The sequence below is a fragment of the Vibrio sp. B1ASS3 genome (assembly GCF_905175355.1).
GTDB lineage: Bacteria > Pseudomonadota > Gammaproteobacteria > Enterobacterales > Vibrionaceae > Vibrio > Vibrio owensii.
Map to the genome: position 1 here is coordinate 1,730,144 of NZ_HG992743.1, position 57,671 is coordinate 1,787,814.

Genomic DNA, 57,671 nt, shown 5'->3' on the forward strand with positions numbered 1-57,671 from the left:
ATCAGATACTAAGCCACGGTCGTGACGGTTAAAGAATTCTACCGCACGTGTTGAGTAATCAATGTAAGCATCAATACTTTGGCGTACTTTCTGCGCTTCTTTGCTGAACGTACCACGAGCATCCACAAGATCGAGATCGGCATCAATCGCTTTTGCACCCGCTTTTAGGTCAGCAAGGAAAGCATCACGACGAGACGCATCGTAAATCGCGTAAACCGCGCTAATGCGCAATGGGTAAACTTGGTCGTCGATTTTAGCCAATGTGTCTTTGTAGAACACAAGAGAATCGGAGTTAGAAGCAACCAATTCTTGCTCTGCTTCTAGGTTGTTTTGAGTGATCCACAATGTGATGAACAGAGTGATCGCGGTGAATAGAACTGGAACCAAAACTTGCGTTCGTACTGACAAGTTTTTCAGGGATAGCTGCATGAGTAACCTCAGGTATTTGAGTGTTGGCTTCCTTGCGATGGGATTATTCCCGGACGAATAGACAAGGGGGCAAATACTAGAGATAGATCACACTTTTGTCCAGAGCAAAAAGCCATCAATTTCATGGCTTTAGCGACAATATCCCGACAACTGCGTCGGGATATTGTCATTATGACAAGTTATGAAAATTTATACGCTTTTCTATCAACTTTTATGTCAATAAGTGCTTATTTTCTCAGCGCATTTAGCTTAGCTTGTGCCAAGCCAAAGATTGTGTCGATAGGGTAAGTTCCCTCGTCGGTCGCTTCACCAGCATCTTTGCCAGTAAACAGCTCAACCGCTTCGGTTACGTGGTCGATAGCCCAGATATGGAAATCTCCCTTCTCTACCGCTTTGACAATGTCAGGGCGAAGCATCAGGTTATGTACGTTTGAACGCGGGATAATTACCCCTTGTCCAGCATGACGACCTTTGATTTCACACACATCGTAGAAGCCTTCTATCTTCTCGTTTACACCACCAATAGGCTGCGCTTCACCGAATTGGTTCATCGAACCGGTAATCGCAATGTCCTGACGGTTCGGCTGTTTCGAGAACGCAGACACGACTGCACAGAACTCAGCCATACTTGCACTGTCACCATCTACACCACCGTACGATTGCTCAAAGGTAATCGTGGTTGTCAGTGGAACGCGTGCTGTCTTACCAAACACAGACGACAAGTAAGCAGACAGAATCATCACACCTTTCGAGTGAATACTACCGCCAAGATCAACACTTCTCTCGATATCAATCACTTCACCATCACCGTAACACGTGGTTGCCGTAATGCGGTTTGGCGCGCCAAACATGTGATCACTGGTGCTCAATACCGACAGTGCGTTGACCTGACCAACTGCAGAACCTTCGGTACGAATCAAGGTCGTGCCATTAACGAAGGTTTCCATCACGCTATCTTGCAAACGGCTGACTCGCATTTCTTGATTGCTCAAAGCCTCTTCCACGTGTCCGATACGGATCATGTTGGAATTCGCCTGACGAGCCACGTAGTTAGACTCACGCAATAGATTAGCGATGTTGGCAGAATGCAACGAAAGCTTGGTTTGGTCTCCAGACAAACGCGAACTGTATTCGATGATGCGCGCGATGGCTTTCTTATCGCAGTGCAGCATGTTGTTGTCGTTCACCACACTAGAGATAAAACGTGCGTATTGCAGTTCTGAATCCGGTGTACGCTTCATTTCGTCTTCGAAATCCGCCGTCACACGGAACAGTTCACCAAACTCTGGATCGTAGTGTTGCAGCAGTTGGTAAGTGCGGTAATCACCAAACAAGATGATTTTGATGTCCAATGGAATCGGTTCGGGATCAAGAGAAACCGCGCCAGTCAATGTCACTTCTTTTTCTAAAGAGGTAAAACTCAGCTGACGAGAACGTAATGCACGCTTCAATCCATCCCACACATAAGGTTGCTCAAGCACCTTTTGTGCATCCATCAATAGCACACCGCCGTTCGCTTTATGCAAGCTACCCGCTCGAATCAAAGAGAAATCAGTAAACACTGTGCCTTTGAACGTCGCCGTTTCAATCGAACCAAATAGCGAGTGGTAGTTCGGGTTCTCTTCTACCACAATTGGGAACTCGCAATCTTTACGACTAACCAATACGTTGACTTTGTAACGACGTGGAAGTTTCTTATCTAAGGAAGCGGTAGCAATCTCACCTTGTTCACCACTCTGCTCTAGGAAGATGTCAGCGTTTTCGACAATATCTTTTTGCAGATCAGTTAGGTAGGTTTTGATTTCCGAATACTCAGCGTAATCCACTTTCAATTGCTTGATGAAGTGGGTAATCACGTCCAGCGTTACGTCATCATTAAGCTTTTTGATCTTCTCGCTAAATGAGTCTTCCCACTCAGTGAGCTCGCGAACCATATTACGCAAACTGACTTCTAGCTCGTCGATACTGCTGCCAAAGTATTCTTGCTCTTTCTTGCTGAGCGCTTCGAAAGATTCTTCGGTATGCAGCTCTTCACCGTCCATCGCAACAAACTGATAATCACCTTGCGCCGTGATCGTTAGGCTGATGCCTTTCTCTTTTGCTTCCTTACTGATGCTGTCCAACTCGTGTTGCTGTTTATTCGCAAGTTGGTTTTTCAAACGATCAGCTCGGCTGTAGTACATCTCATTGTCGAACGCGAGAGGTAAAGCATTGAGCAATTTACCCATCAGCTTTTCGATGTCTACTTTGAGCTTGCTGCCAATTCCGCAAGGGAGTTTTAGGACTTTTGGTATACGCGTGTCTTCAAAGTTCGCGACATAACACCAATCAAACAGTGCCGCGGCATCGTGTTGATGGCGATTTAAATAGCGCAAAATCATAGTGCGCTTGCCTAGGCCGTTCTGACCAATGGCGTAGATGTTGTACCCTTTCTCCTTAATTGACATGGCAAACTCGACGGCTTTCTGTGCGCGCTCTTGCCCTACAATTTCGTCAATCGGAGGTAATTCCTTGGTCGACTTACATGGCATATTCTCTAGATCAGCTACAGAATACAGCTGTTTAGGTTCCAATCTTTGTACTGCCATACTCGCCTCCTTTTCTTATTGTCGTTACCTCAGTGTAGAGATTATTTGTTTAAATTTAAGTGATTTATCTTCCACCCCGGTTCGTTTGAACATTTTACGAACAGCTGCACGCCTTTTAAAATGATAAAAAGTCGCACTTGCAATTGATAATTAATTTCATTTAATGTCTATTCAAATCGAATTTTGTGGAGATGAAGATGAATATTGAGCAATGCTGGATGCGCTATTTAAAAGCAGAGCAGCTGATGGAACAAGGCCATTGGCCAGAAGCTCATCGCTTGTACGAAGACGTGCTCAGCCACCTGCCAAACCACATTCACTCCGCACTTGAAAACGAACAAACCAAGCCGTGTCAGTTTGTGTGTTTAATTAGTGGGTTGCGTGATGCGAGCGTTGCGCAGTCAGAAATTCTCAACAAACTCGGTATGCAGCAAGAAGCGTTCGCAGCTCTCAATCAGTCTTACGCTCTGTTCCAGTTCTTACAGCTCGAAAGCCACGATGTAATTGGCCGCGTTAGCCAAATGCTGAGCAAACAGAGTGAAGATTTATTGGCGCACATGGCAGCATTTTGCTCTGCCCAACGTAACGCTCAATGGATGATAGAGCTCGATCATGTCACCCGTGCTCATGAACAGTTCTTGTATCTACAAGCCATGAGTTCTGCAGAAGCGGGCGCGTCTCAACTCTACAATTAGCCCTCTTCATTGGAGTTGTCACGGTAAGGCACAACACATAACAGTAATAACAACTCGATACACAAGGAAACGTGATGTCTACACAAACCATTCTTTCGGTGAACAACCTGTCTGTCAGCTTTACGACAAACGATGGTATCGTCGATGCAGTAAAGAAGGTTAGCTTTGATCTTAAAGCTGGTGAAACGCTGTCTATCGTAGGCGAATCTGGCTCTGGTAAATCTGTCTCAACCAATGCGTTGATGAGGTTGCTGCCAGATAATGCCATTTTGCACGCTGATTCCTCTATCGTCTTTGAAGGCGAATCAATCCTAGAGAAAACCGAACGCCAAATGCAAAGCATCCGTGGCGATCGCATTGGTATGATTTTCCAAGAGCCAATGACTTCTCTTAACCCATACATGCGCGTTGGTATTCAAGTGGCGGAGGCCATTATGTGCCATCGCCCAGTGAGTAAGAAACAAGCCAAAGACAAGGTGCTTGAGCTGTTTGACTTGGTGCACCTACCAAATCCTCAACAAGCTTACACTAAGTATCCGCACGAATTCTCCGGTGGTCAGTTACAACGCATCATGATTGCCATGGCTTTGATAAACGAGCCAGACATTCTGATTGCCGATGAGCCAACCACTGCGCTTGACGTTACCGTTCAGGCAGAAGTGCTTTATCTGATCAAAGAGATCCAAGCCAAGATGGGCATGGCGATTTTGTTCATCACTCACGACTTAGGCGTAGTGAAACACTTTGCTGACCGAGTATTGGTGATGTGTAAAGGTGAAGTGGTCGAAGAAGGCATCACAGACACACTCTTCTCCGAACCGCAGCATGATTACACCAAGATGTTGATTAACTCGATTCCTAAAGGCAGCAAAGACCCGATTGAAGAAAACGCCGCTGAACTTCTTAAAGCCGATGATATCCGCGTTAAGTTTCTTGTTAAGCCGCACTTCATCGCCAGCAAGAACGAGTATTTTGAGGCAGTTAAAGGCATCTCACTAGAGTTAAAGCAAGGCGAAACGCTTGGTATTGTTGGTGAATCAGGCTCCGGTAAATCAACACTAGGGCGAGCTTTGATTGGTTTGCTGCCATCAAGTGGCAAGATTCAATTCAAAGGACAAGATCTTTCCTTACTCTCTGCCAAACAACGTTTTGAGTTAAAGAAAGATGTGCAGATGGTGTTCCAAGACCCTTACGGCTCGCTTTCTCCTCGCATGACGGTCGGTGATATCATCACTGAAGGTCTCACAGTGCATCAACCTCAAATGAGCAAAGCAGAACGAATGCAAAAAGCACGTGATGTTCTGCGAGAGGTGCGCTTAGATCCAGCATCTATTAACCGTTACCCGCACGAGTTTTCTGGTGGTCAGCGTCAACGTATCGCTATTGCGCGTGCGTTAATTCTTGAGCCTTCTTTCATTTTGCTTGATGAGCCAACCTCGGCTCTCGACCGCTCTGTTCAGTTGACCGTCATTGATCTTCTGAAAGATCTGCAGAAGAAACACAACATCGGCTTCTTATTTATTAGTCACGATCTCTCAGTAGTCAAAGCGCTGTCGGACCGTGTTCTGGTGATGCAAAAGGGTGAAGTCATGGAGCAAGGGACGGCTGAAGAAATCTTCCATAATCCGAAAAGCGATTACACAAGAAAACTGATTGATGCCTCATTTGACCTTGAAAACAATGAAAATCAAGATGATGCAGCCTAGATTCATCACAGTTTCATATTCTTAAACTAGGATTAAAGTATGGTGAATTTTTCGCCATAACTACGAAAAATGGTATAGCTGCCATTCGGTTTGGCCGCCGAGACTGGTTGGTTCAAAGTTAGGCTTAGTCAACCTAACTAACACATTGAGTTCCCCCAACCATAAAAAATGCCGCGATGGATGTCGCGGCATTTTTTATTATGTTGAGCCTGCGCTTCGTATTAAATATCGAGCGTTTCGATACCCATGTTATGTAATGCAAACGCGTAAACGTCGGTAGTCAGGTCGATTTGTTTGCTCAGCGGCATCCCCGCGCCATGGCCAGCATTCACATCGATACGAATCAGTATCGGATTGTCTCCTTGATGCTTCTCTTGCAGCTCTGCAATAAACTTATATGAGTGCGCAGGGACAACGCGGTCATCGTGGTCTGCGGTCGTGACAAGCGTAGCCGGATACGAGACACCCTCTTTGACGTTGTGCACAGGTGAATACCCAAGTAGATATTGGAACATCGCCTCGGTTTGCTCTGAAGTGCCGTAGTCGTACTTCCAGCCCTCACCAGAGGTAAAGGTGTGGTAGCGAAGCATGTCTAATACGCCAACTGCAGGAATCGCCACTTTAAACAGCTCTGGACGCTGAGTCATACACGCACCAACCAACAAGCCGCCATTTGAGCCACCACGAATCGCAAGGCGCTCTGAGCTGGCGTAGTCGTGCTCAATCAAGTATTCCGCCGCGGCAATAAAGTCATCAAACACGTTTTGCTTTTGTTGCTGAGTACCTGCATTGTGCCAAGCTTTACCATATTCGCCGCCGCCACGCATGTTTGCCACCGCGTAAATACCACCAAGTTCTAACCAGTTCGCGACATTTCCAGAGAACATCGGCGTCAAACTGATGTTAAAACCACCATAACCATACAGCATGGTTGGCGCCGTACCATCTAGCTTAGTGCCTTTCTTATACGAGATGATCATAGGTACTTTTGTTCCGTCTTTTGAGGTGTAGAACACTTGTTGAGACTCGTATTCTTTACGGTCGAACGGAGCTTTTGATTCTTGGTAGAGTGCAGACTCACCGCTTTCCACATTAAAAGAGAAGATAGTTGGAGGGGTCACGTAGTTAGTAAAGGTGTAGTAAAGCGTCTTATCTTCTGCTTTGCCCTGTAAGCCATATACGGTGCCTTGATCAGGCAGAGTAACCTCACGCACTAACTCGCCTCGGTAAGTAAACTGCTGAACCTTGGAGAGAACATCAACCATGTAAGTGGCAAATAAGTAACCACCACCTTTACTGATATCCAGCGGTTGATCCTGCTCGGCAATGATCTCTGTCCATTGCTGAGTTTGAGTGTTGTAGCCAACCACTTTGCCGTTAGGCGCATCTAGGTTGGTATAAAAGATTAAGGTGTCATCTTGGTTATCAATCAGATGTGTATCACCATCGGTTGTATCTCGAAGCGTGATAACGTCTTGCTCTTCTGAAGCTAGATCGACATAGAACAGCCTGTTACCCGATGTCGACTCTGCGCCTGTAATGATAAGGAAACGATCATCTTTAGTTGTCACTCCCCCTACATAACGGTGCTTCTGCGCGTCCAACGCACCAAAGACGACTTTGTCTTGAGATTGTGGTGTGCCTAACTCATGGTAGTAAAGCTTGTGCTGCTCAGTGCGCGCCGAAAGCTCACTGCCCTTAGGTTTGTCATAGCTCGCGTAATAAAAGCCCTTGCTACCAAGCCAAGAAATTGTGGTGAACTTAGCGTCGACAATTTCAGGCTCAAGCTGTTCTTTGGTTTCTACATTAATGACGAAGATCTTACGCCAGTCGCTGCCACCCTCAGAGATAGAATACGCGACAAGAGAGTCGTCTTTAGAGAACTTAACTTCACCAAGTGATGTTGTTCCCTCTTCTGAAAAGGTATTCGGGTCTAGGAAGGTTTCCGCTTCTTCATCACCCTTTTTGCGGTATAAAACGCTCTGGTTCTGCAAGCCATCGTTTTTGTAGAAGTAAGTGTATTCACCATGAACAAAAGGTTGAGAGTACTTTTCGTAGTTCTGGCTGCTCGCCACTAAGTCGCGAATTTGTTGGCGGAAAGGAATTTGACCTAAGTAATCAAAGGTCACTGAATTTTGTCCTGAAACCCACTCTGCGGTTTCTTGGCTGAGATCGTCCTCTAACCAGCGGTATGGATCTGCGATGTCGTGACCAAAATAAGTGTCGACGACAGAATCTTTACGAGTTTTTGGGTAATGCATAACGTCCGTGTTACTCCGTTTGAAGTTAAGTGTTTTGTTTTATTATTTTGTTGAGATTTATTCTCAATACCTACCTTAGGGTTCAAACACCGAATTTCAACCAATAGATTGAAACATTTCTTATATTTATGAACCAACTAAAAGTAATGCGAGATAGTGAGGTATCGCTCTCGGATGTGTTCGATCAAAAGCTTCACTTTATTCGGCGGCTGACGAGTAAAAGGGTAAACCGCATAGATACCAAGCTTTTTACCAACTAATTCAGGGAAAATATCCACCAACTCACCACTGCGAATATCGTGATAGACCAAACAACGCGGTACGTAGGCGATACCATGCCCACCCAAGGCTGCCTTGCGTAATGCCGTAGCGTTATCTGTCGAGAAACAACCCGAGACTCTGACAATGTAATCGCCATCTTTGCCTTTGAACTGCCAGTCGGTCGCCCCAGTAGTTTGATAAGCGTATTGCAAACAGTTGTGCGTGGTTAAGTCGATAGGCTCAATCGGTTTGCCATTTTTGGCGATGTAAGAAGGCGAGGCACAAACCACCCATTGTGAATCGAGAATATGACGGGCAATCAGGCTGGAATCTTCTAGATAGCCAGTTCGAATCACCAAGTCAAAGCCTCCAGCAACCAAGTCAACAAAGCGATTATCAAGCGACATATCGACGGTTAAACCTGGGTGCATATTACAAAACTCGGCTACAGCGTCCGCCAGAATCAAATCACCCGAGATAGTCGGCACCGACATTTTGATATGACCGCTGACATTCTCACCAAAGCCTGAAACTGCATCCATAGCCTCCTGAGTGGCTTGCTTCACATTTTTAGCACTGTGTAACAAAACCTTTCCCGCTTCGGTCAGGGTCAATTTACGCGTTGTTCGATATAATAGCTGAGCACCGATTTCTTCCTCTAACCGAGCAATCCTCTTACTAACTACCGAATTTGTAAGGTTATTTTCTTCCGCCACCTTACTAAAGCTACCCATTTCTACTACCTGTGAGAACAGGATTAGGTCATCTGCACGCATCGATTATGTCACTTTTGGAATAAATTAATTTCATTATTTCCCTATATCTATAAAAAATAAAGGGGTAAATTCACGCCAAATTAACAAAACCATTACAACAAAAATCATCTCTACAGCATAAAGCCGTTCGAGAAGTCAGCGTACGAGGATGTACCAATGAGTGAAACCCTACTTGCCCTTGTGGCGTTTTCGCCAATTGTTGTCGCCGCCATATTATTGGTTGGTCTCAACTGGCCTGCTAAAAAAGCCATGCCTGTTGCGTTCGGTCTAACCGTCGCTATCGCCCTAATGTTTTGGGATATGTCAGCTACTCGCGTACTGGCGTCTGTCTTCCAAGGGTTAGGTATTACTGTCTCTGTTCTTTGGATCGTGTTTGGTGCCATCTTCTTGCTCAACACTTTAAAACACACTGGCGCGATCACCACTATTCGCAATGGATTTACTGATATTTCAGCCGACCGTCGCGTTCAAGCCATCATCATCGCTTGGTGTTTCGGCTCATTCATTGAGGGCGCATCTGGCTTCGGTACGCCTGCTGCTATCGCTGCTCCTCTATTGGTCGCCATTGGCTTCCCTGCGCTTGCAGCGGTACTGATGGGCATGATGATCCAATCTACGCCAGTATCTTTCGGTGCGGTTGGGACACCAATCATCGTAGGTGTGAACAAAGGTTTAGACACGCACAACATCGGTGAAGCACTGGTTGCTCATGGCTCAACATGGGACGCGTACCTACAGCAAATCACCGCAAGCGTAGCAATGATTCACGCAACGGTTGGTACTCTCATTCCTGTACTCATGGCAATGATGCTGACGCGCTTCTTCGGTAAGAATAAGAGCTGGAGCGAAGGTCTAGACATTCTACCTTTCGCGCTGTTCGCAGGTGTTGCCTTTACCGTGCCTTACGCACTAACAGGTGTGTTCCTAGGTGCTGAGTTCCCGTCATTAATCGGTGGTCTAGTTGGTCTGGCGATTGTAGTTACTGCGGCTAAGAAAGGTTTCCTCGTTCCAAAAACCAAGTGGGACTTCGAGAGCGAAGATAAATGGCCAGCAGAATGGCTAGGTTCTCTAAAGATCAATCTTGATGACAACCCAGGTAAACCAATGAGCCTAACCAAAGCTTGGGCACCATACGTGATGCTAGCAGTTATCCTAGTAGCAAGCCGCGTAAGCCCTGAGTTCAAAGGTCTTCTTAAGAGTGTAAGCCTATCGTTTGGTAATATTCTTGGCGAAACAGGCATCAGCACGGCAATTCAACCTTTATACCTTCCGGGTGGCATCTTAGTCTTCGTTGCGTTACTTGCTGTTCTTCTGCAAGGTGGCAGCGCTAAGTCACTTGGCAAAGCATTTGGCGAATCAAGCAAGACACTAATTGGCGCAGGTTTTGTTCTTGTCTTCACCATCCCTATGGTTCGTATCTTTATTAACTCAGGTGTCAACGGCGCCGAGCTAGCAAGTATGCCTGTAACCACGGCAAACTTTGCAGCAGACCTCGTTGGCTCAGCATTCCCGGCGTTGAGTGCTACTGTTGGTGCCCTTGGTGCATTCATCGCCGGCTCTAATACCGTGTCGAACATGATGTTCAGCCAGTTCCAGTTCGAAGTAGCGCAGACACTGACTATCTCAAGTGCCATTGTGGTTGCTCTTCAAGCGGTTGGCGCTGCTGCCGGTAACATGATTGCAATCCACAACGTTGTGGCAGCCTCTGCAACGGTTGGCCTGCTAGGACGAGAAGGTGCAACACTGCGCAAGACGGTTATCCCAACGTTCTACTACTTGGTGGTCACAGGCATCATCGGTCTGATTCTGATTTACGGATTCCAACTAACAGACGCCTTAATGAAGTAACACTTACGCAGGGTCTCCCCCGCCCTGCACTTTCTCTGGCACAGCGGTCAGCACTACTACCCCGACACTTTTGGTGTGGCTTGCTGCATCAATCCCCCGACCGATGTGCCAGTCTTTTTCAGTGCAGATAATTGATTGTTCCGTGTATGGAATGTCTCACAGCTCAATCACTTATCTATACTCTATTCTGATGTCGACTGCCGAAAGGATGGCAGTCAGTGAAACACTGACAGAGCAGGTGCTCATTGACTCAGGACGCAATCTTAGAATAACAGCCAGGACACACGAATATGATTATCTCTGCTTCTACAGATTACCGCGCTGCTGCGAAAGCCAAGCTGCCTCCATTCCTTTTCCATTACATTGATGGCGGTTCATACGACGAGCGCACGTTAAAGCGCAACACCGATGACTTAGGTGACGTAGCACTGCGTCAGCGTGTTCTGCGTGATATGAGCGATCTAAGCCTAGAAACGGAAATCTTCGGCGAGAAGCTGGCAATGCCAATCGCTCTTGCGCCTGTTGGCCTGACTGGTATGTACGCGCGACGTGGTGAGGTTCAAGCAGCAAAAGCGGCAGAAAAGAAAGGCATTCCTTTCACCATGTCGACCGTATCTGTTTGTCCAATTGAAGAAGTGGCACCTGCGATTGAACGCCCAATGTGGTTCCAACTGTATGTTCTAAAAGATCGTGGCTTTATGAAGAACGTACTTGAGCGCGCGAAAGCCGCTGGTGTAACAACGCTGGTTTTCACAGTAGATATGCCAGTTCCGGGGGCTCGTTACCGTGACATGCACTCTGGTATGAGTGGCCCTAATGCCGCAATGCGCCGTGTATTCCAAGCTATGCATCACCCAAGTTGGGCGTTGGATGTCGGCGTATTAGGTAAACCTCACGACTTAGGTAACATTTCAACTTACCGTGGCGAACCAACTAAGCTGGAAGATTACATTGGCTGGCTAGGCGCAAACTTCGATCCTTCAATCTCTTGGAAAGATCTAGAGTGGATTCGAGACTTTTGGGACGGACCAATGGTCATCAAAGGCATCCTAGACGAAGAAGATGCAAAAGACGCGGTTCGCTTCGGTGCCGATGGTATCGTGGTATCTAACCACGGTGGTCGCCAGCTTGATGGCGTACTTTCAACAGCAAAAGCGCTGCCAAGCATTGCAGATGCAGTAAAAGGTGACCTGAAGATTTTCGTCGATTCAGGTATTCGTACTGGTTTGGATGTCGTTCGAATGCTGGCACTTGGTGCAGACTGTACGCTACTTGGTCGCTCTTTTGTATACGCACTCGCAGCCCAAGGCGGTGCTGGCGTAGAGAACTTGCTTGACCTTTACGACAAAGAAATGCGCGTAGCAATGACGCTTACAGGAGCGAAAACCATCTCTGACTTATCGCGTGATTCTTTGGTGAAGATTCCTTAGGCAAATCGCTCTAAACCATGTTCATATAAAAAGTGACAGCCTATTGTGCTGTCACTTTTTCATTTCATCCGGCGTTACGCCATTCTTAACACAGGCTCAAACTCGGCTTGTTCTTCCGAAAGAAACAATCGAATCGCATGGCATTTCTCTCCCATCAATCCGAATCGCTGTGGGCACGTCTCTGTATAAAAACCAAAGCAAGTCGCACCTGCGGCATCCGCTAAATGCAGCGGCCCCGTATCACAGCAAAGAAAGCCATCAAGATAACGCAACGTTGCACCCAATTGACGCAGGTCCTTGCATGCCAAAGTGCGGGAGTCTTTTAATAGTGGCTGCTGGATATCTGGGCTTAATACCTCTACCCAATTCACACTCTGTCCTTGCTTGCGTTCAAATTCAGCCAGAATGGTTAACCAAGCATGATCACTGAGCTTTTTCTTGCCTCGCGCACCACGGAAGAAAGCAAATGTTGGCTTGCCTTCTTCGCGTAATTTACGTGCTTGCTGAATACCAGAGGAAAGCTCTTTTGAATCAAACACAATATGATGATCCAAGGTGCTATCAAGCTCATGTCCCATCGCTTCAAGGATAGAAAGTGGCTTGTAGGCACCGTGACGAAAAGGCGAATCGGCGACCGAGGAGTGAGTAAATACTTGCTCTGTTTTCACTTTCTTAAAAGCGATCTTGTTCTTCGCCGGAATCAAAGCGGAAAGAAAAGTGTCACACGCGCCCGCAGTCGGTGCGAACAACAAGTCATATTTATCTCGCTTTAACAGACGGATGGTCGCAAGTGCTTTATCTGGCGATTTGAATGACAAGTTGGAGTAATGAATTTGATTGATGCCAAGATTCTTGAAGACTTCCCCTTGCCAAGGCGAATTCAACAATAGATCAACTTTAGTATTTGGGTATAAGCGTAGAACCTGATGAACAAACGGAAGCAGGAAGTACATATTTCCGATACGACTGTTGTTTCTCACGATCAAAATACGTTTCACCTGATCGTGCGGCATTGGGTCGTGAACAGTGAGAGAGTCGTCATTCAACCAACCTGCAAGTTTAGGCTCAAATTGGTGCGTCAAACGACGACGTTGTTTATCGAAATTACGGAGAAAAGTCTTCACAGCCATTCCTTTAATTCAAAGGGACATCATGGCTGCTAGTTTTATCAGTAGAGATGTGAATAAATTGTCTACGACAAAAAATACACGGATGGAATCGGTTAGTTCACCGTGTGTTCGTACTCGATCACAACTTGGTTGCCTTCAATGAAGACATTACGGATTTCACCATCTACAGTGATACGGTTTTGTAGGTACACGGAGCCCGAAGAAGAAATATCGCGTTTGCTCATAGATGGAATCACTTGACCAGGGCGAACGTGCAATTGTTCACAAAGTTGCTTCACGAAGCCAAGTGTTAGCGGAGCATTCCCACGTAACAATGCAGAGAACTCATGCAAGCTTAAACCTAGGCGCTTTGCCATCTCCATTTGGGTGAGGTGCATTTTTGCTTTTTGCGACATCCAAATGTCGTAGAGCGCATTTCTATCTAGCTCTGTGAATTCCATGGTTTATCTCCGTATGTCAAAGTGACACTAAAGTCTCATATTTGAGCTTGATAAATGTTAGCGATGAGTCAAAGAACCTACAATTGATGGTTCGAATGATAGCGCTTATCTTTCAAAGTTCGAGTTTCATCACACCATGTAGGTTGAACAGCACAAACTTTACATTTCACCATACGTATCATCATCTTGTATTTACACATTAATCATTAACATCACACTAAACACTCATCTCCTTAATAACAGTTATAAGAAGACAAGAACGGACTATTCGAATCACATCATTTTGCTAGGGCGGAAACTCAAACTCTGCTACCTTTCACTCATTGTTCCAAAAAATGAAACTTTACTTATGCCACAGTGGTTTACAGAACTTCAAACTTACATCATGGCCCATCATCAAGACTGGAGCAGCAGCGTACTGTTCATTACGATTGCGAGCTTTTTTGCTTGGATTGCGTGGCGCGTATTGCATTCTCGATTAGCTATTTTGGTCGAGAAAACCCCCTTTCATTGGGATGACCTTTTATTAGAAGCACTCAAAACCCCCGTCAGTACCTTAATCTGGTGTTGGCCTGCGACGGTATCTTTAGGCATTGTTCTGCAAAGTGAGTTGGGGAACGAGTTCAACTGGCTCAGCACCCTTAAACTCATTCTTGTTATCAGCATCCTAGTTTGGATTGTGATGCGCCTTATCACCAACGTCGAAGACTACGTGCTTGAGCAGAAAACCCGTGACGAGACAACCGTACAAGCCGTCGCGAAAGTAGCTCGCCTGTTCTTTATCGTTATCGGCGTATTGACCGTTATGCAGGCATTTGGCCTCAGCCTTTCTGGTTTACTGACCTTTGGTGGTGTCGGTGGTTTGATTGTCGGTTTGGCAGCCAAAGATCTTCTATCAAACTTCTTTGGTGGTTTGATGATTTACTTCGATCGTCCGTTTAAAGTTGGCGATTGGATCCGCTCTCCTGACCGTCAAATTGAAGGAACGGTGGAACGTATTGGCTGGCGTATGACCAGCATTCGTACCTTCGATAAGCGACCTATCTATGTGCCTAACTCAGTGTTCAGCAACATCGTGGTCGAAAACCCGTCTCGCATGTTGAACCGCCGAATCTTTGAGACGATTGGTCTGCGCTACGACGATGCAGATAAAGTACCAGTAATCATTGATGAAGTGCGTGAAATGCTGAAGAACCACAAAGACATCGATACGCGCCAGACCCTTATCGTCAACTTCGATGCGTTTGGTGCGTCTTCACTGAACTTCTTTATCTACACCTTCACTAAAACGGTGAACTGGGGTCGCTACCACGAAGTGAAGCAAGATGTGCTTTTGCAGGTCATGGCGATCATTAAGAAGCACGAAGCGGATATTGCGTTCCCTACGCAAACACTCAAACTTGACCCGATTCAAATGGCGAAAGCTCAAGCGCAAGACGACAGTGGTTTCTAATTTCAAAATACCAAACACAAAGCCCGCTAAATCAGCGCAATGTAGTTCACTTAAGCTGAGCTGCTTTGCGATTAACAGGATATCGGGTCTTTGATATTTTTACCGCCCTAGGCCGATTAGGCTTAGGGCGTTTGTCTATAAAGAGGATGGATAAATCTCCCCTGAGACTCTTTAAACGCTTAGGTGTATTGCCTGGCGATATCGCTTTACTCATCACCTTCAGTTGGCTCGCTATAAACTGACAAGCGTATTTAAAGCTAATTTCATTCGGCATTCTTCCATGCTCAACTGCTGCCTGACTCGCTTCACGTCTTACTAAGTTATAACCAAGCAACAGCCCCCAGAGTTCTTGATAAACAAGGTCTACTGTTTTGCTGCGTAATACTAAGGTATTGTGTTGCATTGAGCTTTTGATATCACGATAACCCAATTCGATTTCCCAACGCTCGTGGTAGAGTTTGGCTACTGCCTTCGCGTCGTAGTTTGTTCTAGGAAGGGAGGTAAAAACGGTTTTCTGCTTACCTTGTACTTCGTAGGTCACCGCTCTGACTTGCCATTTCTCAGGTAAGCTAGGGTTCTTTTTGCGAGCTTGCGGAGAGACTTTCATTTCTATGAGCATGTCATTACTTTCTTCTTCATCTAGAAGTGTGTATTTCAGCCCCTTCCTTGCTGGTATCAACCAATGCCTATTGATACCGCTATTTTGAAGAGAGAGAAGTAAGTCTGCACCGTAAAACCCTTTATCCAGTAACGTCACAGAGTTATCTGGCAAGGAGTCGATGAAGGGCATAGCAAGTGGGATTTCACCACGCCGATAGGGGCTTATGGCGGCATCAGCGATGACATGAGAGCGGACATTCATTATGGTCACAACTCTTAGCACTGGATGCGGTGTCTGTCTGTTGCTAGAGGTATTACCTGAGCCAAAGTGCTCTCTAAGTTCGGGGGTATCCGCGGTTCGAAAAAGAGCACCGTCTACAGCAAAAACTTGTAATCCTTGCCACGTATCATCACGGTATCGTTCAAGACCCCACGTCCGCCCACATTGTTTAAACAACCACTCTGGTGCAGCTCTACCTAAACGTTGTCTTGCCTGAGTTAAAGCACTTTTTGCTAATAACTCTTCATCAGCTAAGCCATCCGCACAGACATTCATTCTTCGTGCAACTTCGGCAATAGGTTCATTACGGAAGAAGGCCATGCCGACAATTAACCACAAGACCATGTCACTTGGTAGCCGACGTCGGCGAATAGTCGCTTTATCAGAAAGACTGGCCGCCTTAACAACCCATTCATCTGGAATATGTTCAGAGAAAGTGGTGAGTTGAGCTACATCAACAGGATTTTCTTCGAGGAAATCGGCAAAACAGTTTTGGATAGACATAAAAAATCGGAAGCCTAGAAACAGGCTTCCGATTATCTCTCAGCAGAAGGATCGGTCAACCGATCCTTATCTGATCTACATTGCGCTAAATCAGCGGGCTTTTTTATGACCGGTCACTTCAACCATTATTGCTGCGCTAGAATCATTCGAGCGTTAAGAGGTTGGATTGGACGGTTGTTTTGCCCCATCGCTTTCGCAAACTCTTCCACCTGCTCCGGGGAGATGGTTTGTGTCTCTTTAATCACCAACCAGCGAACACCTTCAGAACACGGTGGCGTAGTCAAAGAGCCATTAAAGCGGTAGTAATCTTTGTCACTTGGGATTAGCGCGTCAGCATCAAATGGAACCTTGATGGCAACATCTTGATCTTTAGTTGGGATGTTAGCCAGCAGCTTAGCTAGATCGGGGTTCGCATCACCCAGTTTAAAGAACACCGCGACAACCGCCAGATGGCCAACTTTGTCGGCATGCACAAAGTGTGCTTCCAATGGGTATTCTTTACCATCTACATGGTTTTCAGATGGCGTATGGAAGTGGAACTGTTTTAACGTAAACTCTTTACCATCAATAGTGAGCGTGTTTTTGCCTTCTAAACTGGTTTGTAAAGTGTGGCCGTTATTCAGCAGTGAAATCGCCTTGCCTTCGTAATCGAAATCCAATTTTTTTAGTTTGGCTTCGGTCGCTGATTCAATATTGATTGGACTTTGGTTTTGACCTTTAGCACATTCAGATGCGAATTCGCCCCAATTTGCCGGGCCGTGCTCACCCTCATAGCCCCAGTTTGCCGCGTTTGCTGAGCCTGCAAATACCAATGCTAAACCAAGTGCTGTCAGTGACTTTCTCATTTTCATTTCCTTTTGTATCTATGGTTAAGTAATGAACACTTTCTTATGCGTATGTTCACGCATGCAGTATTAACAAAGGAATGACGAAAATGGATTAGCTCGAGCTATGCAATCTATGTTTACCTGCTAAATTTGGAAATGATCTCCACATTTTATGTAATTGATAAGTCGACAATTAGAAACCATAGAGAATCAGATCAGTACAAAAATATTGCAGCAATAACGTGGAGATTATTGGCTAAACTGACTGTCAAAACAATAACTTTGAATATTATAAATACACATTTTAATAATCATTATGAATAAACCAATTCTTAACAGTCATCTATTGCATTTTATAAGTGGTTTTTATTTAGCCACAACAAACTTAAACACACAGCTGAATTTAAAATACAATTTCGTTCTGAGCTTTTTGTTAGTAAAAATCACTATTTAAACAGTCACCTCATGAAATATTGAAAATCATAGGTATTCTTTTATTTATTTTTATTGGAATGCCGACCATGCGATTTCAATCAGCGCCTACTAATACAGAAGAAGCACAAGAAACCACAGCGCAACGAGCAGCACGACATCAGCAAGAACGCAGGGATGAGTTAACTTACTCGTCAAGTGACTATAAGCGCTGGAATGATAACCGAGACAAAGTCGTCGCCGACCGCAAAGAAGAAGAAGAACAGAAAAACCATATTTACGTGGGCGAAGAACGTGAGCTGCCTGACGCTATCCTGTCGCCAATGCCAACATCTAGAATGGAAATGAACGATGCAATCGGAAAACGTGTCTTGCCATCAGACCTGCTTGGTTCTAGTTTCGCTAATCAGCCTGTTAGTGCAGAGGTTGTCGCTCTTCAAGTGTCATCACTCAACCCTGCGACTCAAAAGGAAGTTAAAGAAAGTGGTGAGCTTGTATTTAGCGGCATGCAATACAAACACGCTCATGGAACGGTAGGTGCGCTCCAAGTTATCGATACATACTCAGGAGAACAACCCGATAAAAATACATCACAGATGGCCTACTGGGTCGCGCAAGGCAAGTATCTCGATATACCTAAACACCCTGATCCTCATCGCGACCATTTATATGTTTTCACGCCCAACTTCAGCGGCTGCTCTTTTGTTGCGGATGACTGGAGCGATGATTTAATCAGGGTTTACCATGTGGAAGGTGGCAAAGAAGATAAGCAATACAATGACGTGAAAGACCACAGCAACGGATTAATCAACTATATGAGTTTCCGTGATTACGGTTTTTACCAAAAAGGCAGCACTACGATTAAGAATATTACGGGCTTTGCCTTTATGCGCTACAACACTCAAACTCGAAATTGGGAAATTCATTACCAGAAGCAAGAGCATGCTCCTTCTATCAGCCAACCTACGACATCAGCTAAAACTCTTTTCTCATCAGAAAAGCACACGGCAAAAGTCATGGCGTCGAAGGAGTCTCGTGTAGTTGAAACAGGAACTATCGTAATAAAACGCTAACGTTGAAGTAATAATGAGTTTGAGTTGTAAACGAGCACTATCCAACAAAATAGTCAGTCATTAAAAACAAAAACGCCCCAAGGTTCACTTGGGGCGTTTTTATTAATCTTGTATCAAGAGGTTTTAGGCTGCTTTATCGCGACCTTATTCCCAATCAAGAATAACCTTGCCGGACATACCGCTGCGCATTACGTCAAAGCCTTCTTGGAAGTCATCAATCTTGTAGTGGTGCGTGATGATTGGCGATAGATCCAGACCAGATTGGATCAGTGAAGCCATCTTGTACCAAGTTTCGAACATTTCACGGCCGTAGATACCTTTGATCACCAAGCCTTTGAAGATAACTTGGTTCCAGTCGATACCCATGTCTGATGGTGGAATACCTAGTAGTGCAATACGACCACCGTGGTTCATTGTGGTTAGCATTGAGTTGAATGCTGCTGGGTTACCAGACATTTCTAGACCTACGTCGAAGCCTTCTGTCATGCCTAGCTCAGCCATTACGTCTTCTAGCTTCTCTTCAGCAACGTTCACTGCGCGTGTTACGCCCATCTTACGAGCAAGCTCTAGACGGTATTCGTTCACGTCTGTGATCACTACGTGACGAGCACCAACGTGTTTTGCTACTGCAGCTGCCATGATACCGATTGGGCCAGCACCTGTGATAAGCACGTCTTCGCCTACTAGGTCGAAAGAAAGCGCTGTGTGTACTGCGTTACCAAACGGGTCAAAGATAGACGCTAGATCGTCAGAGATGCCTTCAGGGATCTTGAACGCATTGAACGCTGGAATCACTAGGTATTCTGCGAATGCACCTTCACGGTTAACGCCCACACCAATAGTGTTACGGCATAGGTGAGTACGGCCGCCACGACAGTTACGACAGTGACCACACGTGATGTGACCTTCGCCAGATACGCGGTCACCGATTTCAAAGCCACGAACTTCCTGACCAATCGCAACCACTTCACCCACGTATTCGTGACCAACAACCATAGGCACTGGAATTGTCTTTTGTGACCATTCGTCCCAGTTGTAGATGTGTACGTCTGTACCACAGATAGCGGTTTTCTTAATTTTGATCAGAATGTCGTTATGGCCAACTTCAGGTTTATCAACCTCAGTCATCCAGATGCCTTCTTCAGGCTTTAGCTTTGATAATGCTTTAATTTTCATAGTATTCACCAAACATTGCCCCGCTCTATGCGTGACAAAAAACTCTTTCATCTAATGCGTTTAAAGAAGAAACAAAGGCTTTGCCCATGAGCCGACTCAGAAGAGTTGGGAAAGCCTTTTTATCTTTAAACGTAAGCTCTTTCTCCTTCCCATCTAACCCCTCCCCTCTGTTTTAGGAGGCGGCTAGGAAGGTGAAACGAAACTTAGATGATGCCCATGTCCTTACCAACTTGGATGAACGCGTCGATTGCACGGTCTAGTTGCTCACGAGAGTGCGCTGCAGACATTTGAGTACGGATACGCGCTTGACCTTTTGGTACAACAGGGAATGAGAAGCCGATTACGTAGATACCTTTCTCTAGAGCGCGCTCTGCGAATTCTGCTGCTACTTTTGCGTCACCAAGCATGATTGGAATGATTGCGTGGTCAGCACCACCCATTGTGAAGCCTGCGTCTTCCATACGAGTACGGAAGTGTGCTGCGTTTTCCCATAGACGGTCACGTAGGTCACCGCTCTCTTCTAGTAGGTCTAGAACGCGGATAGAAGCGCTTACGATTGCTGGTGCAACAGAGTTAGAAAATAGGTATGGACGAGAACGCTGACGTAGCCAGTCAATCACTTCCGCTTTACCAGACGTGTAACCGCCTGAAGCGCCGCCCATTGCTTTACCTAGCGTACCAGTGATGATGTCGATACGGTCAACCACGTTGTGGTGCTCGTGCGTACCTGCACCTGTTTTGCCCATGAAGCCAACAGCGTGAGAGTCATCAACCATAGTCAATGCACCGTACTTCTCTGCTAGGTCACAGATAGCTGGAAGGTTTGCTACTACACCGTCCATTGAGAACACGCCGTCCGTTACGATAAGAATGTGGCGAGCACCAGCTTCTTTCGCAGCAATCAGTTGTTGCTCTAGCTCTTCCATGTTGTTGTTTGAGTAGCGGAAACGCATCGCTTTACATAGACGAACACCGTCGATGATTGACGCGTGGTTTAGTGCGTCAGAGATGATTGCGTCTTCTTTACCTAGAATCGTTTCAAATAGACCCGCGTTTGCGTCGAAACATGATGTGTAAAGAATCGTATCTTCTTTACCTAGGAACTTAGAAAGCTTCTGCTCAAGCTCTTTGTGGATGTCTTGAGTACCACAGATGAAACGTACTGAAGCCATACCAAAACCGTGCTCGTCCATGCCTGCTTTACCCGCTTCGATAAGTGCTGGGTGGTTAGCAAGACCAAGGTAGTTGTTCGCACAGAAGTTTAGTACTTCTTCACCAGTAGAGATTTTAACAGCCGCTTGCTGTTGAGACGTGATGATACGCTCTGCTTTGTAAAGGCCTTCCGCCTTCACTTCTTCAATTTGCTGTTCAATCTGTTGGTAAAATGCAGAAGACATTCGCAATTCCTTCCTGTTTATTTTGTCGAGTTTTCACTCGATTAGAATTAGGTTGAGCCTTTATGTGACGGGGGTCACAGGCACTTACTTATCAATTAAGTGTAGTGTAATTCAAGGAAGGAAGAACGATTATCCCTCAAGGTGGAAAAGCATTAATGAATCTGAGGCACGAATCCAGTTAATGCTTTTCTATGAGGTTGTAATGAAAGGAGTTATAGCCAAGTCGGCTTAGCTAAAAGTGCTTCAAAGTCCTTAGCAGGTAATGGTCGGCTATAGTGGAAACCTTGTCCAAACTCACAGTTTAGGTTTTTCAGATAATCCACATGACGCTGTTCTTCGATGCCTTCTGCGACGATCTTCAGATTCAGCGCTTTCGCCATCGCAATAATCACGTTCACAAGCTCACGGTCGGACTCATTCTCAAACATGTTCTGCAAGAAGCTGCGGTCGATCTTAAGGCGATCAAACGGGAACTTCTGCAAGTAACTTAATGCGGAATAACCAGTACCAAAATCATCAATGGTGAGCTTCGCGCCCAATGCTCGTAAGCTGTCTAACATCCCCATCAGTTCATTACTGTGGTTGAAGAGCAAGCTTTCCGTTACTTCTACATCGAACATTTCGGCAGGTAATCCTGATTCTTCGAGATGCTGCTTAATTTGTTCTAAGAGTTGATCACAGTATCTAAACTGTACACTAGAGAAGTTTACTGACACGAACAGCGGTGCAACGGTCTGCCATTGAGCGGCTTGGTGGCACGCTTGGCGAATTGCAAAATCCCCTAGCTGATGAATCAAACCGTTCTTCTCGGCAATCGAGATAAACTCTTCTGGATTAACGAAACCAAACTTCTCATCGTTCCAACGCATCAAGGCTTCAGCGCCGACAATCGTACCGCTGTTCAAGTCGATAATAGGTTGGTAGTAGAGCTCCAATAAATCGTGCGCAATGGCATGACGCAGACGGCTTTCTAAATCTAAGAAGCGCTGCAAATCTTGGTTCATGTTGTGGTCATAGAAGCAGAAGGCATCACGACCATCTTGCTTCACGCGGTACATCGCCATGTCTGCACACGCCAATAGTTGCTCTGCGTTGTCGCCATCCTCTGGGAATACTGACATACCGACACTCGCCGATAGGAAGAACTCGTGGTTTTGCCAAACAAACGGTTCATTGAACACAGACAGGACAGTCGTTGCAAAACGTTTTGCGCTGTCGGCATCTTGCAAATCAGGGATAACCAAGAGGAATTCATCGCCACCAATACGCGCGAGTAAGTCAGTCTTGCGTACCGCGTTGTGCAGGCGTTCTGCTGCCAGCTTCAAGACTTCATCACCGACAAAGTGACCCATGGAGTCATTGATTTGCTTGAAGTGGTCGAGGTCAATGAACATAACCAACACGTTTGAACCCATTCGCTCAGCGCGTGACAGTTCCAGATCCAAACGTTCTGAGCCATATACTCGGTTTGGTAGCCCAGTCAGAGAGTCGTGTTTTGCTTGGTAAGCCAGCTCCATCTCTGATGATTTACGACGCTCGATTTCACTGGTTAATCGTTGGTTTTGCTGAGACAGAAAGTCTTTACGCTTTTTCTCTTCTTCCAGTTTGATCTTAAGTTCAACACGCGTGTTATTCAGGCTAAACGCATACAAGAGACCAAACACAATCAAGATAGCAAGAATACTCAATCCAGTAATGAACACGCGTGAGGTATAGATGTCGCGTTCACTGAGCGATTCAAACCACGCCATCAACTCAAAGTGATGACGTTCAATTGGCACTTCGAAGTAAATCTTCTCTTTAAGCTCTTGAGATAGCGCGTTTGGGCCCGTAACGTTTTCTTGTTCCAACTTACGGCTGATCGAATCCCAGACTTCCATTTCAACATCATTGATCTTCAGAACCATGCGACTGTAACTGTCTTCATGTTCCTGATTGGTGAGTTGAGAAATCACCATTTTCTTGTTGATGTCAGCAATCAAATAACCAACCGGTTTGCCTGAGAACATCACTTGCTTGACCACTTGGATTAACACTCTGCCGTCATCACGAACGGCTCGTATCTCTTCGGTGTTTTTGTGGTTTTGCAGTAATCGCGAGGTGTCGATACGATGGTCTGTTTTCACCCCGGTTGTGACGATCGTTGAGCCATCAAGGCCAATCAGAGTCAGCTTCTTGTAGATGATTTGGTTGTTGACGATTTTCGTTTCGGACTTTTCTTGCAGCTTGCGTTTCAAATTAATCAAACTCGCACCCAAGCCGTATTCCATCGACATGCCAGAAGCGAGGTTAGCAAAAAAGGTCTGCACCGTTTTGTCGGTGGATAGATGGTCTATATCTTCGCTGGCAAGCGTAAATAAATTATCAAGCGTACCTGCGTAACTTTTCACCTTTAGGCCGAGTTCTCGGTGTTGTGAATCTTTTAATTTATTTTGACCTAAACTCGTCACAGTAATAAGCATCGCCAAGTAGAGCGATACCAAAATCGCGCTGATGGTAATGATCTTCTTGCTTGATATTTTTTTTACAGACTTTCTCATATATCTTTCTTACTATCTTCTAAGAAGTAGTCATTATAGAAATAGTAAATAGATGGGTAATATTTCTCGACCAGAGCTTGGTACGTCCCATCTTGCTTAATTGAATTCAAATATTGGTTAAACGCGGCTTTTAATTCAGGAGAATCCTTACGGAAGGCAACCGCCATTTTTTGATTTTCAGAGACTGGGCCAATGACTTTGATTTCACCTGGCCATTTTTCTAATGCAATCAGTGTATCTGCCACATCTAGCAGCGTACTCTCTGCATCGTTCTTCATGATGGCAGGAACCATTTCGTTCAAACGGCGCTGGCCATCAGGCAAAATCACCTTAGCACCCGTGTCATACAAGTTGTAAAGATTTGGGTCTAGGCATGAGTGCTCCATCGCCAGAACTTCACGTCCGTTAATCAAAGCTTTGACTTTGGTGATGTCGCGCTCCACCGAGCCAGTCGGAGTGATTGGCGTAAGAGTAGAATCGGTACGAGCCACCAGCCACACAGCAGATGGGAAGTAGTCATCTGAAAAATCGACGATTTGAGCACGCCAATCCAAAATAGTGACACCGTTAGCAATCAGATCACCTTCAACCGGCATCTTCTCACCCACAACCAGCTGCGCATCTTTGTATTCGACTTGCTGGCCTGTCAGTTTACCAACCACATTATTCCACTGCGCTGGCACGTACTGGTAACGCACGCCGAGAGATTGAGCAAACCCTTTAATGATATCGACATCAAGACCTGTCAGTGTCTGCATTTCCCCTTGATCAATGTAAGAAACGAAGCTGGCGTAAGGCACACCGATATGACGCAGCACGCCACTGTCTTTAATGTCTTGCAGATCGCCCGCCGAGGCAGAAGTCGACATGATTGAAGCAAGAGCAACGGTAAGTGCCGTCATGGTTCGTTTGATTGTTTTCACTGACATGGTGAATATCCCTCTCTTCCACAAAGCGCCCAATAAAGGGCGCTTTGAAAGTTCAACAACGTTAGAACGAGTAGTAAAGATCCGTGATGGCTTCTACAAGCCCTTCTACGTCTTTCTCATCGTGGAATAGATGCGTTGAGATGCGCAGTGCTTGTGTTTCGTAAGCATCATCTTTGTACAGCTTGAAGCTTGTCGTACGGATGATGTAGCCATAGTCTTCACGCAGACGGTCTCGGAACAAGGTGAGTCGTTCTTCATCTGTCACATCGCTAAATGGGTTGAACGTCGTTAGGCCGCTGGTTAAGCCTTCCACATTTGGCGAGTACATTTGAGCATGTGGTAACGCTTCATTAAGCAGCGTTTTGCATAGGTCACTTAGTTCAAGAACGCGCTCTTGAATGCGGTCACGACCAATCTCATCCCACATCTTACAGCTATCAGCAAGTGCTTGTTTTGCTGGGTAGTTGTCATTACCAATGTATTGCATTTGCAATTGCTTGCCTAGGTAATCAGCGTGAGAAAGAGAAGAGTTGATCAACCACAATGGATTCTCGCGATCGCTCCAGTACTCATTCAAACGGTTGCCGTTATCACGTACATACAAGATACCTGTCGCGCCAGGACCACACTGCCACTTATGACCAGATCCTGCATAGAAATCACAATCCATATCGTGGAAGTCTAAATCGAACATACCAACAGTGTGCGCACCATCAACTAAGGTTGGGATACCGTGTTGTTTTGCTAGAGAACAGATTTCTTTGGCTGGAAGTGTGGTACCTGTTTTGTAGGTAATGTGCGAGAAGACGATAAGACGAACGTTGTGGTGGGCTTCAATCGCTTCGCGGAACGCTTGAATGTAATCTTGTTCAGAAACGTCTTCAGTACCAGTGAAAACAGGAAGTTGAATTTCGACCACATCCACACCGAAGCGGTGTTTTGCTACATTCATTGGAGAAGTAGCAGCAACGTGTTCGTGGTGAGTCGTTAGGATGACATCGCCCGGTTCGAAATGAAGGCCATTGATAATAGAACATAGGCCATCAGTGGTGTTGCGGCTCAGAATGATTTCATCTGGGTTAGCACCAAAGCCCGGCGCTACTTGCGTCACCATTTCAGAAACATGAGGCCAAGCACCAAACTTGTCTTTCATATCCCACGGGTACTTAGCAACGATTTTGTTGTTGTCTTCGTAACCTTCCAGAACATGTTTTGGCATTGAACCTGTCGTACCGATGTTCATGTAAGTCGTTCGTTTATCCAATACGAACTGCTTTTGAACTTTACGCCAAAAGCGTTTATCGTTCTTTTTACCTAGACGGCTCCAGTCGATATTCGGTTCCTTTGCTTGAACAGCACCAGAAAACGCTGAAGCACTGACGCCAGCCACAACTGCACCAGTTGCACCTTTTAAAAAATTGCGGCGGCTGCGATTAGTCTGAATAGATTCCTTGTCGCTCATCTTTTCGATCCTTGTCGGAAGTTTAGCCATATTATTAATTATGAATCCGTAACTATCTGTTACTAAACCATTATTACCTAATAGGTCTATAGTTTAGATTTTTCCGCTGCAATTAAGTGACTTTAGTTCCACTTTTTCATTCCATCTGATGATATAAGCAACAATTCCCACGCCTACAAATAGACAACCAAACACATATTAAAATATTCACTAAAACACTTATTGCTAATATAAATCACAAATCAATTTATAATCTCTACGAAAAGATAAAAATTATGTTTGTAATATTTTCATCACAAATTAGACAACAAGGTTAATATTGCAATCTAGCACGTTAAACATGTAACAGAATACGTTTTATTCGCACATGTTATTTGTTCAACGATTAAATAACGGATTGTATGAATTATTCGAGATGAAATTAATGTTTAATGAGTATGACTAGCCGATTCTGTTTTCAGCAATTACATTGAGTGTGTAGCTTAAGAGAAATACCGGTTATATGAGACAAACAAAAAGCGCCCGATAGATAGGCGCTTGCTTTATGTGTGATAAGAGTTGGAACTAGGGGATCAGAGTAAGAACCTAAAGGCGGTGAGAAAACGCTCACACCGCTCTTAGAGTGAACTTCTGTTGATACTGAGAGGATGTTGCATTGGTCTCAAGGTAGCTGTGGTGAAGCATTAAGATCGATTGGACAATCTTCGTCCCGATCCCCAAAGAACCGCCCTCCGCTTCTTTCTCGATGTGATTGACGAAGGTAAAGTGGATGCGCGACTTATCCTCACTCAAATGCGCTTGGCAATGCACTTCTGAGCCAATTGGGCTATGGCGCAGCGCATTTTCAAGCAAGTTAAGCACCAACCGCTCTAAAAGACCTTTATCACCCACGGTTTGGATTTCGCTATCGATATCCACTTTCAACACCACTTCTTTACGAGAAAACTGGCTTTGCATCGTTTCAGCACATTCTGCCATCAACGCGCCAAGATCTACGGGGCGGTACTCGTAGTTTGGCATTGGAGCTTCTTTGCGCGCGGCGTCTAACAAAGAATGCAATTGAGTTGAGAGCTTCTCACAATTTCGGAAAGCGACGTCAATCAAAGGATCGGATTCCGGATGTTGCAAACGCCACGTTTCCAAATAGCCCAGCACGCTCGATAAAGGCGTTTTTAAATCATGACTAAGCTGCAACAAGCTTTGACGACGATGAGACGATTGATACTCCAACTGTAAAAACTGCTGCTGAATGTGCTTCGCCATCATCTGATAAGAGTGTGCAATCGGCACGAGTTCCGGCACTTGGTGAGTAAAATCAGGTTGCAGGCGGAAATCATGTTCAGCTTGCTGTTGAAGTTGCTTGGTCACACGCTCAATCGGATTCAATAGGCTACGTTTGACCAGCACATAAGCCCCAAGAGCAAAACCTAAAATGGACACTAAGACCAATCCTGCCAGCGCGATGTAAGGAGTATCGACTTGAGCATTGGCAATGGCGTCATGTCGGGTACTGCCAATCACCACGTAGAGATAACCGACCGTAGAGCCTAATTCCTCTATCGCCGCAACAGAAAAGACTTTGTGCTCACCACGATTACGTGGGTCTTCACCCAAAATAGGAAAAGGCTGGTCATTTAAGAATTGCTTAATGGGATTGAGATCCACCTTCCCCATGATCTCCGCCCCTTCCGGTGCAGCATGGGTGGTGATGTTACCTTGGCTATCGAGGAAGTAGATTTCAAAATCAGGGCCGATCAGCATGAGCGTGTGAAAAATCGACTTGAGCGCTTTCGGATTGTAATCCGTCCCGATCATCAGCGGATTATCATCACGCATGTGGCTTGCCAGCTCTTTATGTAGGCTTTGCTTAGTGCGTAACTCAATGGTTTCTTTTTGCCAATTGTAAGTCAGTGCAATCACCACCGCCGCGAGGCAAAACCACAAGCTAGTAAATACCACTAAGCGAGATTTGAAGCTCATCCTATCGCCTCCTTAAACAGCGATGTTTCTGAAACACCCGTGATGATTGAAAAATGACGGTGAAAACAACTGCCGACTTACTGTCTTGAGTTACTTTCTTGCATTAGTGTCTTGGTTGAAACTTATATCCAACACCCCAAACAGTTTGAATGAAGTGATGATCAGAATCAGACAACGACAACTTGCTGCGTAAACGGTTTATAGTGCTACACACCGTATGGTGATAACCAGAATGACTGGTGTTCCAGACATGATCGAGCAGCTCATCTTTACTGTAGACTCTACCAGGACGAGTCGCGAGAAACTGCAACAACGTAAACTCCGTCGCGGTGAGCGTGACATCTTTATCGTTTAAGGATACTTGGTGCAACTCCGGAATAATTCTCAGCGGACCAAAATCCATCGCATCGTCGAGGACCTCATTTGCCACCTTTGCTTCTGCGGTTTGGCTGACTCGGCGTAGCACGTTTCGCACTCGTGCTTGGAATTCTAATACGCTAAATGGCTTAGTGATGTAGTCATCAACACCCGCTTCTAAACCGTCAACCTTGTCCATTTCACCGTCTCTGGCTGTCAGCATGAGCACTGGGCTCCAATCTTGTTGCTGACGCAAATAATGGCAGATATCTAGGCCATCACCATCTGGTAAACCTCGGTCAAGGATCAATAAATCAAAGGGTTGTTGCTGGTATTGCGCTTTAGCATCGGCGACATTTGTGGCTCGCGACACTTGGTGTCCTTGAAACTTGAGATGCATCTGAACCAGTTCTGCCAAATCATCGTCATCTTCCACCAACAAGATGTTCGCGACTAAATTGATTGCCTGTTGTTCCATGGTCCTTTCCTTGCCTTCGAGTATCCTCACTTTGCACATGACCGGAACAAATTAGAAATTCTTTCAAAAAAGGTTCCGATGACGCCATGAGGGATAAAGCGCTCGACTACAAGCGCTTTGGAAAGGAGACGTCATCGGAGCCTGTGTTACTCGACTCGAGTGATGGTGACTTTCGCACCTGGGTTCAAGAAACGATGGTTCGCAGAGAGTGCTGAGTTTGCTAATCCGTCATCTTGGCTAACAACACCCGCATGGAATGCAACAGCGTCACTGCTGTCATTACGAGTGGCGTTGAAGCCCTCACCGCCACCTGCTGGGCCCGGGATGGTTGCGGCAAGCTCATCGTTTAGCTCTGTACCGGAATCCCAAACGTTCATGCTCATTTCATAGCTTTCACCCACTGCGAGCGATTTGAGCGATAGCCCCGTTTCGCCAACAAAGGCATCATTGGTATTCACAAACATAGATGCCACAGACAAGTAGCCGTAACGACTAGGGTCAACCGTGATGGTGACTTCGTCAGATGCACCCGGCAACACCAATCCATTGCCCGAAATACCTTGGTAAACACTGTCATTGCTGTTCATCAACTCAATCAGCTCGGCGTTACTGCCGCCTTCGGCAAGATGCTCAAGTTCAACGGATGCCGCTTGGCCAATTTCAAACAGTTGGTAGTCACCATTGTGAGTAAGTACCGCGAGCAGAGACATAGGTTGATTCGCAGTCAAGTTCGCCACGTTGACGGTGTAGCGGTACGATTTCACTACGTCATTATCATCATCGCTTGGACAACCGGCGAGCAAGCCGATTGAAGCTGCTACTAGTAAGATTCTGTATTTCATACATCCCCCTTACTTCACAACGATTGTGATGGTTGCAACTGGGTTTAACCAACGATGGCTGCTGCTGTCTAGGTCACTGATGCCGCCAGTTGGATCGCTATCACCAAGGTTACCCGGATGCACGTGAACTTTGTCGTTAGTTACCGTTGCTTCAACGCCTGTGCCGCCAGTACCAAAGGTAATGAAAGGTGGGTTTGGCATGCTAGACGCAAGTTCATCGTTCGCTTCTGTGCCGGCATCGTAACTTCTTAGCGTCGCTCGGTATGTACCCGCTTCCGTTGGAATCTTCCAACTATCTAGACCGACGAAACCATCATTGGTTGGCAACAACATCGCGCTCAGAGAAAGATAACCATGGTCGCCACTGTCCAAGGTGAAGGTGGTTGCAACACCTGGATTCAAAATGCCACCAGCTGGGTTCTCTACCACCGCACCACCAGCGTTACCAATCACACTAGCAAGCCCAGAGATATCACCGCCTTCTGCCATTGCTTCTAGTTCTGGCGTTGCTGCTTGACCCGTTCTGAACATTTGAAGGTCAGAGCCATGTGCGGCAACAATAAGAGGCGTAAAGTAGATGCCTTTGGTTGCGTTTGTCACGGTGATTTCCAATTCCGCTGCATTCACTGATGCAGAGCCTAGTGCCATAGCGACTGAAGTCATGACGAGTCCGAGTTGGGTACGTTTTTTCATTGTGATTCCATCCTTTAATGAGGGTTGAACTACCCAAGCCCATGTGTACGGCTTTACTTCTTTGTTCGTGACTTGAGTAGGTTAAGCATTACGTTTCGAACGTTTTGCGTTCTTGCCTCTAAGAATGACGAGCAAATCTATCAGCAACTTCATCGAATTCTCATAAAATTCTCACAAGTTCTGTTCGAATTCTGTCAGCAGCACTTTTTTACTCTTAATCAGGTATTTACACGTCGCGCTTTCCCCTCCTACAATGCGGTATTCTCTGTTTAAATCACGATTCTCACCATGATTCATAACGTTCTGTCTGCCTACTATGGCGAAATCTACGGCATCGCTTTTTTCAACCACTACTTGAGCCATTACGCCCAAAGTGAACAACAAACGCTGTGGCAAACCTTGATTGAAGTGGAAGAGCTCACCGCAGAAAAGCTCAAACCTGTACTGCTGACAAATGGCATGGATATCGAAAGTCGATACCAAGAGATGCTGGATAAAGGCTTGGAAGATGCAACCAAATGGATTGGTTTACCATGGCAAGAGTTGGTGGCGACTCTTCTGAAGTGGGTAGAACCTTATGAGGTCAAGTATCGAGAGTGGCATGAAGAAGTGAAAGCTTCACAACAATATTCAATCGCTGAACGAGAAGCTATCGAGTTGATTGCAGACCACGAAACGGCCATTGATCACTGTTGGCAGCAATACCATACTGGTGAATCTGGCTTGCCTGCACTCAATGCATTTTTGGCAAAATATCGTTAAAGCGAGACAGTGACACTTGAACCTCGTGAAACCGTACCAGACAATATCGTTATTCCGCTGCGCAGAACTGAACAATTATGGTTAATCCAAAACTCATTGCCCTACTTCCTGATCTTGCTTCGTTTATCTTGGTGGTAAACGAGGGCAGTTTTACCGCTGCTGCTAAACAACTCGGCGTAACGCCATCGGCTTTAAGTAAGTTGATAACACGATTAGAGCAAGCCCTCTCGGTGAAACTGTTTGAGCGCACGACTCGTAAGTTGATCATTACTCAAGCTGGGCAAAAGGTTTACGACCAAAGCATCGCAATGGTGAATGCCGCGCAGCAAGCCGTTGAGCTATCTGCAGAAGATCATGCCGAGCCAACAGGCGCACTCACAGTGGCAGCCCCTGAAGCATTTCTTAATTCGGTGCTTCAACCATTTGTGTTGCCATTCCTAGAACGTTATCCAAATATTCAGCTTAAGCTGCGTGCAGCAGATGGTGAGATTGATCTTTTCCGCCAAGGTATTGATGTCGCATTCAAGCTCACCGACAAACCCGATGAAAATCTGGTCCTCAAAGAGATTAGTAAGACCAATCTTGTTTTATGTGCCTCTCCAGATTACCTAGCCAAACACGGTATGCCTGAGCACCCAACCGAGCTTGAGCAGCACGACTGTATTTACCTTGCCGAGAACGACAAAGACAACATCTGGTCATTCTTTAAAGAAGAAGCGTTCCACTCCATTGCCGTGAGTGGACGCTACGCCGTCAACCATTCTCAAATGCGCTTGAACGGGGTTAAGTCTGGCTTGGGAATTGGGATCTTCCATGACTTCGTGATCAAAGACGCATTAGAGCAAGGAGAAGTGGTGGAGGTATTGCCGGATTGGATGATCAAGAGTAACTACCACGGCGCTATCGCGATGCAGTATGCACAAACCAAATACATGCCTGCTCGTCTGCGCGTGTTTATCGACTTCGTTAAGGAGCATTTAGTCTCCTATGATACTAACCATGCTTGAAGAGGCTAACCATGTTTAATGCTATTCATCACGTCGCGATCATTTGCAGCGATTACTCAAAGGCCAAACACTTTTACACTGAAGTGTTGGGATTGAAAGTCATTGCTGAAAACTATCGCGAAGCCAGAGACTCCTACAAGCTTGACCTCGCTTTACCTGACGGCAGTCAAGTTGAACTGTTTAGCTTTCCGGGCGCACCAGAGAGACCGAGCTTTCCTGAAGCGCAAGGGCTACGGCATCTCGCTTTTTTGGTTGATGATGTTGAACAGGTGAAAGCCTACCTAGAATCGAATGACGTTGAAGTTGAGCCAATTCGTATTGACGAATTCACAGGCAAAGCCTTTACCTTCTTCCAAGACCCAGATGGCTTGCCGCTGGAGATTTACCAGAAATAAAAAGAGCCAGCACGTCGCTGGCTCTTTTACTACTCCACTCTTTTCTGTGTTGCTAACTCAATGCTGTTTTCAGCTTCTCTACGCGGTTGAACAACAGCCAATCCAGTGCGAGAACCGTAACAATCGCCAAACCGCCCATCGGAAACGCCAGACACAATATCACCAACGTTACTAAGCCAAGCTTCCAAATACCGTCTTGCTGAAACTTAGGTGGCGCACCCAATGCAGCACTGCGACTTGGTCTCCGAATCCACCACATCACCACACCTGTGACTGAGATTAAGATGAACGCCAAACAGAACACTACGTTGAGCACTTTGTTAAGCACACTGACATCACCTTGATGCAATGACACACCTGCCGCCATGAACTTGGCAAACAAACTGTAATCTTGCCATGTGACATCCACCAACAAGCGACCGGAATATTGGTCAAAATGACTAGTGCGATCTTGTCTTGGGTCGGAGATATCGCCGCCCATAGAGTTAGCTGCAACGGTGTAAACGCCCGTCTCAGAGCGCGGCAAAAACAGTTTATAACCAGTGAAGCCCATCATTTCAGCCTTGAGGATGATATCATCAATAGAGAGCGCATCATGACTACCTGCGTATGCCATCTCTTCCTTCATATTGGCATGATCATGAGCGGGCTTATCTTTCGATTCAGGCACAGCAGCAAGCTCTAAGTTCCATGGCATCTCTTCTGAAGCGCCATGGTTAAGATCTTTGTGTGTCAGTGTAGATTCCGGTTTCTCACCCCATGTGTAGTAGGTTGGGAAGGTATTCCAAGCTTGTACCATTTTCGCCCCCCAGATCCCTGCCCACGACAAACCTGAAATCAAAAAGAACAACAATACAATCGACAGCACGCCACCTAAATTCGCATGCAGGTCACGCATCAAAATCCGAGGGCCATTGTTAAAGCGAATTTTCAAAAAGCCAGCGCGGCTTGCGTTGTTTCTCGGTAACCAAAGGTACAAACCAGACACCAACAGCAAAATCCCCAGACTTGCGGCGATTTCAATCAAACGGTCGCCTAGGTCGCCGATGAGCAACGTGCCGTGAATGCTGTTCATCAGTTCATAGATGCTATCACCACGGTCAATGGTGCTTTGTACGGCTCCTGTATAAGGATTTACTGCAACAATTAACGAGCTGCCTTCTTGGTTTTGAATCGAGAATCGGTTGGCCATATCAGCCGTTTTAGCAGGTACAAATTGAGTGACATTAAAATCGGGATACGCCTGCTTTACGGTTTCTAATTGTGCAGAGACAGGAACCATTTGCTCTTGTGGTGAAACTTGCAATGTCGCTTCGTATCGAGCCAGTTCGATTTCGTCATCAAACAACATCACCAATCCCGTGAGGGAAAGCATCAGCATAAATGGAATGACGAACAAACCTGCGTAGAAGTGCCATCGCCAAGTCATAAAGTAGATGGATTTTGCGCGTGAGGCTTCCTTGAGTTGAGGCTTTGCCGAGTTTCTCAACATGTGTATTTTCCTTTTTTCATTGTTGAACACCCAAATTCAGCCAAACGCATCCTGCACATACGTATTCGTATGCGGCGCTATTTGACTTAGATTCAGGAGTACCACTGCTCGAAGTGGCAGTGTTATGTGACTTTACTTGTAATTGTTTTTGTTATGAGAAAAGGGAAACTGGCGGCGCTCGAGGAACTGGCGTTTCAAATCGCACACTTAGAGCCAAATAAGCGTAGCTGTCAGAAATCACCAAGCTCAATCTTGAGAGTATTGGTGTCGTTGGAAGTGTATCGTGATGAAAAGTCGAGAAGTGGCTAAAAGGACAAGGCTTACCTTTGTGGCTGACAGAATTGTCGCCCTCTTCTATTTGAACCAACTCAAAACCGTTAAGCGTACATAACGTCGCCCACACGCCCATGCTGTTACCATGAGCATTGATAACAGGCATCAGCGTCACTAGCACCCAACTGAGAGCACTAGCAAATAACATCGAGCGGTAAAAAGGAATTAATCTACGCATAACGGTGACTTAACAAATTTCACACAGCGTAACCAATTCTGAGTGGTAGCTCAAAAACAGGATCAATAAGTGGTTGCTACCTCACAGGTTTTCTTGAATACCTCGATTGACAGGCACTAAAAAGCCCGCCGAAGTGGCAGGCTGATGGTCATTTCTTCAAGTTGGATAAACGGTTAGCTAAACAGTTTGCTCCAGATACTTGGGTTGCGTTTGTCGTGGTACTCTTCACGAAGGCTATCGATTTCACGCAGTTGGTCTTTCGCTTCTTCTAGCTTGCCTGCATCAAGATCCGCTTCAATCTTATCTAGCGTTACCGTCAGCTTGTTAAAACCTTCTAGGTAGATATCGAACTTCTCTGGTGGGTAGTTACCACGCTTAGATTGTTCAACGATCGCTTGCAAGCTATCAATCGCAGATTTCATGGTTTCAACATCAGACGCTTCTGCCGCCTGTTTGAATTCCATCTTCATCTGCTTCATGTTTTGTTTTAAGTCGACGGCTTCTGCCATTGCGTACGTTGAGCCTAACGCAATTGCACACCCCAACACTAAAGGACGTAACATCTTCACTTCTCCATTGAATGCCGAATTCTGAGTCGGCTTTTTAATGCGAGCAGTGTAAAGCAATCCCTTAACACTTGCATAACCAAAAATGTAATCAAGTTTATGCGTTGCGAATCTCGTCATACTCTGCAATTGGCATACGGCCACGCAGTTCTAAGAAGGCTAAGAATTGTTGTGCTGAGTGAGTAATAACTTTACTGCTATCGATGCCAACTCTATCCATTAACTCACCCACCAAGCTCAGGTTACCTACATCGTGGCAGAAGTGCGCATCACTGCCTGTAGTGAAGAAGACACCGAGCTCTTTACCGATTTGTGCAATTTCATGGCAACGGTCTACGCTACCGACACGGCTGTTGCCTTTCAATGTGGTGTTATTGATTTCAATCGCAACATTGTGCTCTTTCGCGCACTTCAGTACAGCTTCGAAATCGAAGTCAAAGTTGGGGTTACCCAAATGGCCTAGCGCATCAACACGACCGTTTTTGATGATGTTCAACAGCGCTTCAGTGTGCGTAGCACTATCCGCTGGGCGGAACACTGGCTCATGAAAGCTAGCAATCACCCAATCCAAATTGCGATCAACACTATCTGGAATATCGATGTCACCCTTGGTGTTCATGATGTTAGATTCAACGCCGCGAATAATCGCAACGCCTTCAAGAAAGCGAGGCAGAATTTTCTGGTTAGAGAAGAACCAGTAATGAGGCGCACCCGGCATTGATTCAGCGTGGTCGGTCGTGCAGAACATATCCAGCCCGTTCTCTTTTGCCGATTTCGCGTTTTCAATCAACGTACTATAAGCGTGGCCGCTGGCGTACGTATGCGTGTGGGTATCAACCTTAAATTCCATCATCAACTCTCTTGGTGCGCAAATTGGCGGCTATTGTATACCCACAAGCAACCTGTCGTCAGCCCAAATTGACCCGCAATCTAAACTCACTCTTCGCTGATGAGCTTGATCAATGGCAGTGCCTTTTCCCAACCATGATTGAACATCGACACAAAATCACTGTGAGTATGAATGGTGATACTCAGCAACAAGCGATCTTCTATCGTCTCGATCTGATAGATCTCACGAGATCCGCTCCACTTAGATGCCAAATCCCCATCCAACTGCTGCCGATTATCCGGGTTAAAAATGGCAACATGATGAAACTCGAGTTTTTGTAGCGGTAGCACCGTATCGATGATCGCCCTTGTCCCGCCCATATCTGGATCAAAGAAAGTAATGTCGCTTCCCTCTTCCCATGCACCCTCAAATTGAGACTGAGGTGAAAAGGCTTGCGCCCATCGCTTGTATAGTTCGACATCAGTCAACACGCTCCATACGCGTTGAGGCGTCGCGGCAATCTCGACGTGATAGTTTAAAGTCAGCATATTTTCTCTCCCTGCTCCTTTCTTGACGCTAGTTCATTCTGATCAAAAATCAAACAATTCAATGGCAACCAAAGGAGAATTGCGAAGCCCGACATCAATGGTACAGCCTGACAGGGAAATATGAGCACTTAGAAAGGCTTAGCAGTTTAGGACATTTTTATATAGAAGTGCCATTTCAATGCTTGGTGGTTTTTATTACATTTACCTCGTTGATAACAACCCGCGACACAGTAATACACTAGCAATGGAATGAGCATGAATAGCGTAGAACACAGCGAGTTTAATTACATAAAACAACGCATTAATGAAATGAGGCCAGAACAGCTCCACGAAATCAAAGGCGTCATTGAATTTAAAAGGAAATCGCTACTCGATGAGAAACCACTTATCTCCGATGAAGAGATGGAGTTCATCACCATCATGTTCAAGAAAATGGAATAACGGACAAATGTGCTTTTTGATTGAAGATTACTTAAATAAAAACAGCAAGATCAACCTTTCTGATATCAATTACAAGCTACAAGAGATCGTCGATGAAAACGGAACAAACCTTGGCTACGAAGTTTTGATCGACCCTATTAATCTTTCAAAGAAACTTGCTAACGACGTCTATAAAAGAGAAATAAAATATCCACATCTAAGCCGTGCGTTAGTCACTCGATTAGAGCGATACATTAATCGCCATGTGAGTGACTTCGCCGGCAAGCACCTCTTTATCAACCTAGAGAGAAGCAATCTATGCGATAAGTATCTATTGTGCGATCTTGTAATGCTTAAGAACGCGTTAGAAGCGCTTAACGCCTATTTAGTCCTTGAAATCACTGAACGAAATGTCTGTAAAGACTGTTCTAGCGTTCGTAAAGGCTTTGAATTTCTCCGCGACCACAAAGTGCTATTGGCCGTGGATGATTATGACCTCAACGCTGATTTTAGAGAGCAAGAGTTACTTTCTGGATTCTATCAATTCGTGAAAGTCGAACACTCAGGCGAAGACAACTACTACAACAAAGTTATCGAACTGAGTAAGAGGACCCGCACAAAGCTGATCATTGAACGGGTCGAGTCTCACCTAGAGCGAAGCGATATCACTCTACATCAGGTGCCTTTTTGGGGCTTACAAGGGTTCTTATATAATACGCGCGCGGTCAGTCTATAAGGTGAGAGCTAGCAAAACTGTCTCAAATTACAGAAGCTGCAATCTTTGCTTGTATCTTGCAGACATTGAAGTTTCTTTTTGACCTTAGGGATCAAAATTGGGTTTGCAATGGAGCGAACGATATCCACCTTAACAAGGTATAAGCCGACTTTTTGGCTTCTGTCCTTCGGTGGGTAGTACTTCACTTCTTCTGCGTTAAACACTTTTTTCGCCAGTTCTAGAATTGGGTACCCAGAAACAAACATGTATACGTAGTCTTTTGTCTTATAAAGATCGAGTAAGTCATAGCAAATAGCCTGCACTACTAATTCAAAAAAGTGAGTCGAGTTCATTGAGTAACCCAGCTTCACTAAGCAGCTGCGCTTTAGCTCACTTTCAGGAATAGAAATAAAACTTGGTAGGTTATTTAACTTCTCCAAATTGAGGATGCCCGCCCAGTGACCAACGATGTCATCTCTCTTATTTTTCAATAAAATACATTGATATTTGATGTCCGTCTTCATCGCATAAAGTTCACTGATGAAGCCCTCTAGAGCGGACACATTGCTGTAAAAATCTTGGAATGTATCCACATGCTCATAGTAAGTCTGACAGCGCACTTCACTTCGAACGCATTCTGTCACCTTGTAGTACGAGAGCGCGGTTAACGAGAAGTCGAATGCTTTTACCAAGTTAGCCACGACCGATGCATAACGCACTGGAAATTTATGCTGGCTTTCGTCGATATTAAGGAAGATATCTATCAAGCTCACTTCCAACGAACGTGCTATGTAGAACTGTTTATACAAAGGCGGCACCACTTTCCCGTTCAACCAAAGACTCAAAGTGATCGTGTCCAAACCTTTAAATTCTTCGTAATAATTTTGCTGTAAAATCGCGATCAGTTCTTTTCTAGAGATTGACTTTTCCTCTAGCCAAGAAGCGAGCTCCCTCTCAAACTTGTAATTCATAAATCCACCACTTAAATGCTAATTAACCAAGGTACTTTTATAGTTTGTTGTATTGCCGTCATCTCCTAGGATGTCGAACTGTACTTGTTGTGTTTTTAGTTGTTGAGCCAGCGTTAGATTAATGCTGGAGAAAGGTTCAACAGTGATTCTTTCAAACTTCTCCTCTCCTACTTTGATAGCGAGAAAATTCGCATACCATGGCAGGTTGTTGACCACCTTCAAGTTCTCCCCCGATTTAATGAAACGAAGTTTTTCAAATGCTTGTTTACCCGGTTTCTCGATGCCTTTTGGACGGACGAAAACCTTCAACCTCAACCTCAATGGCAAAACGATCTTTTGGCTGCTTGCATTGGCTTCATCTGTCACTTCGTTTACTTGAAAGATGTTTAACCACAGCAGATTTTCGCGGTCATCGAACTGCAAATCTTCTCGATTAAGTAACAGACGCGCCCCCCTTACTTCCTCTGGCGCCATCTTGAAAATAGGCGGAACAACAAACAAAGGCGTCTCCACTTCAGAAGGGGAAACGGTGAGCTCCCCTGTATCTGTCCAAATTTGCAATAGCACGTTTTCTTTGCCAGTGTTTGCCAGCATAAAGCCGGCTTCTGTGTGTCCTTCATTCATTACAATTCGAGTTCTATCGATGTCGACAGCAGCGTTCGCAGTCGATATCCAAAGATTGAGAACCATGAAAAAGAACAAGCATATAAAGCTATTGAAAAGTAACGATAATTTGAGCTTGTGCATAAACTGTCCCTGGGGTGGCAGTTTCGCCACTTATTTTTTCTAGTGAGGCCGTGAAGTGACCTCGATATGTTTCTAAAGACGTGTCTGTCGATTCCAGTGGTGTGACTTCTTTAAAGCCATACCACCCACCAGAATTTCCCGTTCCGGTAGTCGGGCTTGGCAAAAAGTTCATCGCGGTGCCCGAGTCGTCATATATCTTGATGCCAACACCTTCCGCCACGCCCGCATTGCCGTAGTAATTGCTTAGCAAGTACGTCAAACCTCCGCCTGTTGTTTTAAGTCCCAACAACTCGGCTTGGCTAACGGCGTTGGCTGAATTAGCTAGCAATCCAATTGCTATTGGCCTGGTCGCGGTCAAGCTGCTGCTGGTGTTGGATGTGGTTCCCGATTCCGCATCAAGTTCACACGATAGACCGATAGTAAAATTGGCTTGTGAAGATATGCCGCCATTTAAGGACGCCGCCGTTGTTTTAGGTATGGTCACCACAGGTGTGTAGTCTGAAACTTGGCAAAGTGCGCCTCGGATGAAGGTCACTTGATTTGCCCACCCCCATGCGCCAGGCCAATCGCCATACCAGCCGCTGTAGCAACCTCCACCGTGGTCACAGCCAACGCTCAGCCCTGCACTTCGGCCGCCGCCTTTAAACGCAATGTAACCTTGAACACGTTGTGCGGTTGGTCGGTATCGACCGTAATTCAAACCGTAGTTTTTGTACGGCTCTTCCGTCACTTTCAAAACCTCAACACTGACATCACTGAACAATCCGGCATGCACATAAATGTAATTGCTGTCTTGAAACATGTCGTCTGGGTTGAGCTTTCTCGATTTCCAGTAGCGTGAGTAGTATTCACCCGTCGCTAAATTGGTCAGACGAAATGCGGCATAGCGATAATCCGAATAGTAAGCTCCTGGAATATCGGGGACGTCATGCTGGCCCGCATAGCCATCATCACCATTTACCGAGTAGTACTCCCACAGTAACTATTCACCCAGGAGCTATTGACAGCAAATTTATGTGACTGAGTTAACTTGATCCCACATTCAACTTGAGTGATCTTTTTGTGGTGGCAATCTGGAGGTATGAATAAGAAAACATTACCTCCACCGCCAGATTTCGATTCGCCTGAAGAGGCGAAAGATATCATCCACTTTTTATGGAATAAGTTGGCTGAGCTTGAAGATAGGCTAAACCAAAATAGTCGCAACTCTTCTGTGCCATCATCTCAACAACCCCTGCATAATAAAGCTAAAAATACTTCGCCGAATCGGAAGAAATCTGGAAAAAAGCAAGGAGCTCAACCAGGTCATAAAGGCAATCGCCGACTGCTTCATCCTATTGAAGAGAGCGCCTCGGTTGAGCAATATTTACCGAATAAGATATGCCACTGCGGTGGGTGTGTTATTCCAAATAGAAAACCTTATAAACGACACCAAATCTTTGACTTGCCAGATATCTCATACACGCTTGTTGAACATCAAATTTTTAAAGGCGAGTGCTCATGGTGTGGTGATAAGCATCAAGCGGAGCTTCCAGAGTCTGTGCCCGATGTTCAAATGGGGCCAAATCTACATAGCTTTATCGCAATCCAAGCGACGCAGCACCACCAAAGCATAGGTAAAATACAATCTATGCTGAAAGACGTCTTCCAGCTTAACTTCTCAACAGGTGCAATATCTGCGGCGCAAGGACGAGTCACTGAATACTTAGCTGATACTCATACTCAAATCCATGACACAGTAAAAGCATCTAAACTGATTATGGCTGATGAGACTTCACATCAGCGCAATAATGATAAACGCTGGATGTGGGCCGCACTCAGCAATAACGTAGCCTTTTTCCAAATTAACAGCGGAAGAAACCAACATGCTGCCAAACGACTACTTGGTGAAGCGGTTTCACACCTTTTAGTGACTGACCAATATTCTGCCTACAAATATATCGACGAATCTAAGCGCCAATTATGCTGGGCTCACATATTAAGGAACGTCATCGCTATCGAGGAAAGCGTTTGTCCTGAAAACCAAAAAATCGGAGACAAACTCGCTTTAATCGCTCATAGCGTATTCAGGTGTCATCACCGATATATCGAAGAAGAAATTACCGAAAGCCAATATTACCGCCGACTCAGGCGGTTACGAAAGAGCTGGCTTCATTGGCTCAAATTGGGTAGTTATCAATGCTCAAAACGATATCGAGGTAGATGTCGAAATCTCATCGCTGATGATGCTATGGTCTGGCGGTTTATGGACGACTCCGAGTGCCCGTTAACAAACAACGCAGCGGAGCGAGTTCTCCGTAATTACATACTGATGAGGAAGTGTTGTTACGTGACTCGCTCATATCGAGGCGACCAGTTCCGCGAACGAATGTTCTCGCTGATAGAAACAGCCAAACTTCAGCAGGTCTCTGCTTATAAATGGCTGCGTGAAATCGTCGAACATCACATGTTGAAAGTTGATTATCAGGCGCCAGTATTTTTAGCGTAAACCGTCGTCAATAGCTCATGGGTGAATAGTTACCTCCCACAAGTCGTCCTTATCCGCTAAGTCACAGCGAAACAAAACTTGCTTATCTCCATAAGGCGTGCGGTTTGCAGCGCCTAAGAATGACGTCGTTGCTGATGCGAGTACGCTGCCATAAGGCTGAAAGTTGCTGCCGCTATTGATGTTGATGACACTTGGCAAGCCATACTGGCCAAAGTATCCGTCAGCGGCACCAACAAAGTTATTACTCACGTAATAGCCTGCGCTTTGCGCTTCCGCAGACAAGTAGTTCTGATTCGTTGTGTTCAGCTTGGTACAAGTTGCAAAAACTGATGCACTTACAAACCAAACGGATAGGCCAATCATCCTGATTGAATTGTTCATGTTTACCTCATCATGCAGGTTTGTTCTGTAAGAAGAAGGACCTTGTCAGACTTAGGTGGCGTGTAACGAATGTGACACTCTTTGCCCATTCCCCAACGCAAAATCACTTCTTTATTCGTTTCTTTCAATCGGGCATAGACTTGTCCCGCTTGGCCTACCATGCCAATCTTGATGCCTTGTTGGTCGAACGCATCTGTAGCCCATTTTTTACCCTCACGCTCAAAGTAAATACTTGAGGATAAAGAAACATGTAATGGCTGATTATTATTAATGCGAATCTTAGCTATTCCATCATGATATTTAATGAGCTGTATTTGAAAATCATCAACCCAATTTCTTTTGTAATTAACCACTGACAATGGTCGATAAAACAGTTTCACTTTGTGCTTCACTGTCACGACAAGCTTATTGCCATCTGAAACCACTTTTGAGATGGCTGCATTGGATGGGATCTGTAAGAAATTAAAGTAAAATACAGACTCTTTGTCTTGAGGCAGTTCTCCTTCTCCCCCTTTGATTATTCTTAGTGTTTGGCCTTGCTGCGGTTCGATTTTCGCGATTGGCGGGGCGTTGTTGCCTAAATCAGTTGAACCTTTTTCGAGTCCTGCGATCTGACCCTTTATGATGGTTAGAGCGGTGACAACATGGGTAAGGCGAAAAGGAAGATAACTAACTGGGCGGAGTACAATAAGGCTTTGCGCAAACGGGGCTCGGTTACGTTCTGGAGCGATGATACAGCCGTAGATGCATAGCAATGCAAAACCCATCATGGTAAACGTGGTAGAGGCTTTCAATACTCTGATACAGCGATTGATACTGCCTTGATGATTAAAGGAATATTCTCACTACCATTGCGTGCTCTTCAAGGTTTTATCGACTCTATCTTTAAGTTATTGGATGCGCCGCTGACGTCCCCAGACTACACCTGTATCAGTAAACGCTCGAAAACAGTCCAGGTCAAATACCGTAATAAATCTAAAGGGGCTATTCGTCATATAGCCATTGACTCAACTGGCCTTAAAGTCTTTGGAGAGGGTGAGTGGAAAGTGAAGAAACACGGTGCCGAAAAACGTAGAACATGGCGCAAGCTGCACTTAGCCGTTAATGTAGATACCCATGAAGCCATTAGTGCCGAGCTCAGTCTGGTCAATGTTGGTGATAGCGAGGTGCTGCCAACGTTGCTTAACCCTTTACGTAGAAAGATCGATGCTGTATCTGCTGACGGAGCATACGACACAAAAAGTTGCCACAATACTCTGAAAAATAAAGGTTGTACTCCGTTAATACCACCTCGAAAGAATGCAGCGTTTTGGGAAGATGGGCATCCCAGAAATGAAGCAGTAGAGGCTCTGAAAAACGGAAGAATAGCGGAGTGGAAATCCGAGTCTGGTTATCACTATCGCTCAATATCTGAGACCGCAATGTCACGATATAAAGGACTAACAAGCGGTAAATTGAGCTTGAGATGTTACAACGCTCAAGTGGGTGAAATCATGGCGAATGTCAAAGCGATAAACAAAGTCATAGGACTAGGCATGCCTGTTCGAAGCCAACGATTAGCTACATATGGTGTCGTTGACCTTCAAGATGATTTGATCAACAACGCCCTTTACATACTCAAATTGTTACGCTAACTTCTATAAAGCTTTGGATAGGCTGCAACGGACTACGATGAAATTAAGGAAAATTTATGGACAAACTAATTATTGCAATTTTTGCTTTACTATTGGCACCGTCACTCTCGAGTGCACGACAAAACGAAAACCTCGAACTTAAAGTGACTTGGAGAGGTGTCATACCAATCAGTTCTTATACCTACCACAACACAGAGGCTGACATTTCAAAATTTAATAAAAATACGAACCCACACAATGTCTTTTACTATAAGATCGAACAGTTTTCTAAGAATAAAATAGTCGTATTAATTCTATAAAAATGCCTCTTCTAAATGATCTAGGGAGGCATGTTATATTGCTATTTATACAACCTAATCGTCTCTTTAGGATATATTTGGTCAACCCTACTTGTTACAAATACGTTAAGTTCGATAATTTCCTCAAAGGTATTACAATTTTCTCTTGCTATTTTAAGCAACCAATCACCAGATTTAACCGTGTACGGCACTATCTCCATACCTCTATTTTTACAGCTTGAATCTTTGGCTCGATCTTTGATGTTTTGTGCATTATCTATGATACTGTCATTTATAGTTGGTGTACTTTCTTCAAACTCTTTCAGAGTGTCTTTTTTTGCGTTGGATTTAAATTCATATTCTTTTGATTTATCTTTATTACCGACAGAACCAAACAAATATTTTCCACCTATAACAAAGCTATAACCCAATTCGTTGTAATAGTCGTACCCAACAGTAAGTTCAATATGCTTTGATAACGGATAAAAAAAACCAACCCCTAAGTTAAATGGCTTGTCAAATGTGTTGACGCTGCCCTTGATGTAAACTTTACTTTTATCACCAAGTGGCCTCATCAAAGTGGTGTAAACTTCGGCGACGCTTCTATTATCGGATTCATCTCCTGTCTTTATCGCAGAAAAGCCAAAGCTAATAAAGTTATCAATCTCAAACCCAGCACCAATTTTAAACGCAGCAAAGGTTTCATCTCTATCTTCGTCAACTACTACACCTATGTTAGAGTCTAAGTAAGTATTTGTAACGCCTATCTCACCAGCGATTCCGTTGTTCGGTTGATAACTGAAAACCGACATTGTTAACAAAGCAGCAAGTTGGCTCAATTTGATTTGGTTATTCATATTAGATTCTTTTATTTAAAAAGCAGGCTCTACCATCAGCACTAGTACATCAAGATACTCACCGTCCTCGATCGCCCCCAGATCAATATCCTCATAACTAATTTTGATATCAAAACCAATGTTAGTTGTATTTGTGCCCGAAATGTGCACATCTTTATTAATTACGTATCCTTGCTTTACTAGTGACTGTGTGTCACATCCAAAACACTCAACCGAGTAGGGGATAGTAGCTCCAACCGGCCCGATCATTTCATATTTAGTTCTTAAAGGTTTTAATGAAAGCTTCAAGCCGTTGAGAAACCAACCTTTTGCATTCAATGAATAAGAAGTGTAACCACTCACAGTGTTAGACAAAAGATCATAAAATGGTGCAATGTTCTCATCACCAACCACCATGACATCAGTTACATAGCCAGGCTCGTATTCTATTTGGACGGCTACGTTTTCAGGCTTATATTGCCGAGTCCGGATACCATTTGAGGGTACATAGTAATCGTAGAAACTAGTTACCGATAAACTACCTACATAAACACCTTTGCTTTTCCCTTTAAATGCTTTTCCTAGTTCACTGATGTCTAATGAAACAATCGGGCGTATAAACGAGTATGGATTATAAGCAGCTCCGGAGTTAATCATGTATGAATTTGAATAGGTGCAATAAGCACCACCATATAATCCTAGGTGACTTGAATGCGTTCCGTAACTATTACATATAGGACCAGACTCTGTGGGACCGATTTTAACTTTAGAACCGAGATCGCCTAAATTATATTCGAAACCAACAACGGTCATTGGAACGTTCACTCTTTCACTACCAAAACTCAAAGTAATTTCAGTTGGTGGAAGATTTGCTACGCCCCCTAAGACAAACTCTGTTGTTGGAGCAAGTCCTGTCGCTACGTTCCACTGACTAGGAACAAAAAACTCAGTAACCCCACTACCCGATATTTGTTGCGCATTTTTCCAGTGAAACGCTACACCTTCTAGCTTCCCTTTTAATAACGTCGCCTCTGCGCTAAGAGAAGTTAAAATTAAAATAAACAACGGGAACGTCTTAAACATCAGAGCTCCCTCACATTTTTAAGTTTAACCCTTTCTTGATATTTATCTAGATTTGTATCTAAACGAAGATCAATAGAGTCGCCTTGCATGTTTTCGGGCACTTTCACACTAAGCTTCCTTCCAGGAAGCACCGTAAACGCTTTTGTGCATTCACCAAGATTCTCAGTTTTTGTATTCGCTGGGCAGTTCATAATCCTAGCTTTCAAAAAAGAACGCCCTTTATTTTCAACGGTTACTTCATCATTGTCATATTCTGCTTCGTACTTGATTTCGACATCTTCGATTGGGTTTACAAACACCGAACCGAAACCGACAGCCATTTGAACAGCTTGATCTGGATGTTCATTAGCGTCAAAGTAAGGAGTTGGCACAAACGCTATCTGATAATAACCCTCAATATCATCGTTACAATCAGGTTTACACCTTACCGTTACTTTGAAATCTTTACTCTGACCAACGTCTATGATTGTTCTAGATGGTCTTACATCAATCTCCCAATCATCTATATTGTCTCTGTTATAGGGCGTTTTTTGAATTTCTCCATCTAAAACCTCAAGTTTAGCCATACCAGCATTTAAAAAAATCCTTTTATTCTGAGTATTCTTAATACTGATTGTTGCGCTACCATCCTTATCTGCGACGTTGAATAATGAGCTAATTTCAATAGCTTGAGAACAAAAAGGGACATTCAACAAACCAATCAAAATAATTTTTTTAAATTTGTTATACATTGTCATTTTTTCCTAACTTTGTTTCTAATGTAAGTAAATCTAAGGTAGCATTTTTCTGAAGGACATATGCATCTAATTCTTTAAGAATATTAAGTTGAGCCTGGTTAAAACCATAAGTGCTATCAGCATAAATGAATACACTATCTGCCACTTCAAATATCTTAAATACAATTTTTTTCTTATTAAGCTTATCCTTTATAGAACGAAATTCTTCTCCGGCATTAAAGCTTCCCAAATAAACAAGAGTATCATTTTTGTTTTTGTCATTTAATAAAGATGAAGAGTCGCTCCATTTGTGTTCATTCTGGTTATCTATACCAGGAAGACAGTAACCTTTTGTAAAACGCGCTGTACTTTCTTCATCATATACGCATAAACCTTTTTTAGATACTAACCGGAAAGGTGTATTCTTTTTATAATTAACTCGGAATACTCCATCATCGGTCACTGGTTCAACGCTAACACAACCTTCACCAACGCATTGGAGCGATGGAACAGGTTCGCCGAATACATCATCGAAAATTATCGTCATACTTAACAACTGATTTATTCTTGACTCTAGCTTATAGAAAGATCCTGGAAGTATGTAAGCTTCTAATCTTTTACCTTCGATTTCTACATTGTTTCCTGCATTGTCTAATATCAGTTCAATGTCATTAAACTCACTCAACTTAACAATCGTTGTTTCTTCAATTAACTCTCGAGAACGCCCATAGCCTTTGTCAGACTTCAGAGACATTTTGATGACACTTTCTTCTTTGTTTATATCCGATTTCCTAGTCACCTTGACGAAACTGTCACCCTTTTCGTTGGTTAAATCAATTCCATCTAAAGATAATATCTGTGTCCCACTTATGCCAGTAGAAAATGTTTTACGTCCTCCCTCACCTATATAACCATAAGCATTCAAATTATAATTTTTCGTATGACCGCTTATATTACTCGAAAGCTCACTCTGAAATTTATCACCTCTTTCAATCGACATTCCAAGAGATGTATTACTGTTCCAGTTCCCTTGTTTTTTATTTAAGGTGATGTAATTTGTATTGTGTTCAAAGCCCTCATTGTCAGTGTAAACTGTGTATTGTGTTGATATGTCTTCACTTAAATCTAAAACATACGAGATGTTTGTCGTTAGCTCTGGCTCTTCACTATCATACTTAGCATAACCTACGTTGAGGTCAAGCCTACCTTTCGATAACTTGTAACTCCACCCACTGGCTAATCGGCTCGAGTGATAACTGGTTGTAAAATAACTACTTTCACTTCCATCGTAATTACTCCAGTCATATCTGACATAACCATTACCGCCTAATAAATCGCCATTATATCCGATGCCAAACTCCGTTCTTGAGCTTTCACCGTATAGTTGGTTTGCTAAAGAATATAATTTGTTTTTTTCTTTCTCCACTTCAAACTTACGATAATCGGCGAAAAGACGATAAAAAGAAAAATTAGCATTAAAGTAGTAATCACCATCACTGAATGTGCCTCCACTCGCTTCGATTCTACTATTGCTAAATGGCATGTATGTGGTTCCCACTTGATAATATTGACTATCAAGATCGGCTGTAATGCCTCCACTAATATACAAGTTTTCTAGAAGCCTATAGTTTATTAACGAAGAAAAGTATTTACCGTCGTAATCTTCATTATCCGTTTCAGTGTTTCTTTTTAATTTACCGAGAGAAATAGCATAGTCTATTTCACCTTTTCTCAGGCTAAACTCATTATTATTTACTACATTTCGCCTCTCTTCCAGAACAATCTGCCCTGAAACTTTCAGCAACAGTTTCACTGAATACATCCCTTTTGGAAGCTCAGAGTAACTAACAAACTGCTTGCCGGTAGAAACCACTTTGTTTAAGATAAGATGCTCGTCTCGATAAACCTCTAACTGACCATTTGCAGGCGCGTAGAAGTAAATTCTCTGTACTGAATCAGAACTACCCTTTAATAAGTTTGCACTACTAGCAAAACGAACCGCATCTCCAGAATACGAAGCGCCGTTATTTAAATAATCTGTCGTATTTACTTCCGGGTTATAACGTTCTCTACCGAACTGAAACCGCATATCTTCATATTCAACATCGTAAAGTGCTTTATATACTTCCCCCGAATTCTCTCCAAGCTGGTATTCGCTGTCAAATGACAATGTACCTAAAGGTAACCCTACAGTTGTTTCGCTATTAATTGAAAGATTTTCTTCACCTTCTAAATTAGTAAAACCATAAACATTCATCCAGTTAACAACAGCACCATTTTTATTGTACGGTGAATTAAACTCGATAGTCTCGTTACTTTCAATCGCGGTTGACGGTATAAATAACTTGAGTATTGAATTATCAAAATCAAATATATACTTAGTCTCTCTTCCTTCAGGTATCAAAATACATTTATCCAACTTCCCCTCACAACCTGAATCAGTGCTAACTCCTGAAACTAGTTCATGCAATATTTTTCTGTAAGCTTCTTCTTTTAGGCCAATCTTATCTAAGTATGTCAAAACCGAATGATAACTATTCGAGTTTTCTTCAATACGAAAACTCTCATAGTTTATATAGGCATCTACGTCTATACTACGCAATTCTCCACTAACTATGATTTGAATAGGCTGCCTAGTTTCGACAAAAAAGTCACTAAACTCTTCTGGATATTCATAAGCTTGGATAGGAGGTGAGGTTATTGTCAGTAACATCAAGAAAATGCCTAACTTATTCATATAACAGCCTCCACAAATACAGAAGCACTTCCGGTGCAGTGTATACTTTTTTCTTTTTGAAGAATTATCGGAAATATAAAACTTAAGGAATGATTTTTAAAACTATAACTTCCATCATGGGAGTCAAAGCTTATTTTTTTCACGACATCCCCTACATTTATATCTCTTTCATCTAATTTAAAATTAAGATTGATAAAATCACTTTCGCATTTACTCGAACTTTGAATCAGTGATAAGTTATACAATGAAAAATAAGAACTCGAGGTTTTAACCTTAAATGGAACCTTGAGATCTTTAAATTTTGACGTGGACTCATCATACTTCGCGTTATAAGTATCTTTATCAATTTCAATTTCAATGTTACCGCTACTACCAGACTTAACAATATAAGTTTTAATTGGAAGATCTACTTCTAATGCTCTAACAGACGAAACAGATAACATCAACAATATAACAGTGTAGAAGAACTTCATTTTATCTCCAAAGACTAGTACCTAATGCAAAACACTAGGTACTAGTTAGCTTATTAAAAATTACACGCTGTGTGTAACAAGGATTGTTGCTTGAACAACCACTGATTCACCAGGTTTAACAAAGTCGATTGGATTATCGTTTTGGATCTTTAGTGTTACTTTATCAACTTCTGGAGTGATAGACTCTTTCGAACCTGGTACTACAGACGCACCATTTGCCGTTAGAGTAAATTCTGGCGTAGTTGTGTCAACAGACTGCATAAATGAGCCGCCGTGTGCAAATTCAAATGTTTCCAGCTCCCACTGGTGATCTTTTGCCGTAGGATCTGCTTCTGAAACGCCGAAGCTAATTTCATTAGAACTGATAACATCATACGTACCTGCCGTTGCTGCTTCAGCAAACGCCAACATACCAGAATCAAAATCAACCGTTCCTTTGTTTACGATTGTAGTACTACCTCCAACACTTGCAGGGGTAACCGTCCCCGTCCACACAAATGTCTGTTTCGCTTCATCAGCCATCGCTGCGCCTGCAAAACCAATCATCGCTGTAAGCGCACACACCTTAAATACGTTTTTCATCTTTTTCTCCATCATAAACATAATTTTTAATTTACCACCTCGGTCTAAGTTACCCCGACCTTTGATGTTTCCATATTTAATCACTCTCCCCCCCTCACTGTGTAACAAAAAGGAATCAAAAGTTCACAAACATGTAGATACTCCCATGCATATACCAGAGGGGGGATCGCACTTTGTTAACTAATGTGATCTAATGGTGCTAAACCCGCAGAAATACAGTCATTTTGAACCTTATAGAACACTTATCTGTCTTAAGAGATTCTCGATCGGACATCAATCAGAAACACGACCTTATTGATGTGATGTTCCTTGTGATTAGCGCTATCGAACCGGGATGTGAAGGTTGGCAAGATATTGAATTTTATGGAGAAGAAAAGCTCGATTGGTTAAGAAAATATAAACCATTCAAACATGGTATCCCACGTAGGCACACGATAGCTCGCATATTGTGCTCCGTTGTTGCGGAATCTTTGCTAGATTGGATAAATGAACAACGAACGACTCAGAGCAAACCCATTATCGCATTTGATGGGAAGGTCCTACGCAGCCCCTATCGTAACAACAGAAATACAGCATTACAGCTAGTAACGGCTTACGACACTGAGCGTGGTCTCAAGCCAAAAGCCGACTGAAACTAAAAACGGTGAGATAAGCATTGTTCGGCAAATGCTTGATGTTATAAATGTAAAGGGAAGCGTTGTTACAGTTGACGCATTGCATTGTCAGCATGAAACACTAGAAAAAATCAAAGAAAAACAAGCGCATGATGTTGCTCAGGTTAAGAACAATCAGCCAAAGCTCAGAACGGATGTTGTGGAGCAATTCCAGACGGTTTTTGATGCGGGCAAAGAGAAAATAGTCACTGAAATTATAGAGAAAAAACATGCTCGTAGCGAAGAGCGATACGTGTTTCAGCTAAAAGCCAAACTGCCCGATAACTGAGCGGAGAAATGGCCGACCGTAAGAAGCATCGCAGCAGTGGAACGCCATCGAGTGACCAACGGAAAAGGCACGGTAGACTATTAGTTTGCTGTCGCCAAACCACAAACTTCTAGGCCACTATATTCGCCAGCATTGGCGGATTAAAAACAGTCAACATCATGTTTTAGATGTTTTTTTAAAGAGGATAGCTCTCGTATCACTTTAGATGGTGCCGTTGCAAACATCGCGTTCTTTAGACGTTTTCTTATGAACATGCTCAAACAATGTGACTGTAGTGCTCCAAGCCAAGAAGTAAAGCTGGGGAAAGCGGGTTGGAACGATGATTATAGGGTAAGAGTGTTAAATTCATCAAAGCATGCTCCCGCCCTGCTAGTGCTGAAAAGTCAGGATTAATAGCGATGACTTAAACCAATCTCAGGTTATTTAGTTCCTGCAGTTTGTGTCGCAAAATCCAATTCGTTCAGCAAATTATAGAAATCATCAATAGTGTAAGGTTTTTGTAAGAATCCGTTAAACTCACAGCCTTTTAACTTGTCCAGCACTTCAGATTCCATATGGGCACTAGATGCAATAATTATCACGTCTTTATCAAAGCTCCTTATACTTTTTATGGCATCAAAGCCATTTACTTTAGGCATTTGCAAATCCATAATTATTAGATCAAAAGAGCGATTTTTTTTATATAATTCAATAGCCTCACTTCCATCTTTAGCAAACTCAGCATATATGCCTAGTTTAGTTACTATTCGTTCTATTATCTTTATATTCATTGCGTAATCTTCCGCAATCAAAACCTTTAGGTTTAAACCTTTTAAATCAGAACCAACACTATTGGACGAATCAATTTTAGAAGTATAATCTAGTATATTGAAAATATTCACACGATCTTTGGCCTTATTACAAATCCCATTGTCTTTAGGTATGGAAAATAACTTATTACTGATGGAATACTTTTTAATATATATATTATCTTGATAGTTTTTAGGTTTAAAATCAAAGTTAATATTTTTAAGCTTACCTTCAAAATGCGTATTTTTTATAGACAAGAAACATAGTGTTCCTTTATGTTTCTTGCTTCTTATTTTAAAGACTCCTCCCAAAGAGTCTGAAAATTTTTTAACTACATATAAGCCTAATCCAGAACTGCCACTTGATATATCATAGTCAACTTGTCTAAATGGCTTAACAATATCTTCTAGTAATTCACTCTCAATACCTATTCCATTATCAAACACACTAAAAATAAGTTGTTCATCTCTTAAGAGAAACCTAATTTTAATAATCCCACTAAAATGAATTGCTTTTATTGAATTAGATATAACATTCAAAATAGCTCTTCTCAACTTCACTTCATCGGTTTCGAATTTTTGAGGAAAATCTTTGTCATAAATAAAGTAAACATCTATATTTTTATCTCCGATTAACCCTACAATATTTGTAACCAAAGAGTCGACAAAGTCTTTAGTAGACACGATGCTCAGAACATTCTCAATATTAGATTCCAATTTAGAAATAGTTAAAATATTATTAACAAGATCCGTCATTTCATTCAAAAGAGGGCTAAGATAAGCTATATATTCATTTCTTTTAACGTAATCCTTCTCATTTCGGATCAACCCTATGCAACCTAACATTGCATTTAATGGAGTTCTTAACTCATGACTCATTACATTCAAAAAGTTTGTTTTTTCTTTTATTTGTTCTCGCATATATTGTTGTAATTTTTTAGCGTCACTTTCTACCCTTATAAATTCACGTATTAATAGATTAAAATCTGAAAAAGAACTATTTATATTTGATATCTTTTCCATTTTATTTTCAGAGATGTACGTTGAAGCATAAACAATCGGATTAAGTAAACCCGTGAATAGAAGAAAAATAACATAGAAACAAAGTACAACCAAAATTAAAATGTTAACCGATTGAATTGATTGTATAATATCAAGTTTATGTACTCTCTTACTTTGCCCTTCCTTTAAGTAATCAATCCAATAACTTGTAATTTTGTCATATTCTTTTGTTAAATCAGACCATTCCCTCCAATAAACTTTGAAATCACCATCTGCATTTCTGTATAATTCATTATTTAACCTACTATAAAATAAATATGATTTATTATTTATTATTTCAAATTCATCTTTTCCCATAAAAGGCTGAGTCAATATTCTATCGTTTTTAAGATGTGAAAAAAACTTTGATCGAGCCGAAGTTAAGTCTTTTGAAATGCGATTTAAACTCAATAAATCTTCAAAGCTAACGTCATTTTTAGAATGTAATTCAAAAACCTTACTTTTGTAATAACTTTCAGAAGAGTGTAATTTTAATAAACCATTAAATATATTTATAGCATATTCATTGGCCCATTCCATATCTCTCACGAGTTGATTTGAATAGATTTTTAAAACAACAATCATTATAATAAAAATAGGTAAAGTCACTAATATATAAATAATTTTATTTTTAGTCTTCATATTTACCACTCATTTCCTCAAAATCAGTAAAATATCCTGAAGATAACTAAGAATCGCTTTTGTTGATTTTTTATACAGATAGTAATTAATTACATAATCATCAGTATAAGTAATTGTTTTTATATAGCACGACAAAGAATTTAAGCCCATCAAACCACTACTTCCGGTCAGTTTATGCAAAGATCTTTGCATTTCATCTTGCAATACAAAAAAATCACTTTTAAAACAAGTATTATTCCCAAGTTTTAATATTTCATTGTAAAAAGTCAACACTAATTCATTAGCTTCGATAGCATCACCGAAACATACGTGTTCCAATAAATAGTTTACTTCCGTCACTCTCATTATACCTTTATTCCGAATTAAATATTAACTTGTACCCTTTCCCTCTGATAGCCTCAAGTGTCAATCCATTATTGCTTTTTTCTTTAATTTTCTTTCTTAATCTACTCATAGATAAGTCTAATGACCTGCTCCAACCATCATAACCCTGTCCCTGGGTAACATAACTCAATTCATCTCTATCAGCAAAATACCCCTCTTGACTGATAATATAGAAAAGTATGGCTGCTTCTTTTTTAGTAAGCTTTACTTCTATGCCTTTATATTTTAGCAATCTTTCATTTTTGTCTACTAAAAATTTTCCATTATTTTCTTTTTTGTTTTTTTTGCTATCTTTATTTTTCAGTAAACGTTCAACTCTAAAAATTAATACATCAAGCCCCCTTTCTTTTAACAAAAAATCATCAGCACCTATAGCTAAACTTGTTAGCTCTATCTTTTTATTTTCTTTTGCAGTGTAAACAACAATTGGACAATGTAATACACTTTTTAACTTTTCGAATGAGTCGAGACTTGAGCCTGATGGTAAAGTTACATCAAAGATAGCGAGATCAAATTCATTTTCTACAGCCGCATAGTAACTTGACGATAAGTCAAATGATTGAATTACGATATACCCTTCACTCTCAAACCTGTTCTTTATTATCCTTGAGGTAAATAAATCATCTTCTAACAATAATATCTTCTTCATTATTACTCCCGTTATGTTGATCTTGTAAATTACCTCCTTCTAAGAAAGGGGGCTTTGTTGCTCAATCAAGTGAGTATACATGTTAACCACGTATGATATCATAATAATTGCTTATGTCAAAATCGCCACCGCCTGATATCTCATTGATTTTGCTGAATTTCTGCTTAAAGCAAGTTGGGAAGCACTTCAGCATCGATTACGTTAGATAAGCTCTGCTCTGCTGCGACTATTTCGTGGGTGCTGGTATTTACTGCGATATACAACTTACGCTTCCCGTCAGTACCATGCTTCTTAACCTTCCATTCACCTTCGCTATAAACCTTGAGACCAGTGGCGTCAATTGTATCGCACCTCTAGTTTTGAAACTTCGACTTCCTTAGTTCGACGGCTTAATACAGGTGTAGTGGGGACAAACTAGGGGATGTTAGCTAGTTTAATACTGAGTCTAGAAAAACTTGCTGCGCTCTCAATGGCATAGAGAAAACATGTTTCACCATCAGTGTAATAGTAATAGCTAAGTCACTGCATCGACGAGGTCTTCCACGCTTACGTTGTTTTTCTTGCTTCCACTCGGCTATCGCTTCCAGTTAGCTGTTTTGTAACGAGGTGTAGGCATGAGGCTACGAAGATTGATGGGTGTAGTCGAGCAGGTCGTAGCTTCTTGATTTAGTTCCATCGACTTGAGCAACAAAGCCACTAAAAACTGAAATATGACATTGTCACAATTAGCGATTCACTTTGAGAGACGCTTGGATTGTATCCTAAATATCTAAGATATTGAATTCTTAACACCATCAGTGATGGTTATTGACAATGTGTGCTTTGGTTGCTTTTTTGAACATAAATGCTCTTATCGTTATAATTGCTACAATTAGGTCTATAGGCTGAAAGGAATAGGCTAGCCATTCATAATTTTTTGTTGAGTATTTCAGACCTTGATTAGCATTCGTTTGTGGTCCAAAGGATGAAACCCTTCCTCCTATTTTTTCCAATAGTTTGGATGCCTCATTTGAGCTACAGATGTATAAGACGTGCTCGAGAATATCTAAGTTATTACACAACCACTCTTGTAACAATTTCAGCTGTTTTTCGAGTAAATTATCTTGAGCAGCATATTGTGATGCGATGATACAAATCGATGAATTATCTTCTGTTTTTATAAGATTAGTGCGATATACTGTTTTATCCAACTGCTCTTTAGTAGCCATTGATATTACAATGTGTCCTATCGGAACATTAAATTTGTTTGTATAAAGTGTGATTTTTGGATTGAACTCATCTTCTAGCAATCCATCTCGATTGTCTTTCGAAAAAAAATGCCTATAAGATTTTACAAAATATTCAGGGCACTCCTTTTTTGACGTATATTCAGCTATATTATTCCTTGTACACGTGTTGTAAAATATATCACCAGCGCAAGCTATATGACCATATTTTCTGCCCAATAGATTTTCAAATTCTGATCTGTATTTAACTCCTTTAAAAATAACCTGCTCTGCTTCTTTACTGAGCCCTAGCATCAAGAGAATTTTTGCGGCTTTGCGTAGGTTAGGTGTAGTTTTCCCACTTTCCCATCTTGAGTAGGTACACGAGTCAAGCTTTTGACATTCGTTAATTTTACAACTTGATAAGTCACTTACTAATTCTAATTGTGTTTTGTTTTTCTCTTTCCTGTACTTACGTAATATCGTAGAAAAATCGTTCATATATTTATCTTGCATAGTGGTAGAAGACTTACATATTAGCTTACTACTAATATACAATAGCATATGTTTCAGTTTTGCATCATACGGAGCTTTGATGCGTGATTCATTTCCTAAGCTTAGGGGCGTTATTGATCAAATCATCTTGAAGGTCAACGACACCATATGTAGCTAAACGTTAGCTTCGAACAGGCATGCCTAGTCCTATGACTTTGTTTATCGCTTTGACATTCGCCATGATTTCACCCACTTGAGCGTTGTAACATCTCAAGCTCAATTTACCGCTTGTTAGTCCTTTATATCGTGACATTGCGGTCTCAGATATTGAGCGATAGTGATAACCAGACTCGGATTTCCACTCCGCTATTCTTCCGTTTTTCAGAGCCTCTACTGCTTCATTTCTGGGATGCCCATCTTCCCAAAACGCTGCATTCTTTCGAGGTGGTATTAACGGAGTACAACCTTTATTTTTCAGAGTATTGTGGCAACTTTTTGTGTCGTATGCTCCGTCAGCAGATACAGCATCGATCTTTCTACGTAAAGGGTTAAGCAACGTTGGCAGCACCTCGCTATCACCAACATTGACCAGACTGAGCTCGGCACTAATGGCTTCATGGGTATCTACATTAACGGCTAAGTGCAGCTTGCGCCATGTTCTACGTTTTTCGGCACCGTGTTTCTTCACTTTCCACTCACCCTCTCCAAAGACTTTAAGGCCAGTTGAGTCAATGGCTATATGACGAATAGCCCCTTTAGATTTATTA

Annotated in this window: 49 protein-coding genes and 4 pseudogenes (2 of these 53 running past the window's edge); 14 read left to right on the plus strand and 39 right to left on the minus strand. The window is 43.2% G+C overall.

All coding sequences use genetic code 11. The features are described from left to right. Window positions 1-429: the beginning of a methyl-accepting chemotaxis protein gene (locus KJB05_RS25970; protein WP_005439025.1), read on the minus strand. Its footprint begins 1,200 nt before the window's first position; only the first 429 of its 1,629 coding nucleotides appear in the window; the start codon lies at window positions 427-429; its stop codon lies off the left edge, out of view. Window positions 430-656: 227 nt separating this feature from the next. Further along, entirely contained in the window at window positions 657-3,017 is a 2,361-nt protein-coding gene (locus KJB05_RS25975; protein WP_005439027.1) for an ATP-binding protein, read from the minus strand. 197 nt (window positions 3,018-3,214) lie between these two features. On the opposite strand from KJB05_RS25975, the gene KJB05_RS25980 reads away from it, so the two are divergent. Next, window positions 3,215-3,712: a hypothetical protein gene (locus KJB05_RS25980; RefSeq protein ID WP_208445304.1), complete on the plus strand. Its 498-nt coding sequence runs from the start codon at window positions 3,215-3,217 to the stop codon at window positions 3,710-3,712. Window positions 3,713-3,786: 74 nt separating this feature from the next. Next, complete coding sequence (locus KJB05_RS25985) at window positions 3,787-5,418, plus strand: ABC transporter ATP-binding protein (protein WP_208445303.1); 1,632 nt, start codon at window positions 3,787-3,789, stop codon at window positions 5,416-5,418. 221 nt (window positions 5,419-5,639) lie between these two features. Here the strand turns inward: KJB05_RS25985 and KJB05_RS25990 are convergent, their stop codons facing one another. After that, window positions 5,640-7,679, minus strand: a complete 2,040-nt coding sequence (locus tag KJB05_RS25990; protein ID WP_208445302.1) for a prolyl oligopeptidase family serine peptidase — start codon at window positions 7,677-7,679, stop codon at window positions 5,640-5,642. Window positions 7,680-7,816: 137 nt separating this feature from the next. Continuing rightward, window positions 7,817-8,716: a LysR family transcriptional regulator gene (locus tag KJB05_RS25995; RefSeq protein ID WP_005439033.1), complete on the minus strand. Its 900-nt coding sequence runs from the start codon at window positions 8,714-8,716 to the stop codon at window positions 7,817-7,819. Between the two features lie 156 nt (window positions 8,717-8,872). Between KJB05_RS25995 and KJB05_RS26000 the strand changes: the two genes are divergently transcribed. Both KJB05_RS26000 and lldD read left to right on the plus strand, forming a co-directional pair. Next, window positions 8,873-10,564: an L-lactate permease gene (locus tag KJB05_RS26000; RefSeq protein WP_005439034.1), complete on the plus strand. Its 1,692-nt coding sequence runs from the start codon at window positions 8,873-8,875 to the stop codon at window positions 10,562-10,564. Window positions 10,565-10,854: 290 nt separating this feature from the next. Then, on the plus strand, window positions 10,855-11,994 hold the full coding sequence (lldD, locus tag KJB05_RS26005; protein WP_208445301.1) for an FMN-dependent L-lactate dehydrogenase LldD: 1,140 nt from the start codon (window positions 10,855-10,857) through the stop codon (window positions 11,992-11,994). Between the two features lie 74 nt (window positions 11,995-12,068). Here lldD and KJB05_RS26010 read toward each other — a convergent pair whose 3' ends face one another. Together KJB05_RS26010 and KJB05_RS26015 are read right to left on the minus strand one after the other, a co-directional pair. Further along, complete coding sequence (locus KJB05_RS26010) at window positions 12,069-13,124, minus strand: glycosyltransferase family 9 protein (protein ID WP_208445300.1); 1,056 nt, start codon at window positions 13,122-13,124, stop codon at window positions 12,069-12,071. 92 nt (window positions 13,125-13,216) lie between these two features. Continuing rightward, a complete protein-coding gene (locus KJB05_RS26015) occupies window positions 13,217-13,564 on the minus strand; it encodes a helix-turn-helix transcriptional regulator (protein WP_005439037.1) in 348 nt (115 codons plus the stop codon). A gap of 349 nt (window positions 13,565-13,913) precedes the next feature. Here KJB05_RS26015 and KJB05_RS26020 point away from each other — a divergent pair, with 349 nt between their 5' ends. Then, window positions 13,914-15,017 carry a mechanosensitive ion channel family protein gene (locus KJB05_RS26020; RefSeq protein ID WP_208445299.1) on the plus strand — a complete coding sequence of 368 codons (1,104 nt, stop codon included), beginning with the start codon at window positions 13,914-13,916 and terminating at the stop codon, window positions 15,015-15,017. Window positions 15,018-15,063: 46 nt separating this feature from the next. Here the strand turns inward: KJB05_RS26020 and KJB05_RS26025 are convergent, their stop codons facing one another. Then, on the minus strand, window positions 15,064-16,401 hold the full coding sequence (locus KJB05_RS26025) for an IS4 family transposase (protein ID WP_213053120.1): 1,338 nt from the start codon (window positions 16,399-16,401) through the stop codon (window positions 15,064-15,066). Between the two features lie 125 nt (window positions 16,402-16,526). Beyond that, entirely contained in the window at window positions 16,527-17,246 is a 720-nt protein-coding gene (locus KJB05_RS26030) for a carbonic anhydrase (RefSeq protein ID WP_208446154.1), read from the minus strand. Between the two features lie 503 nt (window positions 17,247-17,749). On the opposite strand from KJB05_RS26030, the gene KJB05_RS26035 reads away from it, so the two are divergent. Then, the gene (locus KJB05_RS26035; RefSeq protein WP_208446153.1) at window positions 17,750-18,733 is read left to right on the plus strand and encodes a cytotoxin; all 984 of its coding nucleotides are present in this window, start codon (window positions 17,750-17,752) and stop codon (window positions 18,731-18,733) included. A 144-nt stretch (window positions 18,734-18,877) separates the two neighbouring features. Here the strand turns inward: KJB05_RS26035 and tdh are convergent, their stop codons facing one another. The 9 genes from tdh to KJB05_RS26080 form a co-directional block, all read right to left on the minus strand. Next, window positions 18,878-19,909 carry an L-threonine 3-dehydrogenase gene (tdh, locus tag KJB05_RS26040; protein WP_005383983.1) on the minus strand — a complete coding sequence of 344 codons (1,032 nt, stop codon included), beginning with the start codon at window positions 19,907-19,909 and terminating at the stop codon, window positions 18,878-18,880. A gap of 203 nt (window positions 19,910-20,112) precedes the next feature. Next, a complete protein-coding gene (locus KJB05_RS26045; RefSeq protein WP_005432273.1) occupies window positions 20,113-21,306 on the minus strand; it encodes a glycine C-acetyltransferase in 1,194 nt (397 codons plus the stop codon). A gap of 212 nt (window positions 21,307-21,518) precedes the next feature. Then, window positions 21,519-23,846 (minus strand): EAL domain-containing protein, encoded by a 2,328-nt coding sequence (locus KJB05_RS26050; protein ID WP_208446152.1) that lies wholly within the window; start codon window positions 23,844-23,846, stop codon window positions 21,519-21,521. Further along, window positions 23,843-24,775, minus strand: coding sequence for a transporter substrate-binding domain-containing protein (locus KJB05_RS26055; protein ID WP_208446151.1), 933 nt, complete (start codon window positions 24,773-24,775; stop codon window positions 23,843-23,845). Before KJB05_RS26055 ends, KJB05_RS26050 begins: the two co-directional genes overlap by 4 nt. Before the next feature lie 61 nt (window positions 24,776-24,836). Further along, window positions 24,837-26,237 (minus strand): aminotransferase class V-fold PLP-dependent enzyme, encoded by a 1,401-nt coding sequence (locus tag KJB05_RS26060; protein ID WP_020195783.1) that lies wholly within the window; start codon window positions 26,235-26,237, stop codon window positions 24,837-24,839. Window positions 26,238-26,843: 606 nt separating this feature from the next. Then, entirely contained in the window at window positions 26,844-28,217 is a 1,374-nt protein-coding gene (locus KJB05_RS26065; RefSeq protein WP_208446150.1) for a HAMP domain-containing sensor histidine kinase, read from the minus strand. 103 nt (window positions 28,218-28,320) lie between these two features. Continuing rightward, window positions 28,321-29,052, minus strand: coding sequence for a response regulator transcription factor (locus KJB05_RS26070; protein WP_006741967.1), 732 nt, complete (start codon window positions 29,050-29,052; stop codon window positions 28,321-28,323). A 146-nt stretch (window positions 29,053-29,198) separates the two neighbouring features. Then, window positions 29,199-29,894, minus strand: coding sequence for a spondin domain-containing protein (locus KJB05_RS26075; RefSeq protein ID WP_208446149.1), 696 nt, complete (start codon window positions 29,892-29,894; stop codon window positions 29,199-29,201). Between the two features lie 9 nt (window positions 29,895-29,903). Then, window positions 29,904-30,587 carry a spondin domain-containing protein gene (locus tag KJB05_RS26080; RefSeq protein WP_005384002.1) on the minus strand — a complete coding sequence of 228 codons (684 nt, stop codon included), beginning with the start codon at window positions 30,585-30,587 and terminating at the stop codon, window positions 29,904-29,906. Window positions 30,588-30,875: 288 nt separating this feature from the next. Here KJB05_RS26080 and KJB05_RS26085 point away from each other — a divergent pair, with 288 nt between their 5' ends. From KJB05_RS26085 to KJB05_RS26095, 3 genes are all read left to right on the plus strand, one after another. After that, window positions 30,876-31,349, plus strand: coding sequence for a hypothetical protein (locus tag KJB05_RS26085; protein ID WP_208446148.1), 474 nt, complete (start codon window positions 30,876-30,878; stop codon window positions 31,347-31,349). A 77-nt stretch (window positions 31,350-31,426) separates the two neighbouring features. Continuing rightward, a complete protein-coding gene (locus tag KJB05_RS26090; protein WP_208446147.1) occupies window positions 31,427-32,356 on the plus strand; it encodes a LysR family transcriptional regulator in 930 nt (309 codons plus the stop codon). A gap of 11 nt (window positions 32,357-32,367) precedes the next feature. Next, a complete protein-coding gene (locus tag KJB05_RS26095) occupies window positions 32,368-32,751 on the plus strand; it encodes a VOC family protein (protein WP_208446146.1) in 384 nt (127 codons plus the stop codon). A 52-nt stretch (window positions 32,752-32,803) separates the two neighbouring features. On the opposite strand, the gene KJB05_RS26100 is transcribed toward KJB05_RS26095, so the two are convergent. The 5 genes from KJB05_RS26100 to KJB05_RS26120 all read right to left on the minus strand — a co-directional run bounded on the left by KJB05_RS26100 (window position 32,804) and on the right by KJB05_RS26120 (window position 36,697). Further along, entirely contained in the window at window positions 32,804-34,243 is a 1,440-nt protein-coding gene (locus tag KJB05_RS26100; RefSeq protein WP_208446145.1) for a PepSY domain-containing protein, read from the minus strand. A gap of 151 nt (window positions 34,244-34,394) precedes the next feature. Beyond that, window positions 34,395-34,754 (minus strand): hypothetical protein, encoded by a 360-nt coding sequence (locus KJB05_RS26105; protein WP_063344780.1) that lies wholly within the window; start codon window positions 34,752-34,754, stop codon window positions 34,395-34,397. 173 nt (window positions 34,755-34,927) lie between these two features. After that, window positions 34,928-35,317 carry a cytochrome b562 gene (locus KJB05_RS26110; RefSeq protein ID WP_054824339.1) on the minus strand — a complete coding sequence of 130 codons (390 nt, stop codon included), beginning with the start codon at window positions 35,315-35,317 and terminating at the stop codon, window positions 34,928-34,930. Between the two features lie 100 nt (window positions 35,318-35,417). Next, on the minus strand, window positions 35,418-36,170 hold the full coding sequence (locus KJB05_RS26115; protein ID WP_208446156.1) for a phosphatase: 753 nt from the start codon (window positions 36,168-36,170) through the stop codon (window positions 35,418-35,420). Between the two features lie 86 nt (window positions 36,171-36,256). After that, window positions 36,257-36,697, minus strand: a complete 441-nt coding sequence (locus KJB05_RS26120; RefSeq protein ID WP_208446144.1) for an SRPBCC domain-containing protein — start codon at window positions 36,695-36,697, stop codon at window positions 36,257-36,259. A gap of 255 nt (window positions 36,698-36,952) precedes the next feature. On the opposite strand from KJB05_RS26120, the gene KJB05_RS26125 reads away from it, so the two are divergent. After that, the gene (locus KJB05_RS26125) at window positions 36,953-37,138 is read left to right on the plus strand and encodes a hypothetical protein (RefSeq protein ID WP_033005232.1); all 186 of its coding nucleotides are present in this window, start codon (window positions 36,953-36,955) and stop codon (window positions 37,136-37,138) included. Window positions 37,139-37,145: 7 nt separating this feature from the next. Next, window positions 37,146-37,853 carry an EAL domain-containing protein gene (locus KJB05_RS26130; protein WP_208446143.1) on the plus strand — a complete coding sequence of 236 codons (708 nt, stop codon included), beginning with the start codon at window positions 37,146-37,148 and terminating at the stop codon, window positions 37,851-37,853. Window positions 37,854-37,861: 8 nt separating this feature from the next. Here KJB05_RS26130 and KJB05_RS26135 read toward each other — a convergent pair whose 3' ends face one another. The 3 genes from KJB05_RS26135 to stbD are packed head-to-tail and all read right to left on the minus strand — an operon-like array spanning window position 37,862 to window position 40,529. Further along, the gene (locus tag KJB05_RS26135) at window positions 37,862-38,803 is read right to left on the minus strand and encodes an XRE family transcriptional regulator (RefSeq protein ID WP_208446142.1); all 942 of its coding nucleotides are present in this window, start codon (window positions 38,801-38,803) and stop codon (window positions 37,862-37,864) included. Window positions 38,804-38,821: 18 nt separating this feature from the next. Further along, window positions 38,822-39,580, minus strand: a complete 759-nt coding sequence (locus KJB05_RS26140) for a fimbria/pilus periplasmic chaperone (protein ID WP_244868326.1) — start codon at window positions 39,578-39,580, stop codon at window positions 38,822-38,824. Then, window positions 39,516-40,529 carry a fimbrial usher protein StbD gene (gene stbD / locus KJB05_RS26145; RefSeq protein WP_244142972.1) on the minus strand — a complete coding sequence of 338 codons (1,014 nt, stop codon included), beginning with the start codon at window positions 40,527-40,529 and terminating at the stop codon, window positions 39,516-39,518. Before stbD ends, KJB05_RS26140 begins: the two co-directional genes overlap by 65 nt. 102 nt (window positions 40,530-40,631) lie before the next feature. Between stbD and KJB05_RS26150 the strand changes: the two genes are divergently transcribed. After that, window positions 40,632-42,038, plus strand: coding sequence for an IS66 family transposase (locus tag KJB05_RS26150; RefSeq protein WP_208446529.1), 1,407 nt, complete (start codon window positions 40,632-40,634; stop codon window positions 42,036-42,038). A 15-nt stretch (window positions 42,039-42,053) separates the two neighbouring features. Here the strand turns inward: KJB05_RS26150 and KJB05_RS26155 are convergent, their stop codons facing one another. Continuing rightward, entirely contained in the window at window positions 42,054-42,419 is a 366-nt protein-coding gene (locus KJB05_RS26155) for a hypothetical protein (protein WP_244142993.1), read from the minus strand. A gap of 2 nt (window positions 42,420-42,421) precedes the next feature. After that, a complete protein-coding gene (locus tag KJB05_RS28840; protein WP_244142994.1) occupies window positions 42,422-43,165 on the minus strand; it encodes a fimbria/pilus periplasmic chaperone in 744 nt (247 codons plus the stop codon). Between KJB05_RS28840 and KJB05_RS26170 the strand changes: the two are divergent. Beyond that, window positions 43,064-44,053, plus strand: a pseudogene (locus KJB05_RS26170) (IS5 family transposase). The gene KJB05_RS28840 and the pseudogene KJB05_RS26170 sit on opposite strands and share 102 nt — an antisense overlap. A gap of 340 nt (window positions 44,054-44,393) precedes the next feature. Here KJB05_RS26170 and KJB05_RS26175 read toward each other — a convergent pair. From KJB05_RS26175 to KJB05_RS26200, 6 genes are read right to left on the minus strand one after another with little or no spacing between them, the layout of a single operon-like run. After that, window positions 44,394-45,188, minus strand: a complete 795-nt coding sequence (locus tag KJB05_RS26175; RefSeq protein ID WP_208446347.1) for a LysM peptidoglycan-binding domain-containing protein — start codon at window positions 45,186-45,188, stop codon at window positions 44,394-44,396. A gap of 15 nt (window positions 45,189-45,203) precedes the next feature. After that, a complete protein-coding gene (locus tag KJB05_RS26180) occupies window positions 45,204-46,250 on the minus strand; it encodes a hypothetical protein (RefSeq protein ID WP_208446346.1) in 1,047 nt (348 codons plus the stop codon). Then, window positions 46,250-46,981: a hypothetical protein gene (locus KJB05_RS26185; RefSeq protein ID WP_208446345.1), complete on the minus strand. Its 732-nt coding sequence runs from the start codon at window positions 46,979-46,981 to the stop codon at window positions 46,250-46,252. The genes KJB05_RS26180 and KJB05_RS26185 overlap by 1 nt, the downstream gene beginning before the upstream one ends. Beyond that, complete coding sequence (locus tag KJB05_RS26190) at window positions 46,974-49,703, minus strand: TcfC E-set like domain-containing protein (RefSeq protein ID WP_208446344.1); 2,730 nt, start codon at window positions 49,701-49,703, stop codon at window positions 46,974-46,976. The genes KJB05_RS26185 and KJB05_RS26190 overlap by 8 nt, the downstream gene beginning before the upstream one ends. Then, window positions 49,700-50,176, minus strand: coding sequence for a hypothetical protein (locus KJB05_RS26195; protein WP_208446343.1), 477 nt, complete (start codon window positions 50,174-50,176; stop codon window positions 49,700-49,702). Before KJB05_RS26195 ends, KJB05_RS26190 begins: the two co-directional genes overlap by 4 nt. 60 nt (window positions 50,177-50,236) lie before the next feature. After that, on the minus strand, window positions 50,237-50,758 hold the full coding sequence (locus tag KJB05_RS26200) for a hypothetical protein (protein ID WP_208446342.1): 522 nt from the start codon (window positions 50,756-50,758) through the stop codon (window positions 50,237-50,239). 224 nt (window positions 50,759-50,982) lie between these two features. On the opposite strand from KJB05_RS26200, the pseudogene KJB05_RS26205 reads away from it, so the two are divergent. Continuing rightward, a pseudogene (locus tag KJB05_RS26205) lies at window positions 50,983-52,093 on the plus strand (ISAs1 family transposase). Between the two features lie 26 nt (window positions 52,094-52,119). Here KJB05_RS26205 and KJB05_RS26210 read toward each other — a convergent pair. From KJB05_RS26210 to KJB05_RS26235, 6 genes and pseudogenes are all read right to left on the minus strand, one after another. Next, window positions 52,120-54,171 (minus strand): response regulator, encoded by a 2,052-nt coding sequence (locus KJB05_RS26210; protein WP_208446341.1) that lies wholly within the window; start codon window positions 54,169-54,171, stop codon window positions 52,120-52,122. A 9-nt stretch (window positions 54,172-54,180) separates the two neighbouring features. Next, window positions 54,181-54,510, minus strand: a complete 330-nt coding sequence (locus KJB05_RS26215; RefSeq protein ID WP_208446340.1) for a hypothetical protein — start codon at window positions 54,508-54,510, stop codon at window positions 54,181-54,183. 13 nt (window positions 54,511-54,523) lie between these two features. Beyond that, window positions 54,524-55,204, minus strand: coding sequence for a response regulator transcription factor (locus tag KJB05_RS26220; RefSeq protein ID WP_208446339.1), 681 nt, complete (start codon window positions 55,202-55,204; stop codon window positions 54,524-54,526). Between the two features lie 115 nt (window positions 55,205-55,319). Continuing rightward, window positions 55,320-55,820 (minus strand): annotated as a pseudogene (locus KJB05_RS26225) (transposase); the annotation flags it as partial. Window positions 55,821-55,998: 178 nt separating this feature from the next. Next, the gene (locus KJB05_RS26230) at window positions 55,999-56,910 is read right to left on the minus strand and encodes a helix-turn-helix transcriptional regulator (RefSeq protein ID WP_208446338.1); all 912 of its coding nucleotides are present in this window, start codon (window positions 56,908-56,910) and stop codon (window positions 55,999-56,001) included. Window positions 56,911-57,085: 175 nt separating this feature from the next. Next, window positions 57,086-57,671 (minus strand): annotated as a pseudogene (locus KJB05_RS26235) (IS5 family transposase); its annotated part runs 197 nt beyond the window's last position; the annotation flags it as partial.

Excerpts from the sequence above, each read along its gene's own strand:
- KJB05_RS25975 (WP_005439027.1), bottom strand. The coding sequence starts at position 3,017 with ATGGCAGTACAAAGATTGGAACCTAAACAGCTGTATTCTGTAGCTGAT.
- KJB05_RS25980 (WP_208445304.1), top strand. The coding sequence starts at position 3,215 with ATGAATATTGAGCAATGCTGGATGCGCTATTTAAAAGCAGAGCAGCTG.
- KJB05_RS25985 (WP_208445303.1), top strand. The coding sequence starts at position 3,787 with ATGTCTACACAAACCATTCTTTCGGTGAACAACCTGTCTGTCAGCTTT.
- KJB05_RS25990 (WP_208445302.1), bottom strand. The coding sequence starts at position 7,679 with ATGCATTACCCAAAAACTCGTAAAGATTCTGTCGTCGACACTTATTTT.
- KJB05_RS25995 (WP_005439033.1), bottom strand. The coding sequence starts at position 8,716 with ATGCGTGCAGATGACCTAATCCTGTTCTCACAGGTAGTAGAAATGGGT.
- KJB05_RS26000 (WP_005439034.1), top strand. The coding sequence starts at position 8,873 with ATGAGTGAAACCCTACTTGCCCTTGTGGCGTTTTCGCCAATTGTTGTC.
- lldD (WP_208445301.1), top strand. The coding sequence starts at position 10,855 with ATGATTATCTCTGCTTCTACAGATTACCGCGCTGCTGCGAAAGCCAAG.
- KJB05_RS26010 (WP_208445300.1), bottom strand. The coding sequence starts at position 13,124 with ATGGCTGTGAAGACTTTTCTCCGTAATTTCGATAAACAACGTCGTCGT.
- KJB05_RS26015 (WP_005439037.1), bottom strand. The coding sequence starts at position 13,564 with ATGGAATTCACAGAGCTAGATAGAAATGCGCTCTACGACATTTGGATG.
- KJB05_RS26020 (WP_208445299.1), top strand. The coding sequence starts at position 13,914 with ATGCCACAGTGGTTTACAGAACTTCAAACTTACATCATGGCCCATCAT.
- KJB05_RS26025 (WP_213053120.1), bottom strand. The coding sequence starts at position 16,401 with ATGTCTATCCAAAACTGTTTTGCCGATTTCCTCGAAGAAAATCCTGTT.
- KJB05_RS26030 (WP_208446154.1), bottom strand. The coding sequence starts at position 17,246 with ATGAGAAAGTCACTGACAGCACTTGGTTTAGCATTGGTATTTGCAGGC.
- KJB05_RS26035 (WP_208446153.1), top strand. The coding sequence starts at position 17,750 with ATGCGATTTCAATCAGCGCCTACTAATACAGAAGAAGCACAAGAAACC.
- tdh (WP_005383983.1), bottom strand. The coding sequence starts at position 19,909 with ATGAAAATTAAAGCATTATCAAAGCTAAAGCCTGAAGAAGGCATCTGG.
- KJB05_RS26045 (WP_005432273.1), bottom strand. The coding sequence starts at position 21,306 with ATGTCTTCTGCATTTTACCAACAGATTGAACAGCAAATTGAAGAAGTG.
- KJB05_RS26050 (WP_208446152.1), bottom strand. The coding sequence starts at position 23,846 with ATGAGAAAGTCTGTAAAAAAAATATCAAGCAAGAAGATCATTACCATC.
- KJB05_RS26055 (WP_208446151.1), bottom strand. The coding sequence starts at position 24,775 with ATGTCAGTGAAAACAATCAAACGAACCATGACGGCACTTACCGTTGCT.
- KJB05_RS26060 (WP_020195783.1), bottom strand. The coding sequence starts at position 26,237 with ATGAGCGACAAGGAATCTATTCAGACTAATCGCAGCCGCCGCAATTTT.
- KJB05_RS26065 (WP_208446150.1), bottom strand. The coding sequence starts at position 28,217 with ATGAGCTTCAAATCTCGCTTAGTGGTATTTACTAGCTTGTGGTTTTGC.
- KJB05_RS26070 (WP_006741967.1), bottom strand. The coding sequence starts at position 29,052 with ATGGAACAACAGGCAATCAATTTAGTCGCGAACATCTTGTTGGTGGAA.
- KJB05_RS26075 (WP_208446149.1), bottom strand. The coding sequence starts at position 29,894 with ATGAAATACAGAATCTTACTAGTAGCAGCTTCAATCGGCTTGCTCGCC.
- KJB05_RS26080 (WP_005384002.1), bottom strand. The coding sequence starts at position 30,587 with ATGAAAAAACGTACCCAACTCGGACTCGTCATGACTTCAGTCGCTATG.
- KJB05_RS26085 (WP_208446148.1), top strand. The coding sequence starts at position 30,876 with ATGATTCATAACGTTCTGTCTGCCTACTATGGCGAAATCTACGGCATC.
- KJB05_RS26090 (WP_208446147.1), top strand. The coding sequence starts at position 31,427 with ATGGTTAATCCAAAACTCATTGCCCTACTTCCTGATCTTGCTTCGTTT.
- KJB05_RS26095 (WP_208446146.1), top strand. The coding sequence starts at position 32,368 with ATGTTTAATGCTATTCATCACGTCGCGATCATTTGCAGCGATTACTCA.
- KJB05_RS26100 (WP_208446145.1), bottom strand. The coding sequence starts at position 34,243 with ATGTTGAGAAACTCGGCAAAGCCTCAACTCAAGGAAGCCTCACGCGCA.
- KJB05_RS26105 (WP_063344780.1), bottom strand. The coding sequence starts at position 34,754 with ATGCGTAGATTAATTCCTTTTTACCGCTCGATGTTATTTGCTAGTGCT.
- KJB05_RS26110 (WP_054824339.1), bottom strand. The coding sequence starts at position 35,317 with ATGTTACGTCCTTTAGTGTTGGGGTGTGCAATTGCGTTAGGCTCAACG.
- KJB05_RS26115 (WP_208446156.1), bottom strand. The coding sequence starts at position 36,170 with ATGGAATTTAAGGTTGATACCCACACGCATACGTACGCCAGCGGCCAC.
- KJB05_RS26120 (WP_208446144.1), bottom strand. The coding sequence starts at position 36,697 with ATGCTGACTTTAAACTATCACGTCGAGATTGCCGCGACGCCTCAACGC.
- KJB05_RS26125 (WP_033005232.1), top strand. The coding sequence starts at position 36,953 with ATGAATAGCGTAGAACACAGCGAGTTTAATTACATAAAACAACGCATT.
- KJB05_RS26130 (WP_208446143.1), top strand. The coding sequence starts at position 37,146 with ATGTGCTTTTTGATTGAAGATTACTTAAATAAAAACAGCAAGATCAAC.
- KJB05_RS26135 (WP_208446142.1), bottom strand. The coding sequence starts at position 38,803 with ATGAATTACAAGTTTGAGAGGGAGCTCGCTTCTTGGCTAGAGGAAAAG.
- KJB05_RS26150 (WP_208446529.1), top strand. The coding sequence starts at position 40,632 with ATGAATAAGAAAACATTACCTCCACCGCCAGATTTCGATTCGCCTGAA.
- KJB05_RS26155 (WP_244142993.1), bottom strand. The coding sequence starts at position 42,419 with ATGAACAATTCAATCAGGATGATTGGCCTATCCGTTTGGTTTGTAAGT.
- KJB05_RS26175 (WP_208446347.1), bottom strand. The coding sequence starts at position 45,188 with ATGAATAACCAAATCAAATTGAGCCAACTTGCTGCTTTGTTAACAATG.
- KJB05_RS26180 (WP_208446346.1), bottom strand. The coding sequence starts at position 46,250 with ATGTTTAAGACGTTCCCGTTGTTTATTTTAATTTTAACTTCTCTTAGC.
- KJB05_RS26185 (WP_208446345.1), bottom strand. The coding sequence starts at position 46,981 with ATGTATAACAAATTTAAAAAAATTATTTTGATTGGTTTGTTGAATGTC.
- KJB05_RS26190 (WP_208446344.1), bottom strand. The coding sequence starts at position 49,703 with ATGAATAAGTTAGGCATTTTCTTGATGTTACTGACAATAACCTCACCT.
- KJB05_RS26195 (WP_208446343.1), bottom strand. The coding sequence starts at position 50,176 with ATGAAGTTCTTCTACACTGTTATATTGTTGATGTTATCTGTTTCGTCT.
- KJB05_RS26200 (WP_208446342.1), bottom strand. The coding sequence starts at position 50,758 with ATGAAAAACGTATTTAAGGTGTGTGCGCTTACAGCGATGATTGGTTTT.
- KJB05_RS26210 (WP_208446341.1), bottom strand. The coding sequence starts at position 54,171 with ATGAAGACTAAAAATAAAATTATTTATATATTAGTGACTTTACCTATT.
- KJB05_RS26220 (WP_208446339.1), bottom strand. The coding sequence starts at position 55,204 with ATGAAGAAGATATTATTGTTAGAAGATGATTTATTTACCTCAAGGATA.
- KJB05_RS26230 (WP_208446338.1), bottom strand. The coding sequence starts at position 56,910 with ATGAACGATTTTTCTACGATATTACGTAAGTACAGGAAAGAGAAAAAC.